Origin of the sequence: uncultured Microbacterium sp., from assembly GCF_947488465.1 — a bacterium.
Classification (GTDB): domain Bacteria; phylum Actinomycetota; class Actinomycetes; order Actinomycetales; family Microbacteriaceae; genus Microbacterium.
In genome coordinates this window covers 56813-112654 of the sequence record NZ_CANKZA010000006.1, presented here as the reverse complement: position 1 = coordinate 112654, position 55842 = coordinate 56813, and the positions used below count along the sequence as shown (strand labels likewise).

Genomic DNA, 55842 nt, shown 5'->3' with positions numbered 1-55842 from the left:
GTCGCAACCCCATCGCTGCGGCAGGTCGCGGTCGCGATCCGCCATGCTATGGCGGACAACCGCTCCCCGGACGCCAGCAAGTCCGGGGTAATCATCTCCGGCCGGCCAGGTCTCGGGAAGACCACCGCCGTCCAGGAGTTCGGGCGCGCATTCGAGCGAGCCCGCCGGCAACGCGCTGGCAGCACGCGGCGCAACCTAATCCCCGTCGCGTACGTGCCTGTACCCACGCATGCGACGGCGAAGACAATGATCACCAAGCTCGCCGACTTCTACGCCATCCCCTACTCCCGCAACGCGAACTACGAGGTCCTCCTCAGTCGCGTGAGCCATGTGATGCGCGAATGCCGCACGGAACTCGTGATCATCGACGACATCCACCGGCTGGACCTGCACTACCGCGGCAACGAGCAAGTCGCCGACGCTCTCAAAGAACTGTCCGAGAGGTGTCCCGGGACGATGGTCTACGCCGGAGTCGATGTCGCCCGCAACGGCCTGTTCTGGGGCTCCCGCGGTGAACAGATCATGGCTCGATTCGAGCTGGTCAAGTTCGACACCTACGGGACCGGCGAGACCACGGATGCCGCGGTGTGGGGACGCATCCTCGTCGACCTCGAGGACTCCCTGTGCCTGATCTCCCAACCCGACACGGAGATCCTTACCGTCGCTGCTGAGCTCCGCGACCTGTCCCGCGGTTCCATCGGCCGCGTCGCCAGAGCCGTCCGCCGCGGCGCGCGCCGCGCCATCGAGCAACATACCGAACGCCTCGACCTCGACAACGTGCTCGCATCACTGGCGAAAATCCGTGAGGCGGAAGGCTGGATCGAGGAGGAAGCACGGCTGCCGTCACCGCGACCCAAACGAGGCCGCCCCGCTCGAGACAAGTGATGAGGAAGCTTCCCGTGCTCGTCGAACCGTTCGCGGGAGAAACCGTCAGCAGCGTCTACCGTAGACTCGCCGACCGCAACGCCGTGCCGACCGGGGAACTATGGACGTCGATCCGTCACGCTCACCCGCGGCTTCCGCTGCGCACGACACCTGAGCTCGTGCCGCGGCTGGTCGAAGAACTCGCCGACCTCCCGCCCGGGTTCTTCGACGGCCGCAGCTCTGACCGACTGTTCGTCCGTTGCATCCACGCCGACTGGCGACACAGCAACTGCCCGACCTGCGCGCCTCTGCCGTCCGCGGTCACGAAATGCAGACGCTGCACCGGCGGCGAACCCGTCGAAGTGCACACCCGGACCGGAGCGGTGTGTGTGCGACACCGCCGATGGCACTACGCGGGCGCCGACCGGGACCTCACCCGAAGCGCCGACTTCATTCGAGCCGAACGATGCCTCACAGGCACTCTCTGGGAACGCGGCATCGGCCCCGACACAGGCGAACTGGAACTCGCCACGGCCCTCCTTCGCGGCACCGATCTCGGACAGGAGGACGAATCTCATCAAACGGCGCTTGAGCGCCACTATCCCGAAGCGGTGCGCCTCGTCGCGCTGACAACAGAGCCGTGGGCGGAGCGATTCCTCGCGAACACGAATGTGGGACCGATTCAGGTCGCCGCACTCGTAGAAGCAGCCGTGAACGCGGTGACCACGGGCACGTCGCACGACGTCGACGCTGTCCGCGCTTCCTTTCGCGCCGAAGGCCGCGAAACCGTTATCGGTCTCGACCGACCCATGCGGTTTCGGTGCGGCCGATCCTCGGGCCTCAATGAACTCGGTAGGAGAATCCTGACGCTCGCCCCGAGGGTCCGAGCCACACTCCTCCGCCACGCCGACGCCCGTAGGCGCTCCGCCCGGCGGCCGCGCGGCTCGTCGAGGCATGCGCGGGTGTGAAGATCGCGCTCCGCACGCTACCGATTCGACTCGAACCCATCGAAGGGGAGACCGTCGACGGGTTCACGAAACGGCTTGCTCAAGCACACCAGTGCGACGAACGCGATATCCGCCGAATCGTCCTGGACCGCCTCGGTCGCAGCTGGTGGCCTGCGGCGGATCAGCGTGTCGTCGACGTCATCGAGCAGCTCGCAGATCTGCCGAGCGGAGTGCTGCGTCCCGATTTCGAGGCAGCCGGCATGTGGGTCAGATGCGGCCACCGCAGCTGGCGTCCGGAGAAATGCGCCAAATGCGCCCGGTTCGCCGAACCCCGCGCTGCTTGCCTGGAATGCTCCGGCGGGCTCGCCACCACGACGATCGCCCGCGGCGGTGCGCTCTGCCTCACCCACCACCATTGGGCTCACCGCGCCCAGCATGCCGACGTCGACGGCATGCTGGGCTACGAGAACGCGGAACAGTTGCTGCGATCACAGCTCTGGACCCGCGGGGTCGCGCTCCACACCGGAGAACTGAACCTCGCCGCAGCGTTCATCCACGCCTGGCACCAAGGCTCAGGAGGCTCGTCACCGATCCGCGACCGCATGGCGAGAATCGGCATCCCGCACCTCGACACCTACGAAAACGCTCTGCTGTGCGCGTACCCCGAGATCATTCGCTTGGCATACGCGCTCACATCGCCGCGCACGATCACACCGATCCTGGACGTGACCACGTCCGCGCTCACTCAGACCGACTGCCTGCTGCCCGTGATCGCGACAGCAATCGGTGTCGAAGCCAATGGCGCGTTGCGCGAGTTCACGGTCAGCGTCGTCGGGCATGCCCACCGCTCGATGCTGTACATGTACGGCCTCCGCAGCTCTAAGCAGGTCAAACACCAGCGGTGCCCACTCAATCGGGCGCTCATGGCGGCCGCTCACCGGCAGCGCGCGTGCCTCCTCCGCCATGCCAACCCCAGGGGTCTTCCCGACATCGCAGGGACGACGGGCCAGGCCTCGCCACGAGCAGGAGTCATCCGCAACTGGGCGTCGGAGGCCGACGAACTGGCGCTGACGTGACCAAGCAACTTCTCCACGATCTGGGACTGTAACGTCGGGGCGTGCTGCGGAAATAGATACGACAGGACCCTCCGTCTGGAGAGTCTGGGCGAACTCCAAGTGCTCACTCGTCTTGCCGGTCGCCCTCGCGTCTGTGGAGCGCGGGCTGACACCTGCGCAACGCTGAGAGAGGAGTACGAATGTTGAACAAGAGGAAGGGACTGCTCGGCGCAACGACCGCGGCCGTGGTGCTCGGAAGCGTGCTGCTGTGGGCGGGGCCGGCGCAGGCAGCTACTGCGAGCGGGACGCGCCTGTGCACGTCACCGCGTACGCCTGCGTTGCAGATCGACTCGAGCAAGTCGGGCAACGGGACGTGGACGAACTACGACACTGCCGCGAATACCCCCTTCACGTTCCCTGGCGGGAACTCGTGGAGGTACTCGCCCTACTTCCGGGCGAACTGGCTGGTCACCAACGGCAGCACCGGGACTTTCTACAGCTCCCCCTCGGCCAGCTGTGTCGTCTGATCGCCACACGCGGGAGATGCCGGTGCGGTCGGGAAAGCGTGTCCGCGCGCTGTTCCCGGCCGCGCTGGCGGTGGGAGTATTACTACTCGCCGGCTGTAGTTCACCGGAGGTAGCGCCGACGCCGGCCACATCCTCCGCGGGAGCAGACGCCTCCGGTGGCTCATCCCTGTCGAAGAGCATGCGGGCAGTGAAGGAGTGTATGGAGGATGCTGGCATCGTTGTCTATGACGACGGCATGGGCGGACTATACGGTGACTCGAATCTGACCGCGGAGCAGAGTTCTCTCTGGATCTCGGAGAACAACCGCTGCTCCGAAGAGGCAGGTCTCGATGACCCGTTCACGGATGAGGAGTTGCGCGAACTGTATGCGCTCGAGGTCGAGAACTATCAGTGCTTGCTCGGCAACGGGTTCGAGTCGGCCGAGCCGCCGAGTGAACAGACGTACATCGACTCGTGGCGCGGCGGCGTGAAGCCCTACGACTCGACCGACGTGGTGTTCACCAACGGCACCTTCCAGTCGGCGACGAAAGTGTGCCCGTCGCCGCGGTGGAGCTTCGGGTGACACCCAACCGCGACGAAAAGACATCGGGTGCGGGCTCGCCGCGACGGCGCGCCCGCACCATCGCGCTTTCGGCAGCGGCCGGGTTGCTGCTGATCGCGGCGGGAGCGGCGCTGGGCTGGGCCGGTGCAAAGGTGTTCGTCCCGACTCCTGCGGTCGAGGACGCTTCCTACACGCTGGTCACCGTCGAGGAAGGCAGCGTCAGCGGTCATGTAGCGGTGAACACACGCGCGCAGTGGGCCGAGCATCCCGCGGCGCGGAACCTGATGGCCGGAACCGTGACGTCCGTATCGGCCTCGGCGGGACAAGAGATCACTGCGGGAACGGTCATGTACGCGGTCGACCTACAGTCTGTGGTGGTGATGAAGGGGAAGACGCCCGCGTTCCGCACGATGCAGAGCGGAGACCGTGGCGCAGATGTCGCGCAACTGCAGACCTTCCTGATCGAGTCCGGCTACCTCGACGGTGAAGCCGACGGGGCGTGGGCGTGGTCGACGACGGCAGCTGTATTGGAGTGGCAGTCGGCGGCGAAGCTCCCTGTCGACGGCGTGGCCGACATCGGAGAAGTGCTGTTCGTCGCCGATTTGCCGGCCCGAGTCGCGGTGGACACGTCCACGATCAGCCCTGGCGCAGTGGTTGCCGGCGGTGAGGGGGGCCTGGTGCGGCTCGACACCGCACCAACGTTCACGATCCCCGTCTCCGACACGCAGGCTGCGACCTTGCCCGATGATGCCCGAGTAGAGCTCACCGCGCCGGACGGTGAGATCTGGAACGCGAGGATCAGCTCACGAACCACTCTCGAAGACAGCCAGGTCGACCTCGTTCTCGCCGGCGAAGAGGACGCCCCGATTTGCGGCGATGGCTGCGCACAGATCCCGACAGGGGAAGGCTTGCTGCTCGTCAGCCGCGTCATCACTGTCGAGCAGACAGACGGACTGGTCGTGCCCTCCTCGGCAGTGCTCACACTTCCGGACGGGCAAACCGTGCTGGTCGACGCGGAAGGCACCCAGCACCCCGTCACCGTGCTGTCGGGCGCACGCGGGCTGACCGCGATCGACGGGGTCGAGCCGGGCCTGCAAGTCCGGGCGCCGGCGGAGATCCCCTAGATGCTCACCGTCGAGAGTCTCCGGTTCGCGTACCCCTCTGGTCCGAGCATCGTCGAGAGCCTGTCGGAGCGGTTCGTGCCCGGCCAGATGGTCGGCATCACCGGCCCGTCCGGGCGCGGCAAGTCGACACTGCTCTACCTGCTGGGATTGATGCTGACCCCCACTAGTGGTCGGATCCTGCTGGATGGGAAGAGCGTTGCAGGGCTGCGGGATGCTGAGCGAGCACGGCTTCGTGCCCGGCAGTTCGGGTTCGTCTTCCAGGATGCAGCACTCGATGCCACCCGGACCGTGCTGGACAACGTGCTGGAGACCGCCCTCTACCGTGGAGAGAGCCGCCGCGCTCTCAGCCCTACAGCACTGGCACTACTCGATCGGTTCGGCGTCAGCCTGCGCGTGCACGCGAAACCGGGGCAGGTCTCAGGCGGGCAGGCGCAGCGGATCGCGCTAGCGCGGGCGCTGCTGTTGCAGCCGCGCGTGCTGCTGTGCGACGAGCCGACCGGAAACCTCGACCCCGCCTCCACCGACATCGTCCTCGACGCGTTGCGCGAACACGCGTCCTCAGGCGGCGTCGTGGTCGTCGTCACCCACGACCAGGCGGTCGTCGCCCACTGCGACCGGGAGGTGCGGCTGTGAGCCGCGTGCGGGCGATCGTGCGCGAGGCGGTAGCGTCCGCGGTCAGCGGTAGGCTCGCATCGATCACGACGATCGTGCTGGTAGCCGGCATGTGTGCCGCGGTGCTCCTGACGAGCGGACGCGCGGTCGGCGCTCAGCAGCAAGTACTCTCATCCATCGACGAGGCCGGCACCCGAGCCATCCTGATCAGAGCGACCCACGACGCCGGCCTCGACTCCACCGTCCTGGACCGGCTCGCACCGGTCGGCGGCATCGAGACCGCCTTCGCCCTCGGCCCCGCCGAAGACGTCCGCAACACTTCCCTGCCCGACGGCGCTCCGGTGCCGGTGCGCGACTACTGGGGGCCGGTGCTCACGACCGCAACCGACGCATCGCAAGTGGTGCTCTCTCCCCGAGCGGTGGAGGAACTCGGCATGCTCGTCGCCGCCGGCTCGGTAACCCGCAGCAACGGCACAATCCTCAGCGTAAAAGGCCTGATCGCAGACGCCGGGCCACTTGCCGACTTCGAGCCACTCGCCCTCACCCCACGCGAGCCGGACGACGCCGGACGAGTAGCCGTCGTCGTCGTCGTCACCTCAGACGCACGCCTGGTCGCAGCAGTCACCGACACCATCAAGCCCCTCATCGCCGCCGCCGACCCATCCGCAGTGAGCATTACCGATAGTGAAGCGCTCGCCACGCTCCGTGGCACGGTACAGGCGCAGCTCGGTGCGTTCGGCAGCACGCTCGCCGCTGGGGTGCTCGCCCTCACAGGGCTGCTGGTCGCGATCGTTCAGAGCGCACTGGTACTGCTTCGCCGCAAGGACTTCGGCAGGCGTCGTGCGCTGGGAGCAACCCGCGGCCTCATCGCCGCCCTCATCCTCATCCAGACAGCGAGTCTCGCAACGGCGGGCGCCGCCGTCGGCGTCGCCGCATCTGCGATCACTCTTTCCGCCCTCGGAGATCCGCTACCCAGCGTCGACTACACCGCTGCCGTGGCACTGCTCGCGCTCGGGGTGAGCGTCGCCGCGGCGATCGTGCCTGCCATCCTCGCCGCGCGCCGAGATCCCATCCGAGAGCTCCGAGTTCCGTGACCTCATGGCCGTGCGACGTACACGCGGGTCAGCTGTAACGAACACGACCCGACCGGAAATAGATTCAACAAGGCCGCACAACACCGGGATCCTCGGGAGGGAGAGGAGGCGATGTCGTTCGAGACTTTCGCTGACTTCTACAGCCGCTATTACCGACTCATCCTCACCGTCGCCGAGCAGCGCCTAGGAGGGGTGTCCGACGCTGAAGACATCACTGCTGAGGTCTTCCGCATCGCCTGGACCCACCACACCGCCGGCAACACGCTGACCCTCGCCTGGGTCTACCAAGTGCTCCGCAATGTGATCGGCAACGAATACCGGCGCCGCGTCCGCGCCGATCAGCTCGTCGACCAGATCGGCAGCGTCCTCTGGCTCAACAACGCCCTCGCATCAGGAACTGACGACGCCGCCCACCTTCGACGTACGTTGCTCGGCATGGCAGAAGAAGACCGCGAACTGCTCTATATGGCCTTCTGGGAGGACCTCACCCGCACCGAGATCGCCGGCATCCTCGGCATCAGCCCCGGCGCCGCCAGGGTGCGGCTGACCCGAGCGAAACGAAAACTGAGAGCTCGTCTGGACGAACAAGAACAAGAAGCCGCTGAACGGAAGGAGGCGAACGATGGACGAACTTGAGAGACGGCTGCGCGTCGCCCGGCCGATCAGCGGGCACCGCGATTTGCCCCTCACCGATCGCGCCAAACGAGAACTCGCGGACCTCATGCTCGCCGAGCCTGCCCACGACACCCGTCGAACCAGAGTGCGACCCCGTCGGCGGCCCCTGATCGTTTATGCCGTGGCCGTCGCCGCGGCGGTGCTCACCGCCGTACCTGTCGTCGCGACCCTCACAACCCAACCTGCACGCGCGGTGACTCCGCCCATGCTCACCACCACCACCGTGAGCGACAACGCGCGAGACGTACTCGAGGAGATGGGCGACGTCGTGGCCGATGACCTCCCTCAGCAGACAACCGATCCGATTCAGATCACTGTCCAAACATGGGTGCTGCACACCGCCGACGACGGTGGGCCCCTGCCGAGCGTCGTCGTCCCGGAGAACTTCGCCATCACCCAGGCCCCCGACGGCACTCGAACAGTGACCGTCACCGCAGGGGCACCGATCGACCGCGACGGGCACCCCGTCACCGGTGACTCGGTCCCGGTCGAAGGCACCCCGCTCTGGGAGGAGGCTTGGGAACCCGGCGAGTACCTCCCGCTCTACCCGAACCCCCTGCCCAGCGAGCCTGCCCAGATCGCCGCCTTCTTCGCCGAAGTCGTCGGCGAAGAACCCTCCGCCGCGCAGCTCATCCCCGAGCTCAACAGCCTCCTGCTCGAGCAGACCCTCTCCCCCGCTCAGGAGTCAGCGCTGCTGCGATACGTCTCAACGCTCCCCGATATCGAGCTCGTCGGCTCCACCACCGACCGGCTCGGTCGCGACGGCATGATCTTCACCGCCACGAACCCCGACCAACCCGACTACGCACAACGGCTCATCGTCTCACCGACCACGGGCCACATCCTCGCCACCGAGACCATCTACATCGGTGTGACCCGCACCGACATCGCCTCCCCATCCGTCGTCAGCTACTTCGCCTGGAACAGGACCCCCCACCCATGAGAAAGTCCCTCGCCGCCACCGTCCTCGCCATCTCCGCACTCGTCTTCGGCAGCACGCTCCCCGCGCACGCAAGCCAGGCCGGCATCGAGGAGACCATGCAGGCGCGAATCGACCAGACCCTCGCCGACTACCCCGGCGGTACGCAAACCGCCTGGAACGAGATCAGCTGGGACGACGGGGAGATCATCCTCACCCGCGCCGCCGAAGCCCCAGGCGCGAGCCCGCGGGTCGCGCTACTGGCCGTCGCCGACTGCCCGAGCGGCCGCTTCTGCGCCTACAGCGCCGCCAGCTACGGCGGCAGCCGCATCACCTTCTCGACCTGCACCAGCAACCACAGCCCCTCCGCGTTGGGCGGTCCCGTGCGATCACTCGCGAACTCCCGGGCCAGCGGCGCCGTGCGCGCGTACAACAGCTCCAACACGCTCCTCGCGACCGCGAACGCAGGCACCGGGACGAACGTGGGCGGCACAACTACCAAGCTCTCCTGCACCTGATCACGTGACGCGGCGAACGCGTGCAAAGGCCGAAAGTGATTCGTTCGCGCGGGGAGTGCTCCTGGACACGAACTCGGCGCGGACGCGCCGCGAGCTCGGTGCCGTGTACAGCGCCGTTCTTGCGCTCCCTGGACGATGGCTCTTCGAGAGTCGGGACAACTGCGATGAGACGCCTCGCTCGCTCGAACTGACGGGAAGCGTGAGAAAAGGCCTGGTCAGCTTCCTCGCTACCTGACAGCAATCATGAGATCCGACACAAACGTGTCGGTTCGCACTACAAGTGTCCGATTCTCACCTTGTTGTCCGGCCGCTCACCACAACTGTCAGATTCTCATCCAGTTGTCCGGTTGGCGCGGCGTGTCGACGGCCGACGTGTAGCGCCGGTAATAGCTTTCGAGTGTCAGATACACCACCAGTTGGAGGTCGCCGAGGTGAGAGGGACTAAGCCCTAGGCCGAGAGGAGACCCCTGGTGGATCTGACAAAGCGATGGCTTGAAGCCATCGAGGGAACGAACGCGCTCGCGTGCGATCTCGAGTTCCAGGATCGCAAGTTGAGAAGACGGGTCGACGCCCCCGATGCTCGGAACGTTCACTTCGAGTTCGCTGACCCTGTGCGCAAGTTCGCGTCCTGGCCCGGCAAACGAAACTATGAAGGGAAATTCTGGTTCTCTTCGACGAAGCAGCATGTTCCCTTCGAGTCGTTCTGGGAGCGTGCCTATCTCGCGACCCTCGACCGCCCGGGTACCGCGACAGCAGTGGCGAGCCAGCCGATGTGGATTCGTTGGCCAGCCCATGAACGATCGCACGCCCCGGACTACTTCGCGCGGCTCGCGGACGGCTCGGGACTGCTCGTCGACGTCAAACCGCGAGAGCTGACGAAGGAGAAGGATCACGCCGTCTTCGACCTCACGCGCCGGCTTGCGGGAGCGATGGGCTGGACCTACCAGGTGTTTGACGAGATGCCAGGGGCGTTCGAGTCCAACCTCCGCTTCCTCCTTCGCTACAGGGATCCGCAATGGCTTGAGGACGTCGACCTAACGCCACTTCGAGTGGGCGATCCGATGACCATCGCGGATGCGGCGGCACATCTGGCCTCGGGTGTGGCATCGGGGTTGGGGGCAACGTACGCCCTCATCTGGCTCGGCCATCTCGATGTTGACCTCAGCAGGCCTCTAAGTAGTGCCCCATAAAGTGGTGTAGCGCGCGGTGGCCGGTTCGTCGCAAGACGTAGACGCGGTCACCGTGTGATCCTTCGAGGAAACTCTCACATCCCACTCGAAAGGCATCATCACGATGACCGCTCCTCATATTGTCGACCCTGCCCGCCTACTTGGCGAAGCCCTTGCCGATTCGTCCCCAGATCTGATGCGGCAGCTGCTGCAGACCATGATCAACACGCTGCTGTCCGCTGACGCGGACGCCGTCGTCGGCGCGGAATGGGGCAAGCCCTCACCCGACCGCACCGCGCAACGCAACGGCTACCGGCACCGGGACCTGGACACCCGCGTCGGGACGATCGACGTCCAGATCCCGAAGCTGCGGCAGGGCACCTACTTCCCGGAATGGCTGCTCGAGCGCCGCAAACGGGCTGAGACCGCGCTGATCACCGTCGTCGCCGACTGCTACCTCGCCGGGGTGAGCACCCGCCGGATGGACAAGCTCGTGAAGACCCTCGGGATCCACTCGCTGTCGAAGTCGCAGGTGTCCCGGATGGCGGCCGACCTCGACGAGCACGTCGACCAGTTCCGCCACCGACCCCTGGGCGACGCCGGCCCGTTCACGTTCGTCGCCGCCGACGCGCTCACCATGAAAGTCCGCGAAGGTGGGTGTCATCAACGCGGTCGTGCTCGTCGCGACCGGCGTGAACGCCGACGGCCACCGCGAAGTCCTCGGCCTCCGCGTTGCCACCAGCGAGACCGGCGCGGCCTGGAACTCGTTCTTCGCCGACCTCGTCGCCCGCGGCCTCGGCGGGGTTCGCCTGGTCACCAGCGACGCCCACGCCGGCCTCGTGGAGGCGATCGCCGCGAACCTGCCCGGAGCGGTCTGGCAAAGATGCAGAACCCACTACGCGGCGAACCTCATGTCGGTGACGCCGAAGAGCATGTGGCCGGCGGTCAAGGCGATGCTGCACTCGGTCTACGACCAGCCCGATGCCCACGCGGTGAACGCACAATTCGACCGGCTGCTGGACTACGTCGACGGCAAGCTCCCGGACGCGTTCTCACACCTCGACGCCGCCCGCGAGGACATTCTCGCGTTCACCGGGTTCCCCGACGGGCTCTGGCAGCAGATCTGGTCGAACAATCCGAACGAGCGCCTCAACCGAGAGATCCGCCGCCGCACCGACTCCGTGGGCATCTTCCCCAACCGCGACGCGATCATCCGCCTCGTCGGCGCCGTCCTGGCCGAGCAGACCGACGAATGGGCCGAAGGACGCCGCTACCTCGGCCTCGACATCCTCACCAAATCCCGCCTCACCCTCGTCACCGACACCGGAACCGAGGAGGTGACCGACACCACCCTCGAGCTCAGCGCCTAACCACTACCAACAGCAGAAGGATCACCGACCGCTACACCACGTCCCGGGGCTTGACCGGCCTCTATCGCTTCGCACGCCGGTGGAAGTGGGAGTGGGGGTCGCATCGTGATCGTCCACCCCGGCGACCAACTCAGTTGGAACGATTCCACCTACCAGGTGTGCGAAGTGAACGAGGGGTATGTCGTACTTCGGGACACAGTCACGGATGTTGAACGTGAAGTCGCGTCCAGCGTTCTGGAGAAAACAGCAGTCGTCCCCGAGATTCGCCGGCTGAGCAGCCTGAGCGATCTGCGCATACTCAAAACACTGGGCAAGGCCGACCGTCGAGAAGTCGATGTGTGGTTGGAAGAACTGCGCGCGAAAGCGCCGCCTCGCATGGCAGACTTCGGACGCGCCGGGATCGCCAACTACGTCGTGGGAAAGCTAGTCAACTACGGCAAGGTGACGGGCTACCTCAGCTAGATCGCTGCTGGCTGCCTGTTATTCCGCGGTTCGCTCGACTGGGCTCGCGGCGTCCCAGATCCGGTCGTACTCGTTCGCGACCGAGTTCCACGCTGTGCTGACGCCGTCTGAGGGTGACTGAATCTCATTCGAGGCGGGCGGCAGAACGACGAAGTCGTGGGAGATCACGCGCCGGGCGTGATCCTTGCGCCCCTCCGGATCGACGAAGCGCAGAACGAGCAGGTCGCCAACCCGCTGGCAGATCTCCCGCTGCCCCGCGGTTCCTGCGAACGCGGCTTCGTAAACCGGCAACGGGTCCGAGAAGCCGCCATCCCGGAGGAACCGGAAACCCCACGACCGTCCGCGGGTTGCCCAGATAAACGAACCGGGTTCGAGAATCACCTCAAGCTCCGCAGAAGAGTCTGCTCCGTTTCCGCCTTGTCGAGATCCATCTGGAACTGCGTGAGCGTGGCAGTGACGTAGTTGTGCTTGGCGATCGCATCTGCATTGACTTCCCGCAGCTTTTCGCCAGCCAGTTTGGCCGCCTCGTCTACTACGTCTGGATTGATCAGCGCCAAGAGGAATCCGATCGGTCCGGGCGCCTTCACTATTGCCTTACCGATTAAGGCCGCAGCGAGGACGCGAGCACCCCCGTTGAGGAGGTTCTCCGCGACCTTGGCTGGAAGTTGCTGGAGCTGTGCCCATCGCGCATGCCGCTCCAGCGGCAGGATTGCCGCCACAGGAAGGACGAGATCTAGGCCGACACGCTCGGTCACTTCAATCTTGCCGGGCTCGAACTTCGCGGACGAAAGCAGCAAGTAGTCCTCCGCTACAGACATCGCGCTGGGATCCTGCACAAACCCGGCAAGCACCTTCCGGAGTTCGTTTAGGTCATCCGCTGCCTTCAGATCCAGAAGATCCCTGAACTTGAAGGCGTCCATCTCGGGGAGCAAGTCCGCCTTGGACAGGGCCATGATCCAGATTCTTGGGAACTCCACGAGCGACTTGTTGTCATCGAGCAACTTGTCTTTGAGTGAGAGCAGGCCATTGGAGAAATTGCTGAACAACGACTTGAGGTAGCGGTCTTCTTCACCCGCGTTGTCTAGTAGGCACTGTCCATCTACGAGCAGAAGGGCGACGTCCGAGCCGAGAAGTGAGCGAAAAGTATCCACGCGACGCTTGGCCTCTTCATCTCCGCTGACGCCCTGCTCAAACCAGTCGCCGGGGTAGTCGTGCCAAACGAGCCGGAGTGCATCGAACTGCCTAGCCTTCGCGGCTTTGGCGTTCGGCGGGTCGTTCAACTTCACCGAAAAGGCGTACGACGTTGCGGCGAACCGGGTCACGTCCGGTGCGAGGCCCTCGTCACGCATGCCGAGATAGTTGCGGTTCAGGCTCGAGCCCTGGCCGATGTCGTCCGCTACGACCCTGTAGAGGCTGTTCTTGAGGAACTTCGCTTCCTGAGCAGCTCCGTAGAACGATGACACGAGCACGGTCTTGCCGCTGCCGCTTTCCCCAAACACCGCGATGTGTTGCTCCAGCGCCGACTTCTTGATCTGCATGCGATCAAACCTAAGCCACGGCGCTGACATTCTTTAACGTCATGGTTCGCTGTCCATAAGCGATGCGATAGGCAGTGGGGTTGCCTTCCCAGGGACTCTGGACTATGTTATGGGTTGCAACCCATCACCAAAGGAAAGGCTCATGACAGAGACATGGATTCCGCTACTCGTTCAGGAGCAGGACTATCTTGAACTGGCAGCGATCGTCGCCGAGCGGGCGACGCAACGAGTATCTGCGGACGATGCGCGCGAAGTCGTCGTCGAGACCATATCCGGGAGTGAAGCATCATCTCCATTGATCAATGTCGCTTCGTCCGCACTCGCAAAGCACCGACCGTGGGCTGTGGAGGACCTTCACAAACTCATGACGAGCGGCGCTATTACTGCCCAGCGCTGGACGCGCGCCATCGATGTCTGTGCCGCACACGTCGGCGAGTTCTTGTCGACGCAACAGATCGCGACGGAGTCCGGCATGAGCGTAAATGAGTGGCGCGATGCCCCGCGCAAGATTTCTCGACATCTCGCGAGCAACTATCCCAATGTCAACGGGAAGTGGCCGCTCGCGGTACTCAGCGGTAAGTCGCTCGGCCACAGCTACGACCAGGCGTACTGGGCAATCACCGAAGAGCAGGCTGCGCGGTGGGCGACCGCACGAGAGGCCGCTAAATGAGCGATCACCCGGAGCATGTCGACGACGAGCCCACGGACGCTGACGAAACGCCGTATCCATCGCTTGATGCAGCGTTCAGTCATCAGCAGACGCCACTAGAGAATCGAGCCTTCATTCGGAACCTCCTCGCCGAGATCGATGTCGCTGGATACTACGACCGTGGCAACTACATCAAGGTCACGCGCGCTCAGGGTGGCTACGCCATTCAGCTTCACTACGGCTACTCCAACGGATTCCGGGGGGAGGCCGAGATCACACGCGGTGTCGGGGATGTTGATCGATGGCGCAGCGGTCGTGGCATCAACCTCTGGGGCGTCTCCCACCCGGAGAACAAGCTTCGCAGCGCTGGCACGATGGAGAACAAGTCTGAGAAACGCGAGTGGGGCTTCTGCCCTATTTGTGGTCTCAAGTTGCCAGCGTCGGCTCGTTGCGACAACTGCGACTGACGGCGGTCGTGACCACAGAACTGGGTTCAGCTCCCGTTCGCGCTCTTCCTATTTCGAACGATCAGCCCCGTCGCTCTGGCCGTCTTCAGATGGACGTGTACTCAATCTCGTCGTGCCGGCCATCGCCGCTGGTGCAGGCGCTCGTTCTGATGGGATCCTGGATGGTTCAGTCCGAGGGCTGCCGCCGTGATTCGAGGCGTGGCAGGGGCGATGGGTTGATCGAACCCTCGAACGCTGTGTGATTCGAGACCGGTGAACCTCGGTCGCTCAGCGTCCGACACCTCTGGAACAATTGGTGTGGCACTCCAGCTCCGCGCTTCGAGTTGCACGACTGGGGAGTTGACTTGAGCGACGAAGAAGTTCGCGTGGTTTGCCGGCGATGCGAGCACGGGTTTGTGGGACGCGGGAGATCCGCATTCGCTGGGATGCGCTCGTTTGAGTGTCCGAACTGCGGCAGGTGGGTCCTGTATCCCTTGACGCGGGGGTGGCGCGTCTTCTGGTGGGTGTTGGCTGTGCTCACTGCCACCGCCGGCGTGGCGGCCAACGTCACCCTTCATGAGGGCTACTCGTGGATTCCTGCGGGCGTTGGCCTTCTCTCGTTCGTCGTTCTCTGCGTGGACGTGGGGGTGCGGCGTCGAGTCGCGCAGGCACACCGCATCGCGCTCTCGTCCGGGTTCGTCGATGACGGCGATCGTGTCACCAAGACCGGGGGCGACAAGAGCAGAAGCGAAGCAGCGCCGATGTACATCGCCTTGCTTACGGTGGTGATCACTTTTTCCGTGCTGTCGAGCGTCCTCGGCGCATTGGCGGTTGCTGGCCTGAACAACGCGTACTCGTACAGGGTCGTGCTCCAGGAGGCGGTACCGGCCACGTCGCAGGATGGGTATGGCAGCGCAATGAATCTGACTCAGAGCGGCGGCGACCTCTGCGGGGATGGTGAGGACTACGGCGGTTGCCTCAACATGCATGTCTCGATGTACAACAGCGTCTGCGTAGGCACCGCTCTGACTACGTCCGCGCAGGCGACTTGCTCATCGCTCCTCGATTTCATCGAGGATGTCCGAGTTCAGGTCGAAGACTGCGGTACGGGATGCACGACCCGGGCGAACGCCGAGGGGCGTTGGGGTTGGGCGCATCTTCGACCCTCAGTCGGCCGCGTCTCGATCTCCAACGACAACGCCGTATCGGAGGTCTCGACCGAGGAGCATTGCCTCTTTGTGCTCGGCCCGATCCAGCTCGGCAGTTGCCCCGGCCAGTCGGATGTCGGCCCACCGGCTAGTTTGTCCGGCTGATGGACTTTTAAAGGCCATCCGCCAGCAGTTTGTCCCACATCCCCGCCAACTAGATTGTCCTTCCCGAATCGACGCGTCGACCCCCGCCTCCGCGACGCCAAGTCCGCGGGATCCGAAGCCGGCGTCTGAACCACTACGCGCGAATCGAACGAGAGAGTCGAAAGATCCAATGAAGTTCTTCAAGACCAAAGTCCTGCTGTGGCCGATGCTTCTCCTGGTGGGAGCCGTGGCCGCAGCGGGCATCTTCGGAGTGGTCACACTGTGGCTCGCGTCGCCTTTCAGCGTGGCGACGCAGTCGCGGAGCACGCAGGTGGTCGAAGCGATGGAACGAAAGGGAGATGTCGTTCTACTCGCCATGAGCGTGGTGGCTGTCGACGACGACAAGACCAACCTCAAGTTCTATGGGTTAGACGTTCCGGGCAGCGACAGGGCGACGTTCCTGCGATACGAGTTTGACGCCAAGCTCGGCTTTGCGGGGGCAGACGTGGAGATCGATGACGCCGGTGACAACCATTTCGTCGTATCGATTCCAAGATTCGCCTTCATCGGCTATGACAATTTCGATTCCGAGGTCGCGGCCGAGAAGAACGGACTTATCAGCTGGCTTACACCCGCCATCGACGACCGCGAGATGGCCGAGAAGTTCCTCAATGACGAGAAGGAGCAGGAGTACGTCATCAAGAACATCGAGCTCCTCAAGGAAGAAGCCCAGGCGTTCTACACCGATATCGTGAGCGCGGTTGACCCGAACATCACGCTTGAGTTCGAGTTCGCAGATTGACCGCCGACAGCACACGAAGCAGGAGAACCCAGGGAAGTCGTCGCTCGTGAACATGAAGATCCCAGCCCGGATCACAGTCGCTTCGCTCATCGCACTTGCACTCGTCGCCTCGATGACGGCCTGCGCCGGTGTGTCTGGCTCGAGCTCCGCCTCCGTCGCACCCAGCTGCTCACAGCTACTCGCCGCCGCTGTCCAGTACCAGAAACCTGGCATTGGCGACGGTGACTCCACCTTGCAGGCCCTGAGCGATAACTGCTCAGACGAGTACGAGATCGCCGTCGACTATCTTGCGCACTCCACTGACAGCGCGTTCAGTATCGACTCCTGCGATGAACTACTCGGCTACGGCATCAGGGCGGAGTCGGTGGATCTGCTCGCACAAGACGGGCGGTGCACGTTCGGCGAAAGCGCGGCCGCCGTCGGTCCAGAATGGCCCGACGGAGGCCTCGGATGGGACGAGGCACGGGGGCATGCGGGAACGGTGCAACGTGTGTGCGGCCCGCTCATGAGCGCCCGAGAGACCGCCGACGGCACATTCGTAAACGTCGGCCAGGACTACCCATCCGCAGACCGATTCACGTTCATATTCTGGAACGTCTCCCTCGAACCGATCGAGCCCGGCGCTACGGTCTGCGGGAGTGGCGAGATCTATCTCTACGAGGGCGTCACGCAGATGGAGATGTCGGACCCCGCCGCGCTGGAGATCTGGCGTTAGCGGATGCCGATGAGTTAGCCACCCGGACTGGAACCCAGACCGTGGGCAGGTCGCCCTGTCACCTACACGTGCAGCAGACCCGTAGTAGGCGCGGCTGGATTCTCGCCTCGCGCTATGCCGGGTCGGTGGAAGTCGGTAGGACTCGTCGACGCCGGATGTCGGCTCAGTTACCGGTGTGTGTGCAAGCGATGGCCATCCCCACAGGATCGGCCAGCGCGCCGACTTGGCCCTCGAACACGCGGAAATGCGTTGTGCCGCGTGGTTGGATCGTTAAGTCATTGAGGGCCAAACTTCCTCCAGCGGCGTCGATCCGGACGACCTTGCCGTTCTGCACCTCGGCCGTTCCTTCGGAGAGCGTGCCGCTCTCGCTCGTCACCTGCGTGTACTTGCCGTCCGACCCGATGTCGACGAGTGTGCACGCGTATGAACCATCATCAAGCGCCGCGGCCGGAGATTGGCTGTTCCACCACCAGAGTGCTCCTGCGCCCACGATCGCGATCACTGCGTACGGCTTCCACGTACGCCAAAGGCTCTCCGAAGTCATGTGGCAAGTCCCCGTCCATTTGGCAACCGCGACGGGGTTCCGCCGAGATCGCTACCACTCCTGCGAGAGCAATCTACTAGCTGGCGCGAACGACATGACGTACGCCGACGGGGCAAACCTTCTCTTCTCCGACTTCATCGGCTACGCAGATTTGCGTCCGTCGAACGTCAGCGATGTCTTGCGCCATAGCCGGGCGGAACAGAGACTGCCTCCCGGGTTGGATACGCCGCGCGTTGCTGGTTTCTGACAACTCTCGTGAGACAAAATCGCACCCCAGTCCTGACAACTCGAGTGAGAAAACCCCAGGTCAGCTACTTCGCGATCTGACAACTGTCGTGAGATCCGACAAAACGGCCCTACTCCGACAGAGACCGGCTGATCACCGCGAGGGTGGCGGACTGGGCCGCGGCGGAGTCCGCTCCCCTCCGCGCCGCGAGCAACCCCACGAGCGATTCCGTCACCAGCATGAGCGCCGCACGCGACGTGTGCACCAGCTCGTCGCGGAACGAGTCTTCGATGGGGGCGACGATCAGGGTGATGTCGGCGAGGTCGGCGGCTGCAGACCTCGGGAAGTACGTGATCGCGAGGACCGTCGCACCGCTCTGCTTGGCTGCCGGCGCGCTTGCGGAAGCCTATGGGCTGCAAGCCGACGCGTTCGTTCCGTGGGCGCCGTCCCCGTCGACGACGTTGCTGGCTCGGGTGACGGATGCCGCATCCCGCGCCGTCGATCGAGACGTCGTGCGCACATCCGATCGGTGCGCGACGCTGGCGCTGACCCGTGCGACCGGCGCGGGCCCCTGGGCGCTGACCTACGCCAGAGCGGGGCGGCTGATCACCGCTTTTCCGGTTGCGTCCGCCGAGGCGATTCTGGGGGAATGGGATGCGGATCCGGATCGCCCGCGGTGGAACGCCGTGCGGGGATGAGGGGGTACGCGGGTGTGGCCGCGCACACTGCGCACCCAGCTGGGCGCGGTACACTGATCTCGATAGGCGGATTTCTCATCCGTCTCGCCCCGGCCGCGTGGTAACGGTCGGGGCTTTTTCTTGCCCGGATGCGGGTGACCGTCAGTCCGTCGGCGGCCGGCGCAGGCGCTTGGTGTCCGTGCGGCGCTGCTTGGCCTTCAGGCGCCGCTCGGTCGAGCCCCGACTCGGTTTCGTCGGCCTGCGCGTCGGCGCGGGGGGCGCAATCGCCTCGGCGATCACCGATGCGAGTCGGGCGCGCGCGGCATCCCGATTGCGCAGTTGCGCGCGGTGCTCCGACGCCGCGATCGTCAGCGTGCCGTCCACGAGGCGGCCCGACAAGCGTTCGAGGAGTCGCTCGCGCTGCACGGGGGAGAGGGAGGTGGAGGATGCCGCATCCCACATCAGTTCGACCCGCGAGTCGGCGGTGTTCACGCCCTGCCCGCCCGGGCCGGAGGATCGAGAGAATCGCCAGGACAGCTCCGACTCCGGGATGACGAGTCCCGCCGACACCCGAAGTCCCGGGCGCTGTGGAGTGACCATGCATCCATCATCCGCGTAGCCGGGTGCGTACGGTCACTACACCCCGCAGATTCGAAACCGCGCGCGTGTCACACGATCGGCGCGATCAGCGAACACGCGCGCGGTTTCGCGAACCCGACGTCGGATCACGGCTGCAGGCGCTCCAATGACCACGCGTCGGCGTCCGCGCGGGTGAAGACCAGTCGATCATGCAGTCGCGAGGTCCGCCCCTGCCAGAACTCGATGCGCGTCGGCACCACGCGATATCCGCCCCACCGCTCCGGCCGGGGCACGTCGGTTCCCTCGGGATAACGCACCTCGAGGGCACGCACGCGCTCTTCGAGCTCGGTGCGTGAGGCAATCGGCTGCGACTGCCTGCTCGCGGTCCCGGCGATGCGCGACCCGTGCGGGCGGCTCTGCCAGTACGCGTCGGAGTCGGCACTGCTGACGTGTTCGACTGTACCGGTCACGAGCACCTGTCGGTGCAGTGAATACCAGGGAAAGAGGAGCGTGGCCCCGGAGTGCGCGGCGATCGCCTCGCCCTTCCGAGACTCGCGGTCGGTGTAGAACGCGAATCCGCGCTCATCGATCTGTCGAAGCAGAACCGTGCGGCTCTGCAGGATGCCGGCAGAGTCCAGCGTTCCCAACACCATCGCGTTCGGCTCGTACACGCCGCGCTGCGCGGCCTCGGCGAGCCAGAGCTGGAACTGAGCGAAGGGATCGCCGGCGAGGTCGGATTCGTCCAGCCGTTCGATGCCGTAATCGGTGTGGCGCGACAGCGCCTCGTTCGGATCGGTCACGTCTGCAGGCTAGCGCGCCGCGCCCCCGCCCGGCGGTGGTAGCGCGCGCGGAACGAAGCGGCATCCCTCGGCTGTCACCACGCAAAACGGGCCTGTTTCGTCGCCGCGCGCGCGTGAATGCGACAGAACAGGCCCGTTTCCGCGTGGGTCTCTCAGGCGTTGTCTTCGGCTCTGACGCGGAAGCCCTTCGCGATGTTCTCGCGTAGCTCCTCGGCGTTCTGGCGCACGACGTACGCCGGGCGGCCCCAGTTCGTCCACGAGCTCAGCCAGCGACTCCGGTCCGCGTGAGTTCGCGATCACCACCTGCTCGCCGAGGGCGGTCAACGCGCGCGCGACCTGAGATCCGATGTGTCCTGCTCCGATGATTCCGTAGGTGGTCATAGTGGCGCCAACCCCGGTGCAGCCGTCAGGATTCCCGGCATCCACCAGGATGGACGCATGACACCACCCCGCCTCCTCGACTTCGGCGACGACAACCTGGACCGCATGAACGCCGGGCTCGTCTACGACCCGACCGACGATTCCCTCATGGACGACCAGGCCGCGGCCCTCGAGGTGCTCTACGACTTCAACGCGACGCGCCCGTCGCAGAGCGCCGAGCGCCAGGAGCTTCTGGCGCGCATGTTCGCCTCGGTCGGCACGGGGTGCTACATCGAGCCGCCGCTGCACGCGAACTGGGCGGGGCGCCACGTCACCCTCGGCGACAACGTCTACGCGAACTTCAATCTGACGCTCGTCGACGATGTCGCGATCACGATCGGCAGCAATGTCATGATCGCGCCGAATGTCGTCATCGCGACCGCGGGGCACCCGATTCTCCCTGAGCTCCGCCGCGAGGCCGCACAGTTCAATCTGCCCGTCGTGATCGGCGACAACGTGTGGATCGGCGCCGGCGCGTTGATCATGCCCGGCATCACGATCGGCGACGACACCGTCATCGGTGCCGGCAGCGTCGTCACCCGAGACATCCCCGCCGGGGTCATCGCCGTCGGCTCACCCTGCCGGGTCGTCCGCGAGATCGGCGACCACGACCGAGAGTTCTGCTGGCGCGACCGTCGAATCGATTTCCCGCTGGACTGACCTCGACGCGAAACGGCCCGCATCCTCTGGGAAGGATGCGGGCCGTTGTCATCGGTTGCTCAATACCAGCCGACCGACTGCGAGTGGCCCCAGGCGCCGCACGGGTTGCCATAGCGACCCGCGATGTACCCCATTCCCCATGCGATCTGCGTCGCGGGGTTCGTCTGCCAGTCGGCTCCCGCCGAAGCCATCTTGCTGCCGGGGAGGGCTTGCGGAATGCCGTACGCACCGCTGCTCGCGTTGTAGGCGCTGGCGTTCCAGCCGGATTCCTTGTTCCACAGCGACACCAGGCACGCGAACTGGTCATCGCCCCAGCCGTATTGCGAAGCGGCCATCGATCGGGCGATGCCCTGCGCCGACGCGGGGTCGACGTTGACGTTGACGTTCGAGAGGGACGACGACGATGAGGACGAAGCGGATGCTGCGGCCTTTTCGGCGGCGGCCTTCTCCGCGGCGGCCTGAGCTTCCGCGGCGGCCTGAGCTTCGGCGGCGGCCTTGGCGGCAGCAGCAGCTTCGGCTGCGGCCTGCGCGGCAGCGGCAGCGGCATCGGCGACCGCCTTGACGGCCTTGGCGTGCTCGAGGCGACCGGCGAGATTGCCCGCGGCGGCGTTGACGGCATCCGTCGCCCGACGCGTTTCGGTGACCTGCTTCGGGAGCAGCATGAGCGGCGTCAACTCGTGCTGGGCGAGCTGGTCGGTCAGCGCGGCGAGGTCGGTCGTGTCGATCGTCGTGGTGCCGGTCACGTCGAGGCCCGACTGGGCGACGTCACGCTCGGTGGCGCGGGCGAAGGCGACCGCCGAACGAGCGCTCGTGAGAGCAGAAGACGCATCGTCGGTGATGTGCGCGAGCGGGTCGGCGACCGACGCGGAGCGCGAGTCGGAGGGGGCCGCGCCGATCGCGTACGCCGACGCGACCTCGGTGCGGTCGGCGGCGACCGCGGCCGATGTTCCGGCTGTCAAGACCGCGGCGGCGGCGACGGCGACAGCGGTCGCCGCGAGCGGGAAACGAGCAGGCTGGAACGAAAAGCGCATGTAACGGGGAGTCTTTCGATGTGTCGGAACCGGCGCGCACGCGTCGGAAAATGTCCTCGGGAGGGACACAAGTCCCCGAGTCTGCGGGCACTTTCTGGGCGAAGCCTGGGCTTTCGCTGAACGGCACTGTCGAAAGTAACGGTGAGATAACGGAGGTGGGGGGCGCCGGCATCCGCCCGATGCCAGTCGTGACAAGGGATGCCGGGCATCGTCACGGTCCGGCTCTACCTCGCGGGGGGAGCGCCGGAGTAGAGTCACGAATACAGGCGACTCCCAGGGAGACAGGACCATGGCATCCAATTCCGCAGCCGACATCGTTGACGCGATCGGTGGCCCCGGCAATATCGCAAGCCTCACTCACTGCGCAACGCGGCTGAGGTTTCAGCTCAATGACGGCTCGATCGTCGACAAAGCGAAAGTGGAGGCGATTCCCGGCGTGATGGGAGCCGTCCCGCAAGCCGGTGACCGCTACCAGGTCGTCATGGGCGGCGCCGTGCAGAACACGTACAACGACATCATGGCTCTTCCGGTGATGGCCGGCGGGGGCGGTGGTGGCGACTCTGCGGCCGACATCAAAGCGCGCGAGCGGGCGAAGGGTCCGCGCGGAAAGGTCGCGTGGCTCGACAGCCTGTTCGAGTACCTCTCCGACTCGTTCCGGCCGATTCTCGGGGCACTGCTGGGAGCCTCGCTGTTCATCACGTTCATGGCGCTGATGGCGACGCTGGGAGTGATCCCGGCATGGAACTCGCCGGGCGTGACCCTCGAGCCGTCTTGGCAGTTCGTCAACCTGATGTGGCAGTGCGTCTTCGTCTTCTTGCCGCTCATGGTCGCCTACAACGCGTCGCAGAAGATCGGCGCCGACCCGTGGGTGGGCTTCGCGATCATGGCGGTGCTCATGCTTCCGGGGTTCACGGCCCTCGGTTCCAACGACGCGGCCAGCCCGGGCTCGTTCCTCGGGTCGGAGATCACGACGATCCCGATCTTCGGTGTCCCGCTCACGCTCTTCGACTACAGCTCGCAGGTCTTCCCGCCGCTGTTGATGGCCGCGGTGCTCGGTCTCGTCTACAAGGGGCTGCGGAAGATCATCCCCGAGAACGTGCAGCTGATCTTCGTGCCGTTCCTCGCGATGCTCATCATGATCCCGCTCACCGCATTCCTCATCGGACCGATCGGCGTGTACGCCGGTGCGGCGCTGTCGGGCGCCCTCAGTGCGATCAACACGTTCTCGCCCTTCATCTTCGCGATCGTGATTCCCCTGGCGTACCCGTTCATGGTGCCGCTGGGCCTTCACTGGCCGATCAACGCGGTCATGCTGCTGAACATCCAGACCCTCGGCTACGACTACATCCAGGGGCCCATGGGTGCCTGGAACTTCGCCTGCTTCGGCGCGACCGCCGGTGTCTTGCTGCTGGCATGGCGTGAGAAGGACAAGGAGATGAAGCAGACCGCGACCGGTGCGCTGGCGGCGGGGTTGCTCGGTGGAATCTCGGAGCCCTCGCTCTACGGCATCCATCTGCGGTTCAAGCGCATCTACCCACGCATGCTCGTGGGCTGCCTCACGGGTGGTCTCATCATCGGCATCGGTAGCCTCATCCTGGGGCTCCCGAACGGCATCACGACCAACGCGTTCGTCTTCACCTCGTTGCTGACGATCCCGGCGTTCGACCCGATCGGGCTGTACGCGATCGCGATCCTCGGTGCGTTCTTCGTCTCGATGTTTCTTGTCGTCATCTCGGGGTACAAGAACCCCGCGGATGCCGCAGCCGTCGCCGCGGCCGGTGTCACGGTCGAGGAGATCGAAAACCGCCCCGCCCACGAGTCGGCCAGCGGACTGATCGCCGCGAGCGCGGCAGCCGCCGCCGCATCCGGCACCGGAACGGCCACGGCGACCGCGGTCGCCGAGGCTGAAGCCGGCGTGGGCGCCCTGGTGCAGGTGGCGTCTCCGCTGGATGGCACGGCGGTCGCGCTGTCCGAGGTTCCCGACCCCGTCTTCGGTGGGGGCGTCATGGGTCCGGGGGTCGCGATCGAGCCGACCGGTGACACCGTTTACGCGCCGGGCGCGGGCGTCGTCGTGGCCGCGCAGCCGACCGGTCACGCGTTCGGTCTGCAGCTCGACAACGGCGCGGAGGTGCTGATTCACGTGGGCATCGACACCGTCAACCTCAAGGGGGAAGGCTTCGACGTCAAGGTCAAGAACGGCGATCGGATCGAGGTCGGAACGCCGCTCGTGACGTTCGACCGCACGGTCATCGAGAAAGCGGGCTACCCGCTCATCACCCCGGTGATCGTCCTCAACGCCGACCAGTTCGAGACGGTCGATCCGGTGGCGCTCGGTCCCACCTCGCACGGCACGCCGCTGCTGGATATTCAGAAGAAGGCCTGACGCGTATTCGTCGCTCATCCCCCGTGCGCTCTCGCACGGGGGATGAGTGCTGTCGGGGCGCGGTGATAGCGTCGCGGGCATGGCCGAGGCAGGCGAGATCGACGTGGTGTTCTTCGCCGATGCGGAGGAATTCCGTGCGTGGCTCGATGAGCACCACGAGACGGCGACCGAGCTGTGGATGGGCCTGCGACGCAAAGGACAACCCGACCGCGGGCTGACATGGGCAGACGCCGTTCCGGTCGCGCTGTGTTTCGGATGGATCGACTCCATCTCGCACCGCATCGACGACACCGCGCGCCGGCAGCGGTGGACTCCGCGCAAGCCGCGATCGGTCTGGAGCGCGGTCAACATTGCACACATCGAACGGCTGACGGCCGAGGGCCTCATGCGGCCGGCGGGGCTGGCCGCATACGCGCACCGTGATCCGTCGGTGCCGGGGTACTCCTACGCCCAGGCAGAGCTTTCGCCCGCCGAGGCCGCAGCGATCGCCGCCGACCCGGCCGCGCAGGCGTTCTGGGATGCCGCCATCCCCAGCTACCGGCGCGTCGCGGTGATGTGGGTTCAGAGCGCGAAGCGCGAGCAGACGCGTGCCGCGCGGCTCGTGTCGCTCGTCGAGGACTGTGCCGCCGGGCGCCTGATCCCGACGCAGCGCTACGGTGCGACGCCGGCATGGCTCACGCGCGCGGCGGCTGCGGCTGACGCCGCGCGCTGAGCCGAGCGGCAATCAGCGTCGCCGGAGGAGCAGCACGCCGTCGTCAAGGCTGGCGGGGGCGCCATCTGGACCGGTCACCTCGCGTGCCACGGTCTCGATCCGCTCGCGGTGAGACGGCACATTCTTGATGAGACGCGACGCTTCGCATCCCGTCTCATCGCCGATGTCCCGTCTCGCAGGCAGCAGGCAGCAGGCAGCAGGCGCTGGGCGAGGGAGACTACGCGCGGTGCTCGCGGTAGTAGGCCAGGAGCGCCTGCGTCGAGGCGTCTTGGGCGGCCGTCGCCGCCGCGTCGCCCTCGACTGCGGGTGCGATCTGCAGCGCGAGCTGCTTACCGAGTTCCACACCCCACTGGTCGAACGAATTGATGCCCCACACGACGCCCTGCGTGAAGGTGATCTGTTCGTAGAGTGCGATGAGCTCGCCGAGCACCTTCGGCGTGAGCGCGGGCGCGAAGATCGATGTCGTCGGCCGGTTGCCGGGGAAGGTCCGGGCCGCGACGAGCGCGCCGGTCGTGCCTTCCGCCTCGACCTCGGCCGCGGTCTTGCCGAAGGCGAGCGCCTTGGTCTGGGCGAGGAAGTTCGCCAGGAACAGCCCATGCACGTCGCGCCCATCGTCTTCGAGAGGATAGGCCGGATTGACGAATCCGATGAAGTCGGCCGGGATGAGCCGTGTTCCCTGGTGGATGAGCTGATAGAACGCGTGCTGCCCGTTGGTCCCCGGCTCGCCCCAGAAGATCTCGCCCGTGTCACTCGTGACCGGCGATCCATCCCAGCGGACGCTCTTGCCGTTGGATTCCATCGTCAACTGCTGCAGGTACGCGGCGAAGCGGCTGAGCTGCTGCGCGTACGGGAGGACGGCGTGCGACTGCGCGCCGAGGAAGTTCGTGTACCAGACGTTGAGCATCCCCATGAGTACCGGGACGTTGCGCTCGAGCGGCTCGTGCACGAAGTGCTCGTCGACGGCATGGAAGCCGGCGAGCAACTCGCGGAAGGCGTCCGGTCCCAACTCGATCATGAGCGAGAGTCCGATCGCGGAGCCGACCGAGTAACGACCGCCGACCCAGTCCCAGAAGCCGAACGCATTCGTCGGATCGATGCCGAACGCGGCGACCCGCTCGAGTGCCGTCGAGACGGCGACGAAATGATGGGCGACGGCATCGGTCTTCTGCGCGTCGGAGCCGTCGATCGCGCCGGACGCGGCCAGACCCGCCCACAGCCAGGCGCGGGCGAGCCGGGCATTGGTCAGCGTCTCGAGTGTCGTGAACGTCTTGGAGGCGACGACGAACAGGGTGGTCTCCGGATCGAGGTCCTTGGTCTTGTGCGCGAGGTCGAACGGGTCGATGTTCGAGACGAACCGGGCCTGGATGCCGGCCGTGGCGAAGGGCTCGAGGGCCGCGGAGATCATCGCGGGGCCGAGGTCGGAGCCGCCGATCCCGATGTTGACGACGTGCGTGACCTTCTTGCCGGTGATGCCGACCCAGTCGCCGCGCCGCACGCGATCGGCGAAGGCGGTCATTGCGGTGAGCACATCCTGGACGTCGGTATCGATGTCTTGCCCGTCGACGACGAGTGCCGGCTGCGCACCTACCGGCCGGCGGAGCGCGGTGTGCAGTACGGCGCGGTCTTCGGAAGTGTTGATGTGGTCGCCGCGGAACATCGCGTCGCGGTGGCCGGTGAGATCGACCTGCTGTGCCAGAGCGAGCAGCGAGTCGAGGATGCCGGCATCCACCAGGTTCTTCGACAGGTCGATCCGAAGGTCGGCCAGGTCGAACGTCAGTCGCGCGGCGCGGCTCGGGTCGTCCGCGAACCAGCGGCGAAGGTCGGGCGCGAAGCCGTCAGCGCGAGCGGCGAGGTCTGCCCAGGCGGGCGTGGCGGTGGCATCGATGGGGGTGGTCACGGGGTCAACGCTAGCGCCGATGGTGCGGCGGTGCAGGCGCGTGCGCCGCGTATGTCGTCCGGTGACCACCCCGTCTCGAGCCGTGTCAGTCCGCGCTCAGGATCACGGCGCCGGCCGAGACCTGCACGCTGATCCGATGTGTGGATGCCGGGTCGACCGTGAGCGTGTGTCGGAACTGACCGGCCGACACATCCGAGTCCACCGCGTATGCGTCATCCGGCAGGGCGAGCTCGACGCGTCCGGCGCTGACATCCGCCGTCACGCTCTGCGGGGTGGAGCCGGTGAAGGCGCCCGTGAGCGCACCTGCGCTGAGGGTGAGGTCGGCCGAGTCGACATCGGCGAGGTCGAGCGTGAGGCGTCCGGCAGATCCGTCGACGGTGACCTCTTGCGCGGAGCCGGAGACATCGAGCGAACCGGCCGAGAGGTCCACATCGAGGTCGCCGAAGCGTCCATCGGCCGTCAGAGCACCGCCGTTCACGGCGAGGTCGGCATCGAGCACAACGCGTTCCAGTGAGCGCGGCAGGGTGAGGACCGCCTCGTCGCTGGATCCCCAGCGCCACCCGACCCACCACGATCGTTGGTTGGTCACGCGGAGGGCATCGTCATCGCGCTCGAAGCGCCAGTCTCCCGCCGCCCCGTCGACGGTGAGGCTCGCCTCGTCGCCGTATTCGATCATCAGGTTGGCGGCGTTGATGTCGATCTCGAGTTCGGAGATGCCGGCGGCATCCGCCGTGAATGTCTCGGTGCGGAGGGTCGCCGCACGCACGGCTGAGAAGATGCCGGTGAGCAGTGTCCCGATGATCAGCGCGGCCCCCAGCGTGATCGCGAGGATCGAGATGACGCGAGCCGAAGTGCGGCGCGGCGGACGCGGCGGGGTCGGCGGCAGGGCAGGGGGCTGCGGGGGTGCGGTGAGGGTCATCGTGATGCTCCGTTCTGGGGAGCGGTGCCGGTCCCGGCACCGCCGTGTTCGAGGTGGACCAGCGCCGCGAGGACGCGTCTGTTACCGTGTTCGTCCTGCTCCAGGTCGAGCTTCTGGAAGAGCGAGGTGATGTACTTCTCCACGCTCGCTTCGCTGACGAAGAGGGCCTGGGCGATCGCCTGATTGCTCTTGCCCTCGGCGATCAGCGCCAGCACCGAGCGCTCGCGCTCGGTGAGCCGGCTCATCCGCTCGTCGCGGGAGCGTCGGGTGAGCAGCTGCGCGACGACTTCGGGGTCGAGCACCGTTGCGCCGGCCGCGATCCGCTCGATCGAGCCGAGGAAGTCGCGGACGTCGGCGACCCGATCCTTCAGCAGGTAGCCGAACGCCGCCGCCTGCCCGGTGATGAGCTCACTGGCGTACCGTTCTTCGACGTATTGACTGAGCACGAGGACGGGCAGTGACGGGTTCGCCGCGCGGAGTGCGAGCACGGCACGGATGCCTTCATCGGTGAACGTGGGCGGAAGTCGCACATCGAGCAGGCACAGGTCGGGCGTCGTCTGCGCGACCGTGGCGGGGAGATCCGTCGCATCGGGGAGTGCCGCGACGACGTCGTGGCCGGCATCGGCGAGCACGCGGACGAGGCCTTCGCGCAGCAGCGCGGAATCCTCACAGATCAGGATGCGCACGGGACGCTCACCTCCAGAGCGGTCGGGCCGCCGGCCGGGCTTTCCAGGCGCGCGGTCCCACCGGCGGCCAGGACGCGATTCGTGATGCCGTCCAGGCCACCGCCGGCAAGTACCCGTGCGCCGCCGATACCGTTGTCTTCCACGCGTGCCCAGAGGCTGCCGTCGTCGCGACGGCGCACGATCACGCGGGCCGCCGACCCGCGCGAGTGCTTGGCCGCGTTCGTCAGCGACTCGGCGACGGCGAAATAGACCGCCGCCTCCGCGGTCGCGCTGCACCGACCGTCGATCCGCACGTCCAACACCACGGGGATGGGGGAGCGGGCAGCCAGCGCGCTGAGCGCGGCATCCAGTCCCCGATCGTCCAGGACAGACGCGTGGATGCCGCGGGCCAGTTGTCGCAACTCGGTGATCGCGGCCTTCGTCGAGGTGTGTGCTTCGTCGATCAGTGCCTTGGCGGCGTCGGGGTCGGTGTCGATCTTCTGCTGCGCGAGGCCGAGGGTCATGCCGAGGGCCACGAGGCGCGGCTGGACCCCATCGTGGAGGTCGCGCTCGATGCGGGTCCGCTCGACCTCGCTGGCGCGGACGGCCCCGGCGCGCTGCGCGCCGGCGGTCTGCACCTGTGCGGCGAGCTGCGCTTCGCGAGATGGCACGAGGATCGCACGCGTCAGCACACCGTGCAGCAGCGCGATACCGAGGAGGACGGCCAGCGCCACGACGACCCCGAGGATCCCGAGCGCGACGGCCCACCCGGAGGCCACCTCGATCCCGGTGCCGGCGATCCGCGTCACCGCCTGAGCGGACAGCGGGGCGAACGCCAGTCCGATCGCGGCGATCAGTCCGGTGAGCGTCGGGAGCACGATGAGCCCGAGCACGGTGGCGATGGCGGCACTGGCGACGCCGCGCCACATCGGGCCGTCGGTGAACTGCTGCCAGAGGGTCCGCATCCATCCGCCGAACCCGGGGCGTCCGCTGCGGCGGGCCCGCAGGGCGGGCACGCCGTAGCCGTACAGGCCTTCGACCCGCTCGGTTTCGGCCCAGGCCGTTGCCCAGAGCAGGTACACGAAGCCGATGAGGAACAGGAGTCCGATGCCGAGCACGAGCAGCAGGCTGATACCGATGCTCAGCAAGGACGCGAGCGCGGCGAAGAGGAGTGATCCGACGAGGCCGACGGCGGCGAGCTGGGCGATCGCCCCGAGGAGGGTGGCGACGCCCGCTCGTGGACGGCTCGCGGGTGGCGCGGAAACGAGGGGGACGGTGGTCATGGCTCCACGCTAGAGGCGGCGGCCGCGCGCGGCGCCAGAGGCAGCCGGAAGGTTCGGTTCGGGATATCCCGAACCGACCGGTGCAGGAGGATGGAGTGGTGACTGCTCCCGACATCCGCCTGATCGCCGTCGACATGGACGGCACGCTGCTCCGACCGGACGGGTCGATTCCGGATGCTCTGTGGCCGCTGCTCGAGCGTCTGCACGAGCGGGGGATCGCCTTCGCGCCGGCAAGTGGGCGGCAACTGGCGACCCTCCAGGCGATGTTCACAGCAGTCGACGCAGACCTCGACTACATCGCCGAGAACGGGGCGTATGTCGTTCGCGGTGAGGTCGAGGTGAGTTCGGATGCCGTGGACCCTCTCGTCGTCGCCTCCGTCATCGCCCGGGTGAGAGATCTCGTGTCGGCCGGGACGCTCCGCGCGGGCCTGGTCGTGTGCGGTAAACGCTCGGCCTACATCGAGAACCCCGACGCGGAGTTCGTCGCGGAGGTCGAGAAGTACTACGCGAAGCTCGAGCAGACGAGCGACCTGCTCGCCGTGGACGATCAGGTACTCAAGCTCGCGATCTTCGACTTCGACGGTGGCGAGGCGCACACGGCACCAGCCTTCGCAGACTTTCGGGACTCGCACCAGGTGGTCGTGTCGGGCGCGCACTGGGTCGACATCATGAACACCACGGTCGACAAGGGTGTCGCTCTCCGCCGTCTTCAGCAGGCACTCGGGGTGACCTCGGCTCAGACGGCCGCCTTCGGCGATTACCTCAACGATCTTCAGCTCCTCCAGGCGGCGGACTGGTCGTACGCGATGGCCGACGCGCATCCCGACGTCGTCGCCGTCGCCCGCTACCGCGCCCCGTCGAACGCGGATGCCGGTGTCATCACGGCGATCGAAGACCTCCTCGGCCTCGACTGAGGACTGCTGGACAGCGCGGCAACCACGAGAACGAAGCCGAGGTCGGCGAGGCTCCCCGTCGCAGCGAACGGCGACCCGGATACGCACGAAGAGATGTGCCCGCCTTACGTCGTGACGTCGCGAAGGTCAATCCCCTCGACCGCCCGCGGGGCGCACCGTAGGTTCGCCACAGGCGACCACGACGGTCGCGCGGAGGAGGCCATCATGACGCACGACGACAACGCCGCGATCGACAGCGACGACACCGAAGCGACCGAGAAGCCGGGCGGTCTCGGACAGGACGGCACCATCCCGCCCGACGCGGACGGCGTCGCGGCGGGGCACACGGATGAGGCGTCGAACTTCAACCCTGAAGAAGACGAAGACGCACCGGCGTAGAGGATCCGGCGGCGGTGCGCGTCAGATCTGCGCGCCGTCGTCCCACGGGTCGTCGTCGTTCGGGGTACGTCCGCGCCAGGACTCGTAGGCGATCAGCCATCCGATCGAGACGATCACGGCGATCGTGAGACCCAGCCACACGTTCTCCAGGATCAATCCGACCAGGACTCCGGCGCCCAGCAGGACGACGGTCCCGACGATCCATCCGATGCGACCCTTGGGCCAACCGTTTTGCGCCATTCCGCCAGCCTCAGGCTCCTCACTCGGCCGCGTTGAACATCACCATCCAGTCGATTCCGAAGCGATCCTGGACCATCCCGAAGGTGCCGCCCCACGGCGGGGTCTCATACGGAGCGGTCACGGTGCCGCCCGTGCTGAGGGCATCCCAGATTCCCTGCAGGCGGTCGGCCTCATCGCCGCTGATCGACACGCTGATGCCGGCCGGCGGCGCGTAGGGCATGGCGCTCGGGACGTCGGCGATCATCAGCACGAGACCGTCGGTGGTCGTCAGCTGACCGTGCATGACCAGATGTCCTTCGCCCGGACCGGCCATCTCGGGGAAGCTCGCGAACTCGCTGATGTCCAGTTCGCCGCCGAGAACGGACTGGTAGAACTCCAGCGCTGCGCGCGCGTCGCCGCGGAGGTTGATGTACGGATTGAGCGTGAGCGCCATGGTCGGTTCCTTCCGAGTGGACTGATGCGCTCAGTGTCTCGCCGGGGTCAGACATCCACAAGATGAGCGTCAGCGATCCCGGTGATCTTCCGGGCTCAATCGTGCGCCGCGGCGCGGTTCGCGGGGACCGGCGAGTCCGATCAGGCGGATGACGCGTTGGCGGTGGCCGGCCCACGGGGCGAGGAGTTCCCGCATCCCGTCGTCGTCGACGCGATGGCCTGTCAGGGCGAAACCCACCTGGTGGGCGAGGTGGTAGTCACCGACGCTCACGGCGTCCGGATCGCCGAACGCACGAATGCGGGTTTCGGCGCTCGTCCAGACGCCGACACCGCGCAGGCTCGTGAGGATCTCGTCTCTCGCGTCGCCGGCGAGGGCAGGCGTCATCGCTCTCTCGATCGACGCGCGCCGCGCCGCGACCGCCACGATCGTGCGCGATTGCGGCGGCTCGAGCCCGGCGCGATGCCAGGTCCAGCTCGGAACCGCGTGCCAATCGGCGGGTGGCGCGAACATCGGGCGCGGCGTGGGGCCGGGCGCGCGCTCGCCACACCACGTGAGGATCGCCCGCCACGCGCCGAACGCCTGGAGCCCCGTGACCTTCTGCTCGAAGATCGCGCTCACGAGAGCGTCGAAGACGAGGTCGGTGCGTCCGATCCGTAAGCCGGGGTAGCGGTGGTGGGCGTCGGCGATGAGGGGATGCCGGTGTCCCTCGAACCCGGTCGGATCATCGAGAGCGCCGCACAGGGCCGGCAGCTGATCGAGCGCCCATGGTGCGCCGGGACCCCACGCGGCTCCGCGGATGCGTCCTCGCTCGACGCGGACGGCAAGCGTCGCGATCCCCAGCGGCGTGCGGGTCGCGCGCCAGATCACGCCGCCGGCGTGCACGTGCGATGGATCGTGCGCGCCGCGTTGCTGGTACTGGATCGCGCGCGCGGCGTCGATCGGCGTGCCCGGACGATATTCCGTCTCGATCGGTGGGTCCGCGGGTGGCGGGAGCACCGGCATCCGCTCCCGAATCGTCATGCGGCAACCCTACGCCGCACCCTCCGACAGGCTGCTGTCAGAAGCGGTCGGGCGAGGGGGTCCCGTGGCCGAAGCGGATGACGACGTCGGCGTGCCGGTCGAAGCGATAGCCGATCCCGCGGACGGTGCGCACGATGTCCTCGTAGCGGCCGAGCTTGGAGCGGAGTCGCCGCACGTGGACGTCGATCGTGCGCTCCCCGGGAGCTTCATCGCCGTCAGCGTGGCTCCACAGGGAGGAGACGAGTTCGGTGCGTTCGATCGTGCGGCCCTCGCGCAGCACGAGATACTGCAGGAGCTCGAACTCCTTGAATGTCAGCGCCGCGCTCTCGCCGTCGATGTGCACACGACGGCGCGAGATGTCGATGGTGACGCCTCCGGGGACGTGGTCCTCGTCCGGCGTGTCGGCCTTGGTCCGGGCGACGGCGCTCGGCTCGTGCAGAGCGAGGCGCACCACGTCGACATCGCGCCCACCCGCGGTGGCGGGGGCGAGAGCGACGGTCGCGTACGTCTCGGCGTGCGGAGCGAGTTGCGCGAGCGTGTGCCGCAACGCTTCGACAAGTGTCGACAGCGAGACACCGTCGACGGCCGTCTTGTTCTCGTCGATCCCGACGTAGAGTGCGAAGCCGCGAGGTGCGGTACCGGCCGGGACCGACCGCGCAGCCGGACGCGCGGCCGGGACGATGTCCTCCACGGCGTGCAGGTGGCGGGTGGATGCGGGCGGGGACAGGAGAGCGGTGTTCGACATGGCGAAATCCTTCGGGGTGGAACCCGGGGCGAGGTGCCCGACGCAGGTTCAGATGTGTGTTCCGGTTCGGCCTCAGAAGCGGCCTATGTGCGAGGCGACCGGCATCCGCGTGGTGGGCGGGGAGCTGCGGTGACTCGGGGATCGAGGTGCTCGCCTGCGCTCAGAGCGGGGAGCGACGACAGATCCGACGGGGATTACCGTGTCAGCGACACATTCGGCAACACATGACAGCGCCCGGCATCATGGTGCCGGTCGTTCCGTTCGCCTCCCGGGCGGACAGAGTGCGTGCGATGTCAGTCATGTGGTCATTATGACCAATTGCGACGGAATGTGTCAAACCGCACGTGTGCCAGCGCCGTGGCATGACGATTTGTGACAAAGTGCTCAGTCTCATCCGGGGTGAAGCGCAGTGTCGGCGCGCAGGCGTACCGTGGACGGCATGAGTGGGTTCACTTTCGCCAACGAGGTCGATGCGTCGCGGTACACGCTTCACAAGGACGGCGCGCTGGTCAGCGTCCTCGACTATCGCGACGATGGTCGGACGGTCGCGCTCACCCGCGCCTATACGATCCCGACGTTCCGCGGACACGGCTATGCCGGCGAGGTTGTGGCGCGTGCCGTGTCCGAGATTGAAGAGCGCGGAGACCGCGCGGTCAGTCCGGTCTGCTGGTACGTCGCCGAGTGGTTCGACGCTCATCCCGCGCACGCGAGTCTGCTCGCGACGCGACGATCCGCCTGACGGGTACCGGCTACAGCAGCGGGCGTCAAGGGCCTCGCCGATGTCGGATGCCGGGGCCACAGTGGCTGCACCATCACACGTGAGGAGTGCGCCATGCACGATGAGCAGACAGTGAATGCAGAACCGGCCGGAGGCTGGACGAGCGCGGAAGCCGCGGACGGGCAGACGGAGCAGAACAGTGCCGACGCGGCTCAGCGCGTGCAGGAAGAGTCGCCGGACGTCGAGATCAGCGACCGTGAGGAGATCGATCCCGTGAGCGCCGCATCCGGAGCCGCGGCCGACCCCGACCTCCTTACGGACGACCAGGCCGCGCGCTGACGAAATCGAGAATCTCTCGCGCCGCCGGTTCGGCATCGCGGATGAGCGTCTCGTGTCCGTGGCCGAGTACTTCTGCGTCCCGTGCGTGGGGGATGGCCCCGGCAACCTCGGCACACCACGAAGCGGGAGAGACTCGGTCGCGCTCGCCACGGATGACGAGCGTGGGCGCCGTGATGCGCGGATAGGACAGTTCGGGGCGGTGCACGAGCATCGCGTGCATCTTGCGGCGGAGATTCGGGCCGGCGCGGAGATATTCGCGTGCTCCGACGAGCAAGACTTTGGGGCTCTCTCCCACGAGGTCCAGGACCAGGCGGCCGAGTTGGCTGAGCACATGCCGGTGCCGCCGATCGACCGTGGGTGCCACCAACACCAGAGAGTCGACCGCATCCGGATGCCGGACCGCCACTTCGGTGACGACCTGCGTCCCCATGGAGTGCCCCAGCAGGACCACCGGTCCACGGCCCAGGTGACGCAGGTACGCCGCCACGAGATCGGCCGTGCGCTCCATCGAGAGCGTCCGCGGGGGCTCGGGGGCCGTGCCGTACCCGGGTTGATCGATCGCGATGACGACGCCGTGGTCGTGCAGTCGCAGCACCAGATCGCCGAAGACCTTGCGCCCCATGCCGATGCCGTGGACGAGCACGAACGTCGTGCGCGACGCCTCGTCTCCGCGTCGCTCGGCGATCACCGTGGCGCCGGCGTACGAGAACTCCTCGACCTCGCCCTCGTCTTTCGGCAAGCCGGTGATCTCGTCGATGACCCGATCAGCCGCTTCGACAATTTCTGCGATGGCATCGTCTGCGGCGGAGGGGTCGTTCGGCATGGATCCGAGAGTAGGCCCTGGCCCGAGTCCGACGCTGAGCATACGGTGAAGGGCATGTGCCGGAACATCCACATGCATCCTCTGTTCATGCCCGCCGAGCAAGCCGCCTCCTACACACCGCGCATCGCCTCGTGACGGCGCCGGAAACCGCCAGCATCCCGCTCAGCGGCGGTCAGCGCTGGCGCGCGTTCTGGGTCTGCGTGTCGGTTGCCGCGCTGACGATCCTCGACCTGTCGAAGGTCAACGTCGCCTTGCCGTCCATCGAGAAGGCGTTGGGCGCCCAGTCGACCGAGCTGCAGCTCGTCGTCTCGGGTTACGTCCTGTGCTTCGGCCTCGCGCTCGTGCCGTTCGGTCGGCTGGGCGACCAGCGGTCCCGCAAGGCGCTCTTCGTCGTCGGGTTGAGCCTGTTCACCCTCACGAGCGTCGTGTGCGCACTGGCGCCGACTGTCGAAGTGTTGCTCATCGCTCGGCTCATCCAGGGTGTGGCCGCCGGCATCCAGATGCCGCAGGTGATCGGGACGATCCAGCAACTGTTCGTGGGCGCCGAACGCGGCCGTGCGTTCGGGCTGTTCGGCGCGACGATCGGCATCGCGACGGCGTTCGGGCCGACGCTCGGTGGCCTGATGATCGCGCTCGGCGGCCCCGCCGACGGGTGGCGCTTCATCTTCTGGATGAATGTGCCCCTCTGCCTTCTGGTGCTCGTCGGTGTCCTCACGCTCCTTCCACGCACGCGCACACGTGCGCCCGGAAAGCTCCAGCTCGACCCGGTCGGGGTGGTCTTGTTCGGGATCATGGTGATCGCCCTGATGTTCCCGTTCCTGTTCACGACGGGGTCGCCCGACGATGACCCGCGCCGCTGGTGGACGCTGACGCTCTTCGCCGTGTTCGCGGCCGTGTTCGTGTGGTGGGAACGCCGGTACGCGGATGCCGGCAAGAGCCCGCTCATCCCGTTCGCGCTGTTCGGGATCTCGTCCTATCGCAACGGCACCCTCATCGTCTCGGCGTATTTCACCGCCATCCCGGCGATGTTCCTGTTGACGACACTGTTCCTTCAGCTGGGGGTCGGGCTCGAACCCGTCTATGCCGGCATGGTGTCGATCGGATTCGCGGTCGTGAGCGCGGCGTCGGCGTGGGTCGGCGGAAACCTCGTGGGCCGGCTCGGCCGTCCCCTCGTGGTGTGGGGGCTGGGCATCGTGCTCTTCTCCACGGCAGCGCTGACGGTTGTCGCCTACGCGCTCCCGGTGGAGATCGTCGCCTATGCGATGGCGGCGGTCATGGCGGTGGCCGGTCTCGGCGCCGGGCTCGTCGTCGCCCCCAACCAGACGCTGACGCTCGCCGACATCCCGACCCGCGAAGGCGGGCTCGCCGGTTCGGTGGGTCAGCTCGGTCAACGCATCGGGACGGCCGTCGGAACGGCGGTCGCACTGTCGCTGTTCTACGCCGCGATCTATCGCGACGATGCCGAGGTCCACGCGATCGACGTGTACCACCACGCGTACGCGTACGGGATGGTGGCCGTCGGCGTCTTCCTGGGACTGGCTTTCCTCCTCGGGGTCGTCGACCTGGGCGCCCGGCGTCGGGCGCGCTCCGCGAACGCCGAGGACGACCTCTCGCCCGAAATCTGACCCGTATCGAGGGTGGATGCCGCCACCCGCCGCGGGGTTGCGACCGGATGTCGGAGGCTCCTCTTAGCGTGGAGGACATGCGAATCCTGCACACCTCTGACTGGCACATCGGGCGGACCTTCCACGGTCATTCCACCCTCGATGCGTTGCGTGGAGTGCTCGAGACGCTCACCGCGCAGGTGCGGGAGCACCGGGTCGATGTGGTGATCGTGGCGGGCGACGTGTTCGACTCGGCGACCCCCGCGGCGACGTGCTACACCCTCCTCTCCGACACCCTGCTCGCGCTCGCCGACACCGGCGCTCAGGTCATCGTCACGAGCGGTAACCACGATTCCGCGGCTCGCCTCGGGTTCCAGGCCGGGCTGCTGCGAAGCGGCATCCGGGTGCTCACCGATCCGGCGGCGATCGCGACGCCGGTCACCGTCGACGATGTGCACGGACCCGTGCACTTCTACGGCATCCCCTTCCTCGAGCCGGCTCTGCTGCGCCACCTCTGGCCGCGGGTCCGGTCCCAGCGCGACGTCCTCGTGCACGCGATGGACCTCGTCCGTGACGACCTCGCCGTCCGCGGCGGGCGATCAGTGGCGATCGCACACTGCTTCGCAGCGGGCGTCGAGGCGACCCCCCAGCTCGAGCGTGACATCCAGCAGGGCGGGCTCGACGTCGTGCCGATCAGCGCGTTCGACGGCGTCGACTATGCGGCCCTGGGGCACATTCACGGGCGTCAGGCGTTGGCCGAAAATGTCCGCTACGCGGGTGCTCCGCTGCACTACTCCTTCGGCGAGGGGGACAAGCCGCGTGGTTCGTGGCTCGTCGAGCTGGATGCCGAGGGACTGTCCCGTGTCGAGTGGCTGGCGCTTCCGGTGCCGCGGCGCCTCGTGACCCTGCGTGGTCCCCTGGAGGACCTTCTCACCGACGTGTCGTATCTCGCGGCGGAAGATGCCTGGGTATGCGCGGTGTACACCGACACACTTCCCGAGCGTGATCCGTTGCGCCGCCTGCAAGAGCGGTTCCCGCACTGTGCCATGGTGTCCCATGTTCCCCACACTGTCCGCTCCGACGACGGCCGCAGCTACGTCCAGCGTGTGCGTGCGGCGCGCAGCGATGCGGAGCTCGTCGACACGTTCCTGCGGCACGTTCGTGGGGGTGAGGGAGCGAGCGAGCGCGAAACCGCCATCCTCCGTGACGTCCTCGATGAACGGGTGCGTGTCGAGGTGCTCGCATGAGGGTGGGTGAGCGGTGAAGCTCCATCGGCTCGATCTGACCGGATTCGGCCCTTTTCGCGAAACGCAGACCGTCGACTTCGATGCATTCGACGCGGACGGCGTGTTCCTCATCACCGGGCGCACCGGCGCCGGCAAGTCCAGCATCCTCGACGGGGTCAGCTTCGCACTCTACGGCGCCGTGCCGCGCTATGAGGGGGGCGAACGGCGCCTGCGCAGCGATCATTGCTTCCTGGGTGATCCGACCGAAGTCCGCCTGGAGTTCACCGTTGGCCCGCGGCGATGGCGCGTCACCCGCGCGCCCGAATATGACCGCCCCGCAAAACGTGGGGGAGGGCTCACGACAGAGCCGACGCGCGCGCACCTCGAGGAGCATGTCGACGGAGCGTGGGTCGGCCGGGCGGCCAAACCCCGCGAGGTCGGGATTCTGCTCGATGAGGAAATCGGGCTGAACGCACAGCAGTTCCAGCAAGTGATCTTGCTCGCGCAGAACAAGTTCTCGCGGTTCTTGCTCGCGGCCAACGACGAACGTCAGGCGCTGCTGCGCACTCTGTTCGGCACCCGCCGCTTCGAGAAGTACACGAACGATCTGGAACAGCGTCGTCGCGATGCGCAGAAGGAGCAGGAGGCCGGCGACGCGCAGATTGCCACCCTCCTGACGCTCGTCGAGCGGTTGATCGACACGCACGATCTCGAGGGTGCCGGCAATCGACCGGACAGTGTGACCGACCGGCGCGCGGCGGCGGCGCGAGCGCTCCAACGGGCCGAATATCGACACGACACCGCCTGGAACAATCGCGGCACGGCCGAAGCCGCTGCGCGCAACGCGGCCGCAGCCCTCGCGGTGGCGACGGCCTACGACGCGGCGGTGACCGAGCTCGAGGGAGCGCGGGTGGTTCTCTCCCGACTGGAGGCCGAGTCGCCGCGGATCGATGCCGATCGCCGCCGCCTTGCGCGCGCGCAACACGCGGAGACGCTGCGCGCGACGGTGGATGCTGCCGACCGCGCGGCGGCCTCGCATACCGACGCGGTCGAGGCTTCTGCCCGTGCTCAGGCGGCCTGGCGGGCGGCCGGGGGCGCGGATGACCTCGACGCCGCGATCGAGAAGTTCACCGGAGACCTCGCACTCTGGGCGGCAGCTGCGGAGCGGGAGCGTCTGCTCATCGAGGCCGAGCAGACGGTCGCCGTCCACGCGGACGAACTTCGCGTCCTCAGCGAGGCCGTCGTCGCGCTCGATGACGATCTGGCGCATCTTCCCTCGCTGAGAGAGCAACTGGATGCCGATCTTGCGGTGCTGAGCGTCCGTGCGCAGCGCGCAGACGAGCTCCGCACACGCCGAGCTACGCTCTCGCCCATGATCGAAGCGACGGTACAGGCGGCTGAGCTCGCACGGAGCCTCCGCGCGGCCGAAGAAGACTACGCACGTGACAGTGCCGCCGCCGCCGCCGCGACAGAGGCGGTGACCTCGCTTCTGCAGCGGCGTCTGGCGGGCTACGCCGGCGAACTCGCACTGGCCCTCTCCGAGGGCGAGCCGTGCGCGGTCTGCGGCTCGGCCGTGCACCCGCATCCGGCGACACCGACGGACGATCCCGTCACGGCCGATGACCTCGCCGCTGCCGAGGTGAATCGAGACCACGCGGCCCAGCGCGCCGCAGGAGCGGGCGACCGCGCCCGATCTGCGCGCGACGCACACGCGGACGCCGCGGCACGGTCCGGCGGACGTCCGCTCGCCGACCTCGAGGAGGATGCCCGCACGTGCGACGAAGAGCTCCGCGAGGCCGAAGCTGCGGCGGTGCGTGTCGCGGGTCTCGTGGCTGAGCGGGGAGAACTCGATGTGCGGGTGGTCTCGGTGCAACGCGATCGTGCGGAGAAAGTGGCAGATCGAGACCGCATCGCTCTGGAACACGCCGCGAGCGTGCGCACCGTCACTGACCTCCGCGCAGAGATCTCGGCGGCGCGCGGCGAGTTCTCCAGCGTCGCCGCCCGCGTGGCCCACACGGCAGCGCGCCGCGACATTGCGCGCGCTGCAGCCGGGGCGCGCGATGCGCTCACGGAGCGTCTCCGCACCCTCACCGACGCCCTCGCCGATCGGGACGCCCGCATCGCCGCCTCAGACTTCGCCGATGAGAGCGAGGTGATGGGCGCGCTGCTCGATCCGCAGGAGCGGACGCGCCTCGACGAGCGCATCACCGCGCACACCGGAGAGCTGGCGGCCATCCGATCCCGGCTCCTCACGTTGGAGCTGGATGTCCTGGAGGCGCCGCCCACAGACCTCGCCACGGCGCGACAGGCGGCGACCGATGCCGACACCGCACGGGCGGCGGCGATCGCGGCGGAGCGCGACGCGCACAACGCCATGGTGCGTCTGAGGGACCTGCTCCTCGATGTCGAGGCGGCTGCCGGGAGCACCGCGACACTCGCCGAGGAAGCGGCTGTCGTCAGCCGCCTGGCCGACACCGTCGCCGGGCGAGCACCGAACACGATGAAGATGGAGCTCGAGACCTTCGTCCTGGCTGCCGAGCTCGAAGAGATCGTCGCGGCGGCGAATCTTCGGCTCACCGAGATGTCCGCGGGGCGCTACACCCTCCACCACTCCGACGCGCGCGCGGCGCGGGGTCGCGCCTCGGGCCTCGCGATCGAGGTGCTCGATGCGTACACCGGACGCCTGCGGTCGCCGCAATCTCTCTCCGGCGGCGAGACGTTCCTGGCATCCCTGGCGCTCGCCCTGGGCCTTGCCGAGGTGGTCACCTCGCGTGCGGGTGGCATTCGGCTCGACACGCTGTTCGTCGACGAAGGCTTCGGGTCGCTCGATCCCGAGACCCTCGAGCTCGCGATGCGCACGCTCGACGAACTCCGTGCCGGTGGGCGCACAGTCGGTGTCATCAGCCACGTCGAGGCGATGAAAGAACAGCTCCCGGCTCAGGTCACCGTGGAGGCTGCAGGCCAGGGGCCGAGCACGATCCGGCAGAACGCGAACATCTCACGCTGACGCCGGGTCTCCGGCTCGTCACTGCAGGTGGTTCTGCGCCGACTCCAACACCGACTGGTAGAGCTGGCGCAAGATATCCGCGGGTACGACATCGCCGGACTGCGCCACGGTCGCATCCACGATGGCGTCGATGCCGCCCTCGCCCGCGATCAGGAGGGTCTGGCCCATGAGGACCAGCTGGTCATCGGGGAACACGCTCTCCACGATCTCCGGCGTGATCGTGGGATCGACCGATGCCATCAGGTCGTTCACCTTGGGGCGCACGTCGGCCAGGAAGGCGGCCGTTGCGTCGGCGTCCGGCGCGGCTGGAGTCGCCTCGTCCGTCGGGCTCACGACCGCACTGTCATCGCTCGGTTCGGCGCTCGGCGCGGCCGAGACCTCGGGAGCGGGTGCAGACGAATTGCCCGATGCGGTGAGCCCGAACAGGACGAGCGAGATGACCAAGGCGAACGATGCGATCACCCCGCCGACGATCGACAGGATGAGGGCGGTGACGCTGATGCCCTTTCCGCCGTTGCGCTTGCCGATGAGTCCGATCAGCGAAAAGACGAAGGCTGCCAGCAGAAGAAGACCCGCCAGAAGCGCGAAACCGAAGCCGACCCACAGAATCGGGATCAATCCGACGAGCGCCGCGATGATTCCCGCGATGGCCAGCGCCAGGGCCGTCCAGGCGATGCCCTTGGTCCGGGCATCAGGCGCGGTCGGTGTGGCCCCGTACTCGGGAGGCGTGATCGGCGGAGTGGTCGACATCGGATCCTCAGTTCTGCGCGTGAGCACGGTGTGTCGCGACCTCGTGGACGGGGCGACGCGTGTTCCGAGGATACCCGGGTCGTCTGCCGTCGCTTCGATCAGCGCGTCGTCGACAGGCGCTGCACCTCGGCGAACAGATCCGCGCTGCACGCGGCGACGGCATCGCGCCAATCGGTGATCGCGTCGCCCTGGGCGTCATCCGAGACGGCTTTGAGCACCCGGATCGGGACGCCGAACTGCTGCGCGACCCAGATGTAGGCGTACGTTTCCATGTCCACCAGCAGAGCGTCGAGCGCGCGGATGCGGGCCACGGCGTCGGCATCGTCGACGAAGTGATCACCGGTCGCGATGGTCACACCGCCCGCGCGGCCGGTCGCCACCTGCGTCGGGAGAGACACGTGCTGACCCGCGATGCCGTCGATGTCGGTCACATCGTGCTGGATCGCGGCCGTCACCTCGAACACACCGCGCGTGCCGCGAGCGATCGAGCCCGCGGTACCGACGACGAGGATCTCGTCATAGGTGACAGCATCCAGTCGCCTCGTCAGCGCGTAGGCGGCCTGCAACTTGCCGGGACCGGTCACGAGGCGGTCGTAACCGTCGAGCTCCGTGGGGAAGGCGACGAGTTCGGACGCGAGGGCGGCCACGAGGAGTTTCACTCCCTCATTGTCTCAGGGTCACCGGAGATCCCGGACGTTTTCCCCGGCACGCACGACTCCCGTTGCGGGCAGACGTGGGCCAGGATGGGGGAGATCCACGCATCCGAAGGAGCGATATGGCACTGCAGACGATTCTCTTGGACACGCCCGCCGGAGTCGACGCGAGGCTGGGGTGGGACCCGGGAACGACCGTGCACGATCGGCGCCGCATCATCGCCAAGGAGCTGATCGCCGCCAAGCTCGGATGCGAGCCGAAAGACGTCAAGATCGAGCGGGAAGCACCCCGCGGGTTCGGCTATCACACACGGCTGATCGCCTCGCGTGACGGCCAGGAGTTGCCGATCGCGATCGTGACGGCCAGTTACCGCGCCGCGACGGTTGTGGCGATCTGCGACCCGGGTCTCCCGCTCGGCATCGATATCCGCGACATGCACCCGGAAGCGGCCGACGTCCGCCAGATGCAAAAGCACTCCCACTTGCTCGACGAGAGCAACATCCCCGACCTGCTCCAGCACTGGGTGTGCGTTCAAGCGGTTCTCGAAGCGGACGGGCGTGGCGTGCGGGTCGCGCCAGAGCGCGTCCGGCTCGACACCGGTCGACACAAGGGCTGGGTGCCGGACCGCAAGATGAAGTACTCCCTCACGGATGCTTCGCGCGAAGGCTGGGTCATCACGATCGCCTCGGGCACTCTGCCGACCGACTGAGGGGGATCACAAGAGCCGGTAGCCGGCCCCCCGCACCGTCTCGATGCGTTCGGAGCCGAGCTTCTGTCGCAGGTAACCGACGTACACGTCGGCGACATTCGAGCCCGGGTCGAAGTCATACCCCCACACGCGGCTGAGCAACTGCTCCCGGCTGAGTACCTGGCCGGCGTGCCGGACGAACTCCTCGGCGAGCGCGAATTCGCGCGCCGACGACGCGTCGCCGGTGTGGAATCTCGCCGACCGCGCGCGGGAACGCTGGAGCGCACGCGCGCGCTCATCTCGATGCACCTTTTCGGGCATGCGCTCGGGGCGGCCATGGCCGGGGCCACCGAGCGGGCCGGTGCGCTGCTCGAGGCTGCCGCGACGGCCGGGTACGAACCTAAGAGGCCTCTCACTCCCTCCTTCGAGGGGCCTTAGCGACGTTCGGGAGAGTAGATGTCAGGCGGTCGTCGGATCGCTCCCCCCGCTACACGAACTGGAGAACACCATGAACAAGAAGTGGATCGCCTACGGCGTCACCGGACTCGTCGGTGTCGGCCTGGTCGCCGGCGGCGCCGCGGCAGCCGCCGCAACCATGGACCTGCGCACGGCCGACGGAACGGTCGTGCCGGGCGGCGCGCTCACCGGCAAGAACGGCGCTCAGCTGGATCGCCCCTTGCAGATGGTGGTGAACGGCTCATCTGCCACCGTCGTCACGGCACCGTCAACGACGCATCTGTCGACTCCGTCGCCGGCGACAGTGGTCTCGGCCCCGAGCCCTGTCTCGCCGGTCACGCCCGCGTCTCCGGTCTCGGTTCCGTCTCCCGTGACGCCGGTCTCGGTTCCGTCGCCGGCGACCCCGGTCTCGGTCCCGTCACCCGCGAGCCCGGTGAGTGCCGCGTCGGCCGGTTCGGTCGCCTCGGCGGCATCGAACTAATCCCCCCCCAGCACAATGCCCCGGAGTCAGATCCGGGGCATTGTCACGCCCGCGGCGGCAGAACGGCGTCCAATTCGGCCAGCCAGATGGCAGCGTTGCCATCGCTCGGTGCACGCCAGTCGCCACGCGGCGACAGCGAACCCGCCGGCAGTACCTTCGGCCCGTTCGGGATCGCCGTGCGCTTGAACTGTGCGAAGCCGAAGAACCGCTGCAGGAACACCCGCAGCCAGCGCACGATCGCCTCGCGATCGTAGGCGTAGCGGTCCGCGGTCGGGAACCCGGGCGGCCACGCACCGGCATCCTGATCCGCCCACGCCTGCTCGGCGAGGAACACGATCTTCGACGGTCGCAGGCCGTAGCGCAACACGTGGAACAAGGCGAAGTCGTGCAACGCGTACGGACCGATGGTGTCCTCGGTCGACTGCACCTTTCCGTCCTGACCGGCCGGGACCAGTTCCGGACTGATCTCCGTGTCGAGGACCGACTGGAGCACCTCTTTCGCCGCGGGAGTGAGCGTGTCGTCGTCGGAGTGCGAGATCACCCACCGGATGAGGTGCTGGATGAGCGTCTTCGGCACGCCTGCATTGACCGCGTAGTGGCTCATCTGATCGCCGACGCCGTACGTCGCCCACCCGAGGGCGAGCTCGGAGAGGTCGGAGGTGCCGACGACGAAACCGCCGTTCTGGTTCGCCAAACGGAACAGGAAGTCGGTGCGCGCGCCGGCCTGCACGTTCTCGAACGTCACGTCGTAGACCGGCTCGCCGTCGGCGTAGGGATGCTTGATGCCCTTCAGGAGCTCACCGGCCATCGGCCGGATGTCGATCGTCTCGATCGTCGCGCCGATCGCCTCGGCCAGCGCGATCGCGTTCGAGCGCGTGTGGTCGCTCGTCGCGAAGCCGGGCATCGTGTAGGCCAGGATGTCGCTGCGCGGCCGGCCCATCCGGTCCATCGCCCGCGCGACGACGAGCAAGGCGTGGGTGGAATCCAGGCCGCCGCTGACCCCGATGACGGGCTTCGGCTGCCCGATCGCGCGCATCCGCTGCTCGAGGCCGGACACCTGGATGTTGAACGCTTCGTAGCAATCCAGATCGAGGCGCGCGGCATCGTCCGGAACGAACGGGAAGCGGTCGAGAGGGCGGAGCAGTCCCGTGGTGGATGCTGCCGGATCGACGGTGAAGGGGATCGTCTGGTGCATCACCCACGACCCCACGCGGTTGTCGTCGAAGGTGCCCTGGCGCAGGCGGTCTTGGCGCAGCCGGTCGAGATCGACATCGGCGTACGCGGTGCGCGGGCCGTCCGGGAATCGCTCGGTCTCGGCGAGGAGCGTGCCGCCCTCGTAGATCATCGTCTGCCCGTCCCAGGAGACGTCGTTGGTGGATTCGCCCTGCCCGGCGGCGGCATAGGCATACGCGGCGAGGCACCGCAGTGACTGCGACTGGACAAGGATGCGCCGATCTTCCGCGCGCGCGATCGTGATGGGGCTCCCCGAGAGGTTGAGCAACACGGTCGCCCCGCCCAGCGCCGCAGTCGACGAGGGCGGCACCGGCACCCAGACGTCTTCGCACACCTCGGCGTGGACGACGAGCCCCGGAATATCGGTTGCCGCGAAGAGAAGGCCGGTCCCCACGGGGACCTCGGCGCCGGCGAGCTCGACCGCCTCCGGTGCGTCGGCGCCGGAGGCGTACCACCGGCGTTCGTAGAACTCGCGATACGTGGGCAGGTAGCTCTTCGGCGCGATGCCGAGGACGGCCCCACGGTGGATCACGACGGCGCAGTTGTACAGGCGAGAGCCGATGCGCAGGGGAGCGCCGACGACGAGCAGCGGCCGAAGATCGGCGGAGGCCGCGGCGATCTCCGAGATCGCGCCCACCGCTGCGTCGAGCACCGCGTCCTGCAGGACCAGGTCATCGATCGCGTATCCGGTGAGGCAGAGCTCGGGGAACACCGCGACCGCCGCACCGTTGTCGTGCGCCTCCCGCGCCGCAGAGAGCACCGCGGCGGCGTTCGTGGCCGGGTCAGCGATGGCGACGGGGATCGTGCACGCGGCAACGCGTGCGAATCCGTGACGGTAGGGGTTCTCGAACGGCAGGCTCTCGCTCACCGCACCAGTCTGTCAGGTAGCGACTGCGGAGCGTGTGGCGAAAGCAGGCGGGATCGTCCAGCGGCGCGTGTCGGGAGCCCGCACTAGGGTCGATCGCGGAAGGGTGACATGCGATACATCGAAGACGAAGGCCGGATCGTCTGGAGCGCGAGCGACCTGAAGAGCGCAGCGGAGTGCGAGTTCGCCTGGCTCCGGAAGCTCGACGCGAAACTCGGCCGCGTGCCCGCGGTGCCCGACCCGCAAGACCTGACCCTCGAGCGGGCGGGGCGACTCGGCACGCAGCACGAGCTGCGCGTGCTCGAGGACTACCGCGCGACCTACCCGGAGTCGGGCCGCGTCGTCGAAATCGCGGCGGTGCCGTCCTCCGATGCCGAAGCGCTCGGTGCGGCGGTGGCCGCCACTGCGGCGGCGCTCACCGACCCCGAGGTCGAGGTGATCTACCAGGCCGCCTTCTCAACCCCTGAGTTCGTCGGGTTCGCGGACTTCCTGGTGCGCGACGGGAGCAGCGCGGGGCGCCCGTGGATCGTTCAAGACACGAAGCTCGCCCGGCATGCCCGGGTCACGGCACTCATGCAGCTGGCCGCTTATGTCGACCAGCTCGACCGCGGCGCGATTCCCCGCGCGGATCGGGTCGAGCTCCTCCTGGGCGACGGCAGCACGTCGACGCACGCCGTCCGCGATGTGCTGCCCGTGTTCGGGTTGCGGCGCCGCCGACTCCGCGCGCTCATCGCCGACCGCGATCTGGCCGCCGGGCCCGCCGGTGCGCCGCTGGCCTGGGGCGATGATCGGGGAGGGCTTCGTGTCGTCGCGTGCGGCCGGTGTGCCACGTGCGACCTCGAGGTGATCGCCCAGCGTGATCTGCTGCTGGTTGCCGGAATGCGCCCCGTGCAGCGCGAGCGCCTCCGAGCCGCGGGCATCCACACGATCGACGATCTCGCCGCTGCACGCGAGGCGCCCGAGCGGATGTCCGGAGACACCTTCACCGGGCTCCGGACGCAAGCAGCACTCCAACTGAGCAGTCCCGCGGGAGGGATCGAGGCCGCCACGACCACCGTCCTCGACGGTCCGCCGGTGCCGACGTACGAGGTGGTTTTCCCGCGGGCCATCGGCGCGCTCCCCCGCCCGGACCGCGGTGACCTGTTCTTCGACTTCGAGGGGGACCCGCTCTACACCGAGACGCCGAGCCCGGGGTCGAGCGCACAATGGGGCCTCGACTATCTCTTCGGGTGGGTCGACACCGATGAGCAGTACACGGCGCTCTGGGCGCATTCGTTCGACGACGAGAAGCAGGCGCTGGAGGACTTCCTCGACGTCGTGGCGCTGCGCCGGCGCGAGCATCCGGGCATGCACATCTACCACTACGCCCCGTACGAGCCGACGCACCTGCTGGCCATGGCAGCTCGGTACGGTGTGCGCGAAAGCGACGTCGACCGGCTCCTGCGCGAGGGGGTCTTCGTCGATCTCTATCCCGTGGTGCGTCGTGCTTTGCGGGTCGGTTCGCGCTCGTACTCGATCAAGAAGCTCGAACCGCTCTACATGGGGCCCGACGTGCGCACGAGCGATGTGCAGAAGGGTGATGACTCGATCGTCCGCTACGCCGAGTCTCGCACGCTGCTCGATGCCGGCGACGACGTCTCTTCCCGTGCGATCCTCGACGATCTCGCCGACTACAACCGCTACGACTGCGTCTCGACGCGGCGCCTGCGCGATTGGCTCGTCGACCGCGCCCGCGAAGCGAACCTCGTGCCGTCGGCCGATATCGACCCGGCCGAGCGCCCCTATGAACCGTCGCCACGCGCCGACGCGCTGGGACGCTTGGCCGCCGCCGCCGACGATCCTCACGAAGCCACGGCGCTGCGATTGGGGTCGGCCGCGATCGACTACTACCCGCGCGAAGCCAAGACCTTCTGGGCGACACACTTCCTTCGCCTGCGCGAGCCGGTGTCGATCTGGGAGGACACGCGTGATGTCGTCGTGCTCGATCACGAGCGGTGTCGGGTCCTCACCGAGTGGCACCTGCCCGAGGGCGCCCGCGTCACTCGCCGTGTCGTCGAGCTCCGGGGTGATCTCGCACCGGGGACGAAGCTCACGGCAGGGTCGGAGTCGTACGCGCTCTATGACCTGCCGGCACCGTTCCCGATCGAGCCCAGTCCGCGTTGGATCCACGGAGCACGCACGCTGAAGATCGTCGACGTGCTCGACGACGGCGTCATCGTCGAAGAGAACGCGATCCAGGGCTTCACCTGGGCCGAGTTGCCGATCGCGCTCACGCCGCCCTCGCCCCCGCACGCGGGCAGCCAGCAGGCGGCGATCGACCAGTGGGCGGATGCCGTGATCGCTGCCGCGCCGTCGTTCCCCGCGGATGCGGCCACGGATCTGCTCCTGCGGCGGGCGCCCCGCACGGGCGCGGGTGCGCTGCACCGGCGCAGCGGCGACGACGTGACCGACATCGCCCGCACCGTGGCAGACCTCGATCACAGCTATCTCGCGGTGCAGGGCCCGCCGGGGACGGGGAAAACCTACGTCGGGTCGCACGTGGTCGCCCAGCTGGTGCGCGAGCGGGGATTCAGAGTCGGCGTCGTCGCCCAGTCGCACGCCGTCATCGAGAACATGCTTGAGCGCATCGTGGACGCCGGTGTCCCCCGCGAGCAGGTCGGTAAAGCGCCGAAGGGACCGACATCCGACACCGCTGCGTTCACGCCGATCGCCAAGAACGGCTACGCCGCCTTCGCCGAGGCGCACCCCGAGGGATTCGTGATCGGCGGGACGGCGTGGGACCTGAGCCACGCAGGCAGGGTGCCTCGCGGGAGCCTGGATCTTCTCGTGATCGACGAGGCGGGTCAGTTCTCGCTCGCGTCGACCATAGCGGTCTCGGTCGCGGCCACCCGTCTGCTGTTGCTCGGTGACCCGCAGCAGCTGCCTCAAGTGAGCCAGGGCACGCATCCGGAGCCGGTGGACACCTCCGCGCTCGGGTGGATCATGGACGGCGCCGCCGTCATCCCCGACGATCGCGGCTACTTCCTCGCCCAGACGCGGCGGATGAGACCCGAAGTGGCCGAACCCGTCTCCCAGCTCAGTTACGACGGCAAGCTCGCCGCGCACCCCACGACCGCCGCGCGGCACCTCGACGGTGTGGATGCCGGTGTCATCCCGGTCGCCCTCGCCCACACCGGCAATGCCACCCAGTCACCCGAAGAGGCGGAGGTGGTCGTGCGCCTTGTCCGTGATCTCATCGGACGGTCCTGGATCTCGGGCGACGGCGTCGAGCCCAGGAGCCTCGCCGCGAGCGACCTGATCGTTGTGACGCCCTACAACGCGCAGCAGGTGCTGGTCGAAGAGGCACTCGCCGCGGCCGGGTTCGGCGACGTGCCGGTGGGGACGGTCGACAAGTTCCAGGGTCAGGAGGCGGCGGTGGCGATCGTCTCGCTGGCGGCGTCGTCGGGGCGTGATGCGCCCCGCGGGCTGGAATTCCTGCTGTTGCAGAACCGGCTCAACGTCGCTGTCTCCCGCGCCGAGCACACCGCCTACGTCATCTACAGCGCGGGCCTCCTCGACGACCTGCCATGGACCGCGGAAGGGGTCGCCCGGCTCAGCGCCTTCGCAAGGCTCGTGACCGCAGCGACCGCCCCCACCGGGGAAGACTGAGGAGATGCCCGTGAACCTGCCCGAAGCGATCGTCCCCGTCGTCCTGCGTGCCCTGCGCGCCAATCGCACGTTCGTCTCGGCGGAGGGCGCCCAGCGACGCATCCGCGAGCGCGAACTGCGACCGGAGGGCTACGGCCCGCCCGGGCGTCTGGGCTCCGGCATCCGGGTCGATGTCGAGAAGTCCGGCGGATGGCCGGTGTACACCGTCCGGCCCCCGGTCGTCCGCGGTGGTGTCGTCTACGCTCACGGCGGCGGCTGGGTCAACGAAATCGCGCCGCAGCACTGGCACCTCGCGGCCCAGATCGCCGCGGACGCGGCGGTGGCGGTCACCGTGCCGATCTACCCCCTCGTCCCGTTCGGCGCGGCCCGGGAAGCGCGGGACGGCTTCGCTTCGCTCGTCCGTCGCAGCATCGACCGCTACGGGGTGACGAGTCTGGCCGGCGACTCCGCCGGCGGCCAGATCGCCCTGTCGACGGCCCTTGCCCTCCGCGACGACGGCATCATCCTTCCGCAGACGCTCATGATCTCGCCCGCCCTCGATCTGACGTGGAGCAATCCCCGTATCCCCGAGGTGCAGCCGAGCGATCCGTGGCTGGCGACTCCGGGTGGGCGGGTCCTGGCCGAGCACTGGCGTGGCGACCTCGACCTCCGCGACCCCGCCGTCAGTCCGCTGTTCGGAGACCTCGCCGGCCTCGGGCCGCTCACCGTCTTCACCGGCACGCGCGACGTGTTGAACCCCGACGCCCATGTCCTCCGGCAGAAGGCCCGCGCGGCCGGCGTCCCTCTCGACTTCCACGAGCGCGCTGGCCGGGTCCATGTCTACCCACTCCTTCCCACCCGCAGTGGCCGGGCAGCATCCCGAGACGTGACCCGGATTCTCCGCGCGGCGACCGCGGCTTAGACTCACCCCCACGACGAGCGGAGAGACACCATGGTCGACGACGCACCGCGACAGGTCGAGATCGACCTGCCTCCGGAGGCGATCCCCGGCAGCTATGCGGATTTCGCGAACGTCTGGCACACGCCAGACGTCTTCGTGATGGACTTCGTCTCGTTGGCCCGGCCGCCGAGAGAAGAGGTGGATGCCGAGGGCAACGCCGTGACCGTCGTGCCGGGGCGCGTCGTGCAGCGCATCCGGATCCCTCCGCAGCAGGTCTTCGAAGTCGCGAAAGCCCTCACTCAACAGCTGGAGTTCTGGGAGCAAGAGACGGGGCGGCGGGCTCCGTCACCGCTCGACGGACCGTGAGTCGCTATTCCGCCGTGCCGTAGAGGCGGTCGCCCGCGTCGCCGAGCCCGGGCACGATGTACCCCTTCTCGTTGAGGCGCTCATCGAGCGATCCCAGCACGAGGGTGACATCGCGGTCGCCGACCTGCTCCTGGATCTTCGCGACGCCTTCGGGGACCCCGAGGATGCAAATTGCGGTCACATCTTGCGCGCCGCGCGCGAAGAGGAAATCGATCGCCGCACCCAGCGAACCGCCGGTCGCGAGCATCGGGTCGAGCACGAAGCACTGTCGATCGCTGAGGTCGGCGGGGAGGCGCTCAGCGTAGGTGACCGGCTCGAAGGTCTCTTCATCTCGGGCCATGCCGAGGAAGCCGACCTCCGCGGTCGGCAGAAGCTTCACCATCCCGTCGAGCATGCCGAGTCCGGCACGCAGGATCGGCACGACGAGGGGGCGAGGCTCGCCGATCTTCACGCCGGTCGTCGTGGTCACGGGAGTCTGAATTTCGATGTCCTCGACACGGACGTTTCGGGTCGCCTCGTAGGCGAGGAGCGTCACCAGTTCTTCGGTGAGTTGCCGGAACACCGGTGACGGCGTGCGCTTGTCGCGCAACACGGTGAGCTTATGGGTGATGAGGGGGTGGTCAGCCACGTGCACGCGCATGTCGCTCAGCCTACGCGGTCGGCGTACGCTGAGCGCGTGAGCCTGCCCATCGCCCCACGACTGAGTGTCGCGATGGAGCGAGCGCTCACGCTCGCGACCGAGGCCACAGAGGCCGGAGAGATCCCTGTGGGCGCGGTGGTGACGGATGCTGACGGCACGGTCATCGGTGAGGGTCGGAACCTGCGCGAGCAGACCCACGACCCCACCGCGCACGCCGAGATCGTCGCGTTGCGCGCCGCGGCGGCATTCCTCGGTTCATGGAACCTCACGGGCTGCACTCTCGTGGTCACCCTCGAGCCGTGCCTCATGTGTGCCGGGGCGATCCTCCAGTCCCACCTCACGCGGGTGGTGTTCGGGGCGTGGGACGAGAAGGCGGGGGCCTCCGGCTCCCTCTACGACGTGCTCCGGGATCGTCGACTTCCCGTGCGCGCCGAGGTGGTCGCCGGAGTGCGGGCGGACGAGGCATCCGCTCTGCTGCACGCGTTCTTCGACGCGCGCCGGTAACCTGACAGGCCGGGGCGCCACCGCGTTCCGCACGATACCCAGGGGGTCCCATGTCGGTCGGTCTGCTCGCCGTTGTCGACGATATTCTCAGCGCGGCGATGAAAGCCTCGGCCAAGACGGCGGGTGTCGTCATCGACGATGCTGCGGTGACACCGCAGTACGTGCAGGGTCTGACTCCGGCCCGGGAACTGCCGGTCGTCGGCAAGATCGCGCTGGGGTCGCTCGCGAACAAGTTCCTCATCATCATCCCGATCGCGTTGTTGCTGACCGCGTTCGCCCCGGGGGTGCTCCCGTTCCTCCTCATCATCGGTGGCGCGTACCTCTGTTTCGAGGGCGCCGAGAAGGTCCTCGAATGGTTCGGCTTCGCGCACGGACATGCCGATGAAGGGGCCCGCGACGAGAAGAAACTCGTGCTCGGTGCGGTGCGCACCGACCTCATCCTCTCGACCGAAATCATGCTGATCTCGCTCGCCAGCCTCGACGCAGGCATGGGCACCTGGACGACCCTCGCGGTGCTCGCTGTGATCGCGCTGATGATGACGGTCATCGTCTACGGTGCCGTCGCGCTGCTGGTCAAGATCGACGACATCGGCCTGAAGATGGCCAAGAGCCCCGACGTGCGTGTGCGTCACACCGGGACGCGGATCGTCCGCTCGATGCCGGCTGTCTTCCGCGTGATCAGCATCATTGGCACCGTGGCGATGCTGTGGGTGGGTGGCCACCTCGTGCTCGCGAACCTCGATGAGGTCGGTGTACACCTCGCGGGTGATCTGATCCACGGCGTCGAACACCTGCTCGAGCCACTGGGCTCCGTCATCGTCTGGATCGGAGACACGATCGTCTCCGCGATCGCCGGGCTGATCCTCGGCCTCGTGATCGTCGGCATCGTGCTCGGCATCGGCCGCCTCATCGGACGGCGTCCGAGTTTTACCGAAGGCGGCGTATCGCCCGTCGCCCACTAAGCGCTGAGGCTCAGTCCCACGAGCTCAGGATGATCGTCTCGGTCGGCGGCGCCGGTGATGCCGGATGCCCGATGTAGCCGATGATTTCGAGGAGTGCGCGGCGAACCTCGGCGGGGCGTTCGAGGTGCGGGGCATGTCCGACGTCTTCGAGGCTCACCTCGGTGACTTCGCCGCCTGCCGCGCGATAGGCGGCGAGCACGTCGCGGGTCTGCGCGACCATCTCCTGTGCCGGGGCGACATCGGCGCCCGGCCAGCCGGGGACGATCCCGACGGCGCCCAGGTGGTTCAGGTCGAAGTACGAGGCATCCGACACGATGGCATCGGCGGTGCCGTGCACCCACAGGATCGGCGGCTTCTCGGACAGGCCGACGAGTGCCGATGTGTCGAAGTATCGCGGCGCCATCGTGTTCAACACACCGACCGTGCCCGCAGCGAAGCCCGGCCAGTTCTCACTCGGTACGCCGTCGCCCGGGTAGTTGCCGGTCGTGGTGGAGGTCGTGATCATCGACTCCACCCACACATCCTCGTATTCGCTGGTGTAGCCCGGCGCGACGTACCCGGAGCGGAAGACGCTGCGCGGGGAGGTCGGCGACTCATCGCTGGTATCGCGGTCGGTGAGACGCTGCACGAAGTCGGGATTGGCGCCACCCCCTCCGCATCCGGCGTCGTCATCGGTCAGTCGCGATCCGTCGCGGCGGGTGCCGCCGAATCCGTAGGGCGAGACGGGGGCCTGCAAGGTGAGCGAGAGCACGGGATGGTCCAAGGCGTATTGCATCACGACCCCGCCACCCATCGACCAGCCGACCAGGTGGGCGGTCTCGATGTCCAGCGCCGCGAGCGTCGCGTGGACGTCGTCGCTGAAGTCGCGGACGCCGCGGGTCGCGTCGACGGGAAGGCTTTCGGTTCCCCCGAATCCGCGCAGATCGATCGCGATGACCCGCAGATCGCTCGGCAGATCCTGCATGAGCTCTTGCCAGAACAGGCTCGACGACACGTTGCCGTGGACGAAAACGACCGTGTTCTCGGCCGGCGTCTGGGGGTCGTCGCCGATGCGCTCGAGGATGTTGACACTCAATCGATCCGTATCGATGAGGCGGGAACTGATGCCGTCGAAGAGGGTCATGACCCGACTATAGTCCTCCCGTTCGTACGTGAATGAGGTCTCAACAGAAGGGATGCTGGGCCCGGCTCGGAGCCGCCGGTGACAGACTGGGGGAATGGTGAATGACACCCTTCCTTCGATCGCGATCCTCGGTGCCGGCTCGATGGGAGGTGCGATCCTGCAGGGACTCGTGCGCTCCGGACGTGCGCCGCAGGTGACAGTGACGAACCGCACGGCGGCGAGGGCTGCGGGCCTTGAGAGCCTTCCCGGTGTCACGAGTGTGTCGCTCGACGTCGACCCCGCCGCGAACGTCTCAGCGGCCGCGGCGGCCGACGTCATCCTCGTCGGCGTGAAGCCGATCATGGTGCCCGAGTTGTTGCGCGAGATCGCGCCGGTCCTTCGCCCGGGAACCGTCATCGTGAGTCTCGCGGCGGGGGTGACGATCGACACGTTCGAGGAGATCGTGGGCGAGGGGATCCCGGTGCTGCGGTCGATGCCCAACACTCCCGCTGTCGTGGCGAAGGCCGTCACCGGCCTCGCAGCCGGCCCCAGCGCCTCGGCGGCCGATGCCGCGCTCGTCCGGCGACTGTTCGAGACGTGCGGTGCGGTGATCGAGGTGCCGGAGGAGCAGATCGATGCCCTGTCGACCATCTCCGGCTCGGGGCCCGCGTATGTTTTCCTCCTGATCGAAGACCTCACCGAAGCGGCGCGGGGGAAGGGCTTCTCGGACGCCGACGCACGTCTCATGGCGGAACAGACCTTCATCGGCGCGGCCGCCCTGCTCGCCGCGACCGGCGAAGATCCCGCCGAACTGCGCCGCCGCGTCACCAGCCCCAAGGGCACGACCGAGCGTGCGATCGCCGTGCTCCAGGGCGCGCGTCTGGACGGCGTCTTCGCCGAGGCGACGGATGCTGCCCTCGCCCGCGCGAAGGAGCTGGCCGCCGGCTCGTGACCCGACCGGGTCAGCGGTCGAGGCTGGCGAAACGCTCGATGTCGCTGTTCGTGCCCGAAACGATGATGAGGTCGTGGTTGGTGACGACCGTGTTGGCCT

58 protein-coding genes and 3 pseudogenes (2 of these 61 only partly in view) are annotated in these 55842 nt (G+C 67.4%); 38 read left to right on the top strand and 23 right to left on the bottom strand.

Going from position 1 to position 55842, the window contains the following annotated elements; genetic code table 11:
* The 14 genes and pseudogenes from Q0653_RS13090 to Q0653_RS13025 form a co-directional block, all read left to right on the top strand.
* Positions 1-885: the 3' portion of a TniB family NTP-binding protein gene (locus tag Q0653_RS13090; RefSeq protein ID WP_298945048.1), read on the top strand. Its footprint begins 216 nt before the window's first position; the window shows 885 of its 1101 coding nt (coding positions 217-1101); its start codon lies beyond the left edge, outside the window; it ends in the stop codon at positions 883-885.
* Positions 885-1832, top strand: coding sequence for a hypothetical protein (locus tag Q0653_RS13085; RefSeq protein WP_298945045.1), 948 nt, complete (start codon positions 885-887; stop codon positions 1830-1832). The genes Q0653_RS13090 and Q0653_RS13085 overlap by 1 nt, the downstream gene beginning before the upstream one ends.
* A complete protein-coding gene (locus Q0653_RS13080; RefSeq protein ID WP_298945043.1) occupies positions 1829-2887 on the top strand; it encodes a hypothetical protein in 1059 nt (352 codons plus the stop codon). The genes Q0653_RS13085 and Q0653_RS13080 overlap by 4 nt, the downstream gene beginning before the upstream one ends.
* A gap of 179 nt (positions 2888-3066) precedes the next feature.
* Positions 3067-3393: a hypothetical protein gene (locus Q0653_RS13075; RefSeq protein WP_298945041.1), complete on the top strand. Its 327-nt coding sequence runs from the start codon at positions 3067-3069 to the stop codon at positions 3391-3393.
* A gap of 199 nt (positions 3394-3592) precedes the next feature.
* Positions 3593-3955 (top strand): hypothetical protein, encoded by a 363-nt coding sequence (locus tag Q0653_RS13070; protein ID WP_298945039.1) that lies wholly within the window; start codon positions 3593-3595, stop codon positions 3953-3955.
* A complete protein-coding gene (locus Q0653_RS13065; RefSeq protein ID WP_298945036.1) occupies positions 3952-5058 on the top strand; it encodes a peptidoglycan-binding domain-containing protein in 1107 nt (368 codons plus the stop codon). The genes Q0653_RS13070 and Q0653_RS13065 overlap by 4 nt, the downstream gene beginning before the upstream one ends.
* Entirely contained in the window at positions 5059-5691 is a 633-nt protein-coding gene (locus tag Q0653_RS13060) for an ATP-binding cassette domain-containing protein (RefSeq protein WP_298945034.1), read from the top strand.
* Positions 5688-6764: an FtsX-like permease family protein gene (locus tag Q0653_RS13055; protein WP_298945032.1), complete on the top strand. Its 1077-nt coding sequence runs from the start codon at positions 5688-5690 to the stop codon at positions 6762-6764. Before Q0653_RS13060 ends, Q0653_RS13055 begins: the two co-directional genes overlap by 4 nt.
* A gap of 111 nt (positions 6765-6875) precedes the next feature.
* The gene (locus Q0653_RS13050; protein WP_298945030.1) at positions 6876-7400 is read left to right on the top strand and encodes a sigma-70 family RNA polymerase sigma factor; all 525 of its coding nucleotides are present in this window, start codon (positions 6876-6878) and stop codon (positions 7398-7400) included.
* Entirely contained in the window at positions 7387-8382 is a 996-nt protein-coding gene (locus Q0653_RS13045; RefSeq protein WP_298945028.1) for a hypothetical protein, read from the top strand. Before Q0653_RS13050 ends, Q0653_RS13045 begins: the two co-directional genes overlap by 14 nt.
* The gene (locus tag Q0653_RS13040) at positions 8379-8876 is read left to right on the top strand and encodes a peptidase inhibitor family I36 protein (RefSeq protein ID WP_298945026.1); all 498 of its coding nucleotides are present in this window, start codon (positions 8379-8381) and stop codon (positions 8874-8876) included. Before Q0653_RS13045 ends, Q0653_RS13040 begins: the two co-directional genes overlap by 4 nt.
* Before the next feature lie 470 nt (positions 8877-9346).
* A complete protein-coding gene (locus tag Q0653_RS13035) occupies positions 9347-10066 on the top strand; it encodes a TnsA-like heteromeric transposase endonuclease subunit (protein WP_298945024.1) in 720 nt (239 codons plus the stop codon).
* A 103-nt stretch (positions 10067-10169) separates the two neighbouring features.
* Positions 10170-11415, top strand: a pseudogene (locus Q0653_RS13030) (IS256 family transposase).
* A gap of 105 nt (positions 11416-11520) precedes the next feature.
* On the top strand, positions 11521-11877 hold the full coding sequence (locus tag Q0653_RS13025) for a hypothetical protein (RefSeq protein ID WP_298945022.1): 357 nt from the start codon (positions 11521-11523) through the stop codon (positions 11875-11877).
* Positions 11878-11895: 18 nt separating this feature from the next.
* Here Q0653_RS13025 and Q0653_RS13020 read toward each other — a convergent pair whose 3' ends face one another.
* Both Q0653_RS13020 and Q0653_RS13015 read right to left on the bottom strand, forming a co-directional pair.
* Positions 11896-12258, bottom strand: a complete 363-nt coding sequence (locus tag Q0653_RS13020) for a hypothetical protein (protein WP_298945020.1) — start codon at positions 12256-12258, stop codon at positions 11896-11898.
* Entirely contained in the window at positions 12255-13415 is a 1161-nt protein-coding gene (locus Q0653_RS13015) for an ATP/GTP-binding protein (protein WP_298945018.1), read from the bottom strand. Before Q0653_RS13015 ends, Q0653_RS13020 begins: the two co-directional genes overlap by 4 nt.
* 142 nt (positions 13416-13557) lie before the next feature.
* Here Q0653_RS13015 and Q0653_RS13010 point away from each other — a divergent pair, with 142 nt between their 5' ends.
* The 5 genes from Q0653_RS13010 to Q0653_RS12990 all read left to right on the top strand — a co-directional run bounded on the left by Q0653_RS13010 (position 13558) and on the right by Q0653_RS12990 (position 17319).
* Positions 13558-14085 carry a hypothetical protein gene (locus Q0653_RS13010; RefSeq protein WP_298945017.1) on the top strand — a complete coding sequence of 176 codons (528 nt, stop codon included), beginning with the start codon at positions 13558-13560 and terminating at the stop codon, positions 14083-14085.
* Positions 14082-14531: a hypothetical protein gene (locus Q0653_RS13005; protein WP_298945015.1), complete on the top strand. Its 450-nt coding sequence runs from the start codon at positions 14082-14084 to the stop codon at positions 14529-14531. Before Q0653_RS13010 ends, Q0653_RS13005 begins: the two co-directional genes overlap by 4 nt.
* Before the next feature lie 512 nt (positions 14532-15043).
* Complete coding sequence (locus Q0653_RS13000) at positions 15044-15823, top strand: hypothetical protein (protein WP_298945013.1); 780 nt, start codon at positions 15044-15046, stop codon at positions 15821-15823.
* 169 nt (positions 15824-15992) lie between these two features.
* A complete protein-coding gene (locus Q0653_RS12995; RefSeq protein WP_298945011.1) occupies positions 15993-16604 on the top strand; it encodes a hypothetical protein in 612 nt (203 codons plus the stop codon).
* Between the two features lie 46 nt (positions 16605-16650).
* Complete coding sequence (locus tag Q0653_RS12990) at positions 16651-17319, top strand: hypothetical protein (protein ID WP_298945009.1); 669 nt, start codon at positions 16651-16653, stop codon at positions 17317-17319.
* A 163-nt stretch (positions 17320-17482) separates the two neighbouring features.
* On the opposite strand, the gene Q0653_RS12985 is transcribed toward Q0653_RS12990, so the two are convergent.
* A complete protein-coding gene (locus tag Q0653_RS12985; protein ID WP_298945007.1) occupies positions 17483-17821 on the bottom strand; it encodes a hypothetical protein in 339 nt (112 codons plus the stop codon).
* A gap of 579 nt (positions 17822-18400) precedes the next feature.
* Here Q0653_RS12985 and Q0653_RS12980 point away from each other — a divergent pair.
* Positions 18401-18787: a hypothetical protein gene (locus Q0653_RS12980; RefSeq protein WP_298945005.1), complete on the top strand. Its 387-nt coding sequence runs from the start codon at positions 18401-18403 to the stop codon at positions 18785-18787.
* Between the two features lie 141 nt (positions 18788-18928).
* On the opposite strand, the gene arfB is transcribed toward Q0653_RS12980, so the two are convergent.
* From arfB to Q0653_RS12965, 3 genes and pseudogenes are all read right to left on the bottom strand, one after another.
* Positions 18929-19366 (bottom strand): alternative ribosome rescue aminoacyl-tRNA hydrolase ArfB, encoded by a 438-nt coding sequence (gene arfB / locus Q0653_RS12975; protein WP_298945003.1) that lies wholly within the window; start codon positions 19364-19366, stop codon positions 18929-18931.
* Positions 19367-19491: 125 nt separating this feature from the next.
* On the bottom strand, positions 19492-20145 hold the full coding sequence (gene pdxH, locus Q0653_RS12970; protein WP_298945001.1) for a pyridoxamine 5'-phosphate oxidase: 654 nt from the start codon (positions 20143-20145) through the stop codon (positions 19492-19494).
* Between the two features lie 240 nt (positions 20146-20385).
* Positions 20386-20571: pseudogene (locus Q0653_RS12965) on the bottom strand (NAD(P)-binding domain-containing protein); the annotation flags it as partial.
* A 12-nt stretch (positions 20572-20583) separates the two neighbouring features.
* Here Q0653_RS12965 and Q0653_RS12960 point away from each other — a divergent pair.
* Entirely contained in the window at positions 20584-21225 is a 642-nt protein-coding gene (locus tag Q0653_RS12960) for a sugar O-acetyltransferase (RefSeq protein WP_298945000.1), read from the top strand.
* Between the two features lie 59 nt (positions 21226-21284).
* Here Q0653_RS12960 and Q0653_RS12955 read toward each other — a convergent pair whose 3' ends face one another.
* Positions 21285-22256, bottom strand: a complete 972-nt coding sequence (locus Q0653_RS12955; protein ID WP_298944998.1) for a lytic transglycosylase domain-containing protein — start codon at positions 22254-22256, stop codon at positions 21285-21287.
* Between the two features lie 289 nt (positions 22257-22545).
* Here Q0653_RS12955 and Q0653_RS12950 point away from each other — a divergent pair, with 289 nt between their 5' ends.
* Positions 22546-24639 (top strand): glucose PTS transporter subunit IIA, encoded by a 2094-nt coding sequence (locus tag Q0653_RS12950; RefSeq protein ID WP_298944996.1) that lies wholly within the window; start codon positions 22546-22548, stop codon positions 24637-24639.
* Between the two features lie 79 nt (positions 24640-24718).
* The gene (locus tag Q0653_RS12945) at positions 24719-25351 is read left to right on the top strand and encodes a YdeI/OmpD-associated family protein (RefSeq protein WP_298944994.1); all 633 of its coding nucleotides are present in this window, start codon (positions 24719-24721) and stop codon (positions 25349-25351) included.
* Between the two features lie 217 nt (positions 25352-25568).
* Here Q0653_RS12945 and pgi read toward each other — a convergent pair whose 3' ends face one another.
* From pgi to Q0653_RS12925, 4 genes are all read right to left on the bottom strand, one after another.
* Positions 25569-27248 (bottom strand): glucose-6-phosphate isomerase, encoded by a 1680-nt coding sequence (pgi, locus tag Q0653_RS12940; RefSeq protein ID WP_298944991.1) that lies wholly within the window; start codon positions 27246-27248, stop codon positions 25569-25571.
* Between the two features lie 85 nt (positions 27249-27333).
* The gene (locus Q0653_RS12935) at positions 27334-28167 is read right to left on the bottom strand and encodes a hypothetical protein (protein WP_298944989.1); all 834 of its coding nucleotides are present in this window, start codon (positions 28165-28167) and stop codon (positions 27334-27336) included.
* Entirely contained in the window at positions 28164-28853 is a 690-nt protein-coding gene (locus tag Q0653_RS12930; RefSeq protein ID WP_298944987.1) for a response regulator transcription factor, read from the bottom strand. The genes Q0653_RS12935 and Q0653_RS12930 overlap by 4 nt, the downstream gene beginning before the upstream one ends.
* On the bottom strand, positions 28841-30115 hold the full coding sequence (locus tag Q0653_RS12925) for a histidine kinase (RefSeq protein ID WP_298944985.1): 1275 nt from the start codon (positions 30113-30115) through the stop codon (positions 28841-28843). Before Q0653_RS12925 ends, Q0653_RS12930 begins: the two co-directional genes overlap by 13 nt.
* Positions 30116-30213: 98 nt before the next feature.
* Between Q0653_RS12925 and Q0653_RS12920 the strand changes: the two genes are divergently transcribed.
* On the top strand, positions 30214-31029 hold the full coding sequence (locus Q0653_RS12920; RefSeq protein WP_298944983.1) for a Cof-type HAD-IIB family hydrolase: 816 nt from the start codon (positions 30214-30216) through the stop codon (positions 31027-31029).
* 204 nt (positions 31030-31233) lie between these two features.
* Positions 31234-31407, top strand: a complete 174-nt coding sequence (locus Q0653_RS12915) for a hypothetical protein (protein WP_298944981.1) — start codon at positions 31234-31236, stop codon at positions 31405-31407.
* 21 nt (positions 31408-31428) lie between these two features.
* On the opposite strand, the gene Q0653_RS12910 is transcribed toward Q0653_RS12915, so the two are convergent.
* From Q0653_RS12910 to Q0653_RS12895, 4 genes are all read right to left on the bottom strand, one after another.
* Entirely contained in the window at positions 31429-31647 is a 219-nt protein-coding gene (locus Q0653_RS12910; protein WP_298742206.1) for a hypothetical protein, read from the bottom strand.
* 19 nt (positions 31648-31666) lie between these two features.
* On the bottom strand, positions 31667-32080 hold the full coding sequence (locus Q0653_RS12905; protein ID WP_298742207.1) for a VOC family protein: 414 nt from the start codon (positions 32078-32080) through the stop codon (positions 31667-31669).
* Positions 32081-32149: 69 nt separating this feature from the next.
* The gene (locus tag Q0653_RS12900) at positions 32150-33100 is read right to left on the bottom strand and encodes a DNA-3-methyladenine glycosylase 2 family protein (RefSeq protein ID WP_298944978.1); all 951 of its coding nucleotides are present in this window, start codon (positions 33098-33100) and stop codon (positions 32150-32152) included.
* A 37-nt stretch (positions 33101-33137) separates the two neighbouring features.
* Positions 33138-33845: a winged helix-turn-helix domain-containing protein gene (locus Q0653_RS12895; protein ID WP_298944976.1), complete on the bottom strand. Its 708-nt coding sequence runs from the start codon at positions 33843-33845 to the stop codon at positions 33138-33140.
* A gap of 439 nt (positions 33846-34284) precedes the next feature.
* On the opposite strand from Q0653_RS12895, the gene Q0653_RS12890 reads away from it, so the two are divergent.
* A complete protein-coding gene (locus Q0653_RS12890; protein WP_298742210.1) occupies positions 34285-34584 on the top strand; it encodes a GNAT family N-acetyltransferase in 300 nt (99 codons plus the stop codon).
* A 93-nt stretch (positions 34585-34677) separates the two neighbouring features.
* A complete protein-coding gene (locus Q0653_RS12885; RefSeq protein ID WP_298944974.1) occupies positions 34678-34902 on the top strand; it encodes a hypothetical protein in 225 nt (74 codons plus the stop codon).
* On the opposite strand, the gene Q0653_RS12880 is transcribed toward Q0653_RS12885, so the two are convergent.
* The gene (locus Q0653_RS12880; RefSeq protein WP_298944972.1) at positions 34877-35725 is read right to left on the bottom strand and encodes an alpha/beta hydrolase; all 849 of its coding nucleotides are present in this window, start codon (positions 35723-35725) and stop codon (positions 34877-34879) included. The two genes, Q0653_RS12885 and Q0653_RS12880, sit on opposite strands and share 26 nt — an antisense overlap.
* Positions 35726-35856: 131 nt before the next feature.
* Here Q0653_RS12880 and Q0653_RS12875 point away from each other — a divergent pair, with 131 nt between their 5' ends.
* From Q0653_RS12875 to Q0653_RS12865, 3 genes are all read left to right on the top strand, one after another.
* Complete coding sequence (locus Q0653_RS12875; RefSeq protein ID WP_298944971.1) at positions 35857-37350, top strand: MFS transporter; 1494 nt, start codon at positions 35857-35859, stop codon at positions 37348-37350.
* Positions 37351-37427: 77 nt separating this feature from the next.
* On the top strand, positions 37428-38576 hold the full coding sequence (locus Q0653_RS12870) for an exonuclease SbcCD subunit D (RefSeq protein ID WP_298944969.1): 1149 nt from the start codon (positions 37428-37430) through the stop codon (positions 38574-38576).
* 13 nt (positions 38577-38589) lie between these two features.
* Complete coding sequence (locus Q0653_RS12865; protein ID WP_298944967.1) at positions 38590-41562, top strand: SMC family ATPase; 2973 nt, start codon at positions 38590-38592, stop codon at positions 41560-41562.
* Between the two features lie 18 nt (positions 41563-41580).
* On the opposite strand, the gene Q0653_RS12860 is transcribed toward Q0653_RS12865, so the two are convergent.
* Complete coding sequence (locus tag Q0653_RS12860; RefSeq protein WP_298944965.1) at positions 41581-42312, bottom strand: hypothetical protein; 732 nt, start codon at positions 42310-42312, stop codon at positions 41581-41583.
* Positions 42313-42410: 98 nt separating this feature from the next.
* Positions 42411-42971, bottom strand: coding sequence for a nucleoside phosphorylase (locus Q0653_RS12855; protein WP_298742217.1), 561 nt, complete (start codon positions 42969-42971; stop codon positions 42411-42413).
* Between the two features lie 116 nt (positions 42972-43087).
* Between Q0653_RS12855 and Q0653_RS12850 the strand changes: the two genes are divergently transcribed.
* On the top strand, positions 43088-43675 hold the full coding sequence (locus tag Q0653_RS12850; RefSeq protein ID WP_298742218.1) for a hypothetical protein: 588 nt from the start codon (positions 43088-43090) through the stop codon (positions 43673-43675).
* 6 nt (positions 43676-43681) lie between these two features.
* Here Q0653_RS12850 and Q0653_RS12845 read toward each other — a convergent pair.
* Positions 43682-43885, bottom strand: a pseudogene (locus Q0653_RS12845) (winged helix-turn-helix domain-containing protein); the annotation flags it as partial.
* Between the two features lie 277 nt (positions 43886-44162).
* Between Q0653_RS12845 and Q0653_RS12840 the strand changes: the two are divergent.
* On the top strand, positions 44163-44591 hold the full coding sequence (locus Q0653_RS12840) for a hypothetical protein (RefSeq protein ID WP_298944962.1): 429 nt from the start codon (positions 44163-44165) through the stop codon (positions 44589-44591).
* Positions 44592-44634: 43 nt separating this feature from the next.
* Here the strand turns inward: Q0653_RS12840 and Q0653_RS12835 are convergent, their stop codons facing one another.
* Entirely contained in the window at positions 44635-46692 is a 2058-nt protein-coding gene (locus Q0653_RS12835; RefSeq protein ID WP_298944961.1) for an NAD(+) synthase, read from the bottom strand.
* Positions 46693-46800: 108 nt separating this feature from the next.
* On the opposite strand from Q0653_RS12835, the gene Q0653_RS12830 reads away from it, so the two are divergent.
* From Q0653_RS12830 to Q0653_RS12820, 3 genes are read left to right on the top strand one after another with little or no spacing between them, the layout of a single operon-like run.
* Entirely contained in the window at positions 46801-50337 is a 3537-nt protein-coding gene (locus Q0653_RS12830) for a bifunctional RecB family nuclease/DEAD/DEAH box helicase (protein ID WP_298944958.1), read from the top strand.
* Between the two features lie 4 nt (positions 50338-50341).
* The gene (locus Q0653_RS12825) at positions 50342-51238 is read left to right on the top strand and encodes an alpha/beta hydrolase fold domain-containing protein (protein ID WP_298944956.1); all 897 of its coding nucleotides are present in this window, start codon (positions 50342-50344) and stop codon (positions 51236-51238) included.
* A gap of 30 nt (positions 51239-51268) precedes the next feature.
* A complete protein-coding gene (locus Q0653_RS12820; RefSeq protein WP_298944954.1) occupies positions 51269-51583 on the top strand; it encodes a DUF3467 domain-containing protein in 315 nt (104 codons plus the stop codon).
* 4 nt (positions 51584-51587) lie between these two features.
* On the opposite strand, the gene upp is transcribed toward Q0653_RS12820, so the two are convergent.
* Positions 51588-52223 (bottom strand): uracil phosphoribosyltransferase, encoded by a 636-nt coding sequence (gene upp, locus Q0653_RS12815; protein ID WP_298944952.1) that lies wholly within the window; start codon positions 52221-52223, stop codon positions 51588-51590.
* Positions 52224-52295: 72 nt separating this feature from the next.
* On the opposite strand from upp, the gene tadA reads away from it, so the two are divergent.
* Positions 52296-52727 carry a tRNA adenosine(34) deaminase TadA gene (gene tadA, locus Q0653_RS12810; RefSeq protein ID WP_298945231.1) on the top strand — a complete coding sequence of 144 codons (432 nt, stop codon included), beginning with the start codon at positions 52296-52298 and terminating at the stop codon, positions 52725-52727.
* Between the two features lie 50 nt (positions 52728-52777).
* Complete coding sequence (locus tag Q0653_RS12805) at positions 52778-53689, top strand: DUF808 family protein (RefSeq protein WP_298944950.1); 912 nt, start codon at positions 52778-52780, stop codon at positions 53687-53689.
* 10 nt (positions 53690-53699) lie between these two features.
* On the opposite strand, the gene Q0653_RS12800 is transcribed toward Q0653_RS12805, so the two are convergent.
* Positions 53700-54812, bottom strand: coding sequence for an alpha/beta hydrolase (locus Q0653_RS12800; protein WP_298742226.1), 1113 nt, complete (start codon positions 54810-54812; stop codon positions 53700-53702).
* 94 nt (positions 54813-54906) lie between these two features.
* On the opposite strand from Q0653_RS12800, the gene proC reads away from it, so the two are divergent.
* On the top strand, positions 54907-55743 hold the full coding sequence (gene proC / locus Q0653_RS12795; RefSeq protein WP_298944949.1) for a pyrroline-5-carboxylate reductase: 837 nt from the start codon (positions 54907-54909) through the stop codon (positions 55741-55743).
* A gap of 10 nt (positions 55744-55753) precedes the next feature.
* Here the strand turns inward: proC and Q0653_RS12790 are convergent, their stop codons facing one another.
* Positions 55754-55842: the end of a TrkA family potassium uptake protein gene (locus Q0653_RS12790; protein WP_298742228.1), read on the bottom strand. The gene runs 583 nt beyond the window's last position; the window shows 89 of its 672 coding nt (coding positions 584-672); the start codon falls outside the window, past its right edge; it ends in the stop codon at positions 55754-55756.

Coding starts and splice junctions, on each gene's coding strand:
- Q0653_RS13085 (WP_298945045.1), top strand. CDS start 885: ATGAGGAAGCTTCCCGTGCTCGTCGAACCGTTCGCGGGAGAAACCGTC.
- Q0653_RS12840 (WP_298944962.1), top strand. CDS start 44,163: ATGAACAAGAAGTGGATCGCCTACGGCGTCACCGGACTCGTCGGTGTC.
- Q0653_RS12980 (WP_298945005.1), top strand. CDS start 18,401: ATGTCGGCGAGGTCGGCGGCTGCAGACCTCGGGAAGTACGTGATCGCG.
- Q0653_RS12880 (WP_298944972.1), bottom strand. CDS start 35,725: ATGCCGAACGACCCCTCCGCCGCAGACGATGCCATCGCAGAAATTGTC.
- Q0653_RS13050 (WP_298945030.1), top strand. CDS start 6,876: ATGTCGTTCGAGACTTTCGCTGACTTCTACAGCCGCTATTACCGACTC.
- Q0653_RS12870 (WP_298944969.1), top strand. CDS start 37,428: ATGCGAATCCTGCACACCTCTGACTGGCACATCGGGCGGACCTTCCAC.
- Q0653_RS12805 (WP_298944950.1), top strand. CDS start 52,778: ATGTCGGTCGGTCTGCTCGCCGTTGTCGACGATATTCTCAGCGCGGCG.
- Q0653_RS13015 (WP_298945018.1), bottom strand. CDS start 13,415: ATGCAGATCAAGAAGTCGGCGCTGGAGCAACACATCGCGGTGTTTGGG.
- Q0653_RS12945 (WP_298944994.1), top strand. CDS start 24,719: ATGGCCGAGGCAGGCGAGATCGACGTGGTGTTCTTCGCCGATGCGGAG.
- Q0653_RS12910 (WP_298742206.1), bottom strand. CDS start 31,647: ATGGCGCAAAACGGTTGGCCCAAGGGTCGCATCGGATGGATCGTCGGG.
- Q0653_RS12915 (WP_298944981.1), top strand. CDS start 31,234: ATGACGCACGACGACAACGCCGCGATCGACAGCGACGACACCGAAGCG.
- Q0653_RS12935 (WP_298944989.1), bottom strand. CDS start 28,167: ATGACCCTCACCGCACCCCCGCAGCCCCCTGCCCTGCCGCCGACCCCG.
- Q0653_RS12900 (WP_298944978.1), bottom strand. CDS start 33,100: ATGACGATTCGGGAGCGGATGCCGGTGCTCCCGCCACCCGCGGACCCA.
- Q0653_RS12830 (WP_298944958.1), top strand. CDS start 46,801: ATGCGATACATCGAAGACGAAGGCCGGATCGTCTGGAGCGCGAGCGAC.
- Q0653_RS12850 (WP_298742218.1), top strand. CDS start 43,088: ATGGCACTGCAGACGATTCTCTTGGACACGCCCGCCGGAGTCGACGCG.
- Q0653_RS12885 (WP_298944974.1), top strand. CDS start 34,678: ATGCACGATGAGCAGACAGTGAATGCAGAACCGGCCGGAGGCTGGACG.
- Q0653_RS12820 (WP_298944954.1), top strand. CDS start 51,269: ATGGTCGACGACGCACCGCGACAGGTCGAGATCGACCTGCCTCCGGAG.
- Q0653_RS12895 (WP_298944976.1), bottom strand. CDS start 33,845: ATGTCGAACACCGCTCTCCTGTCCCCGCCCGCATCCACCCGCCACCTG.
- Q0653_RS13075 (WP_298945041.1), top strand. CDS start 3,067: ATGTTGAACAAGAGGAAGGGACTGCTCGGCGCAACGACCGCGGCCGTG.
- Q0653_RS12950 (WP_298944996.1), top strand. CDS start 22,546: ATGGCATCCAATTCCGCAGCCGACATCGTTGACGCGATCGGTGGCCCC.
- Q0653_RS12825 (WP_298944956.1), top strand. CDS start 50,342: ATGCCCGTGAACCTGCCCGAAGCGATCGTCCCCGTCGTCCTGCGTGCC.
- tadA (WP_298945231.1), top strand. CDS start 52,296: ATGGAGCGAGCGCTCACGCTCGCGACCGAGGCCACAGAGGCCGGAGAG.
- Q0653_RS13045 (WP_298945028.1), top strand. CDS start 7,387: ATGGACGAACTTGAGAGACGGCTGCGCGTCGCCCGGCCGATCAGCGGG.
- Q0653_RS12995 (WP_298945011.1), top strand. CDS start 15,993: ATGAAGTTCTTCAAGACCAAAGTCCTGCTGTGGCCGATGCTTCTCCTG.
- Q0653_RS12955 (WP_298944998.1), bottom strand. CDS start 22,256: ATGCGCTTTTCGTTCCAGCCTGCTCGTTTCCCGCTCGCGGCGACCGCT.
- arfB (WP_298945003.1), bottom strand. CDS start 19,366: ATGGTCACTCCACAGCGCCCGGGACTTCGGGTGTCGGCGGGACTCGTC.
- proC (WP_298944949.1), top strand. CDS start 54,907: ATGGTGAATGACACCCTTCCTTCGATCGCGATCCTCGGTGCCGGCTCG.
- Q0653_RS13005 (WP_298945015.1), top strand. CDS start 14,082: ATGAGCGATCACCCGGAGCATGTCGACGACGAGCCCACGGACGCTGAC.
- Q0653_RS12860 (WP_298944965.1), bottom strand. CDS start 42,312: ATGTCGACCACTCCGCCGATCACGCCTCCCGAGTACGGGGCCACACCG.
- Q0653_RS12925 (WP_298944985.1), bottom strand. CDS start 30,115: ATGACCACCGTCCCCCTCGTTTCCGCGCCACCCGCGAGCCGTCCACGA.
- upp (WP_298944952.1), bottom strand. CDS start 52,223: ATGCGCGTGCACGTGGCTGACCACCCCCTCATCACCCATAAGCTCACC.
- Q0653_RS13070 (WP_298945039.1), top strand. CDS start 3,593: ATGGAGGATGCTGGCATCGTTGTCTATGACGACGGCATGGGCGGACTA.
- Q0653_RS13040 (WP_298945026.1), top strand. CDS start 8,379: ATGAGAAAGTCCCTCGCCGCCACCGTCCTCGCCATCTCCGCACTCGTC.
- Q0653_RS12890 (WP_298742210.1), top strand. CDS start 34,285: ATGAGTGGGTTCACTTTCGCCAACGAGGTCGATGCGTCGCGGTACACG.
- Q0653_RS12960 (WP_298945000.1), top strand. CDS start 20,584: ATGACACCACCCCGCCTCCTCGACTTCGGCGACGACAACCTGGACCGC.
- Q0653_RS12800 (WP_298742226.1), bottom strand. CDS start 54,812: ATGACCCTCTTCGACGGCATCAGTTCCCGCCTCATCGATACGGATCGA.
- Q0653_RS13060 (WP_298945034.1), top strand. CDS start 5,059: ATGCTCACCGTCGAGAGTCTCCGGTTCGCGTACCCCTCTGGTCCGAGC.
- Q0653_RS12905 (WP_298742207.1), bottom strand. CDS start 32,080: ATGGCGCTCACGCTCAATCCGTACATCAACCTCCGCGGCGACGCGCGC.
- Q0653_RS13010 (WP_298945017.1), top strand. CDS start 13,558: ATGACAGAGACATGGATTCCGCTACTCGTTCAGGAGCAGGACTATCTT.